Origin of the sequence: Micromonospora sp. WMMC264, assembly GCF_027497275.1 — a bacterium.
In the GTDB taxonomy this organism is placed as follows: domain Bacteria; phylum Actinomycetota; class Actinomycetes; order Mycobacteriales; family Micromonosporaceae; genus Micromonospora; species Micromonospora chalcea.
In genome coordinates this window covers 3,985,386-4,041,805 of the sequence record NZ_CP114907.1, presented here as the reverse complement: position 1 = coordinate 4,041,805, position 56,420 = coordinate 3,985,386, and the positions used below count along the sequence as shown (strand labels likewise).

General features: G+C 70.7%; 52 protein-coding genes and 1 tRNA gene (1 of these 53 only partly in view). 30 read left to right on the top strand and 23 right to left on the bottom strand.

Features of this window, described 5'->3' with window-relative positions:
• A protein-coding gene (locus O7542_RS17400; RefSeq protein WP_281604898.1) for an endonuclease/exonuclease/phosphatase family protein crosses the window boundary here: on the top strand, nucleotides 1-711 show its 3' portion. 87 nt of this gene lie to the left of the window's left edge; only the last 711 of its 798 coding nucleotides appear in the window; its start codon lies off the left edge, out of view; it ends in the stop codon at nucleotides 709-711.
• A 230-nt stretch (nucleotides 712-941) separates the two neighbouring features.
• On the opposite strand, the gene O7542_RS17395 is transcribed toward O7542_RS17400, so the two are convergent.
• Nucleotides 942-1,904 carry a TIGR03557 family F420-dependent LLM class oxidoreductase gene (locus O7542_RS17395; RefSeq protein WP_043325553.1) on the bottom strand — a complete coding sequence of 321 codons (963 nt, stop codon included), beginning with the start codon at nucleotides 1,902-1,904 and terminating at the stop codon, nucleotides 942-944.
• Nucleotides 1,905-2,197: 293 nt separating this feature from the next.
• Between O7542_RS17395 and O7542_RS17390 the strand changes: the two genes are divergently transcribed.
• The gene (locus O7542_RS17390) at nucleotides 2,198-3,586 is read left to right on the top strand and encodes a cellulase family glycosylhydrolase (protein WP_281604897.1); all 1,389 of its coding nucleotides are present in this window, start codon (nucleotides 2,198-2,200) and stop codon (nucleotides 3,584-3,586) included.
• 87 nt (nucleotides 3,587-3,673) lie between these two features.
• Here O7542_RS17390 and O7542_RS17385 read toward each other — a convergent pair whose 3' ends face one another.
• From O7542_RS17385 to O7542_RS17370, 4 genes are read right to left on the bottom strand one after another with little or no spacing between them, the layout of a single operon-like run.
• Nucleotides 3,674-5,905, bottom strand: coding sequence for an alpha-galactosidase (locus O7542_RS17385; protein WP_281604896.1), 2,232 nt, complete (start codon nucleotides 5,903-5,905; stop codon nucleotides 3,674-3,676).
• Nucleotides 5,902-6,783 carry a carbohydrate ABC transporter permease gene (locus tag O7542_RS17380; RefSeq protein WP_013284905.1) on the bottom strand — a complete coding sequence of 294 codons (882 nt, stop codon included), beginning with the start codon at nucleotides 6,781-6,783 and terminating at the stop codon, nucleotides 5,902-5,904. Before O7542_RS17380 ends, O7542_RS17385 begins: the two co-directional genes overlap by 4 nt.
• Nucleotides 6,780-7,739 (bottom strand): sugar ABC transporter permease, encoded by a 960-nt coding sequence (locus O7542_RS17375; RefSeq protein ID WP_281604895.1) that lies wholly within the window; start codon nucleotides 7,737-7,739, stop codon nucleotides 6,780-6,782. Before O7542_RS17375 ends, O7542_RS17380 begins: the two co-directional genes overlap by 4 nt.
• 22 nt (nucleotides 7,740-7,761) lie before the next feature.
• Complete coding sequence (locus O7542_RS17370; protein WP_043325545.1) at nucleotides 7,762-9,093, bottom strand: ABC transporter substrate-binding protein; 1,332 nt, start codon at nucleotides 9,091-9,093, stop codon at nucleotides 7,762-7,764.
• A 278-nt stretch (nucleotides 9,094-9,371) separates the two neighbouring features.
• On the opposite strand from O7542_RS17370, the gene O7542_RS17365 reads away from it, so the two are divergent.
• Nucleotides 9,372-11,381, top strand: coding sequence for a beta-galactosidase (locus O7542_RS17365; RefSeq protein ID WP_281604894.1), 2,010 nt, complete (start codon nucleotides 9,372-9,374; stop codon nucleotides 11,379-11,381).
• A 35-nt stretch (nucleotides 11,382-11,416) separates the two neighbouring features.
• Nucleotides 11,417-12,193: a DeoR/GlpR family DNA-binding transcription regulator gene (locus O7542_RS17360; RefSeq protein ID WP_030501763.1), complete on the top strand. Its 777-nt coding sequence runs from the start codon at nucleotides 11,417-11,419 to the stop codon at nucleotides 12,191-12,193.
• Between the two features lie 18 nt (nucleotides 12,194-12,211).
• Here the strand turns inward: O7542_RS17360 and O7542_RS17355 are convergent, their stop codons facing one another.
• Nucleotides 12,212-12,784, bottom strand: coding sequence for a hypothetical protein (locus O7542_RS17355; RefSeq protein WP_210887246.1), 573 nt, complete (start codon nucleotides 12,782-12,784; stop codon nucleotides 12,212-12,214).
• Nucleotides 12,785-13,456: 672 nt separating this feature from the next.
• Here O7542_RS17355 and O7542_RS17350 point away from each other — a divergent pair.
• The 3 genes from O7542_RS17350 to O7542_RS17340 all read left to right on the top strand — a co-directional run bounded on the left by O7542_RS17350 (nucleotide 13,457) and on the right by O7542_RS17340 (nucleotide 20,526).
• On the top strand, nucleotides 13,457-17,611 hold the full coding sequence (locus O7542_RS17350; RefSeq protein ID WP_281604893.1) for a hypothetical protein: 4,155 nt from the start codon (nucleotides 13,457-13,459) through the stop codon (nucleotides 17,609-17,611).
• Nucleotides 17,608-19,416 carry a response regulator gene (locus O7542_RS17345; RefSeq protein WP_210887240.1) on the top strand — a complete coding sequence of 603 codons (1,809 nt, stop codon included), beginning with the start codon at nucleotides 17,608-17,610 and terminating at the stop codon, nucleotides 19,414-19,416. Before O7542_RS17350 ends, O7542_RS17345 begins: the two co-directional genes overlap by 4 nt.
• Nucleotides 19,417-19,533: 117 nt before the next feature.
• Nucleotides 19,534-20,526, top strand: coding sequence for a sporulation protein (locus O7542_RS17340; protein ID WP_064447217.1), 993 nt, complete (start codon nucleotides 19,534-19,536; stop codon nucleotides 20,524-20,526).
• Nucleotides 20,527-20,587: 61 nt separating this feature from the next.
• On the opposite strand, the gene O7542_RS17335 is transcribed toward O7542_RS17340, so the two are convergent.
• Nucleotides 20,588-20,962 (bottom strand): hypothetical protein, encoded by a 375-nt coding sequence (locus O7542_RS17335; protein WP_043325541.1) that lies wholly within the window; start codon nucleotides 20,960-20,962, stop codon nucleotides 20,588-20,590.
• A gap of 284 nt (nucleotides 20,963-21,246) precedes the next feature.
• Between O7542_RS17335 and O7542_RS17330 the strand changes: the two genes are divergently transcribed.
• A complete protein-coding gene (locus tag O7542_RS17330) occupies nucleotides 21,247-21,669 on the top strand; it encodes a hypothetical protein (RefSeq protein WP_043325539.1) in 423 nt (140 codons plus the stop codon).
• 497 nt (nucleotides 21,670-22,166) lie between these two features.
• Here the strand turns inward: O7542_RS17330 and O7542_RS17325 are convergent, their stop codons facing one another.
• A complete protein-coding gene (locus O7542_RS17325; RefSeq protein WP_231915546.1) occupies nucleotides 22,167-24,386 on the bottom strand; it encodes an AAA family ATPase in 2,220 nt (739 codons plus the stop codon).
• Between the two features lie 241 nt (nucleotides 24,387-24,627).
• Entirely contained in the window at nucleotides 24,628-25,737 is a 1,110-nt protein-coding gene (locus O7542_RS17320; RefSeq protein ID WP_069089431.1) for a sigma-E factor regulatory protein RseB domain-containing protein, read from the bottom strand.
• A gap of 95 nt (nucleotides 25,738-25,832) precedes the next feature.
• Between O7542_RS17320 and O7542_RS17315 the strand changes: the two genes are divergently transcribed.
• Nucleotides 25,833-26,489 (top strand): response regulator transcription factor, encoded by a 657-nt coding sequence (locus O7542_RS17315; protein WP_043325535.1) that lies wholly within the window; start codon nucleotides 25,833-25,835, stop codon nucleotides 26,487-26,489.
• Nucleotides 26,486-27,889, top strand: coding sequence for a HAMP domain-containing sensor histidine kinase (locus O7542_RS17310; protein ID WP_069089432.1), 1,404 nt, complete (start codon nucleotides 26,486-26,488; stop codon nucleotides 27,887-27,889). Before O7542_RS17315 ends, O7542_RS17310 begins: the two co-directional genes overlap by 4 nt.
• A 4-nt stretch (nucleotides 27,890-27,893) precedes the next feature.
• On the opposite strand, the gene O7542_RS17305 is transcribed toward O7542_RS17310, so the two are convergent.
• Nucleotides 27,894-29,492 carry a tetratricopeptide repeat protein gene (locus O7542_RS17305; protein WP_281604892.1) on the bottom strand — a complete coding sequence of 533 codons (1,599 nt, stop codon included), beginning with the start codon at nucleotides 29,490-29,492 and terminating at the stop codon, nucleotides 27,894-27,896.
• 48 nt (nucleotides 29,493-29,540) lie between these two features.
• Nucleotides 29,541-30,011 carry a MarR family transcriptional regulator gene (locus tag O7542_RS17300; protein ID WP_043330503.1) on the bottom strand — a complete coding sequence of 157 codons (471 nt, stop codon included), beginning with the start codon at nucleotides 30,009-30,011 and terminating at the stop codon, nucleotides 29,541-29,543.
• A 50-nt stretch (nucleotides 30,012-30,061) separates the two neighbouring features.
• Between O7542_RS17300 and O7542_RS17295 the strand changes: the two genes are divergently transcribed.
• Nucleotides 30,062-30,583: a VOC family protein gene (locus tag O7542_RS17295; RefSeq protein ID WP_043325531.1), complete on the top strand. Its 522-nt coding sequence runs from the start codon at nucleotides 30,062-30,064 to the stop codon at nucleotides 30,581-30,583.
• A 48-nt stretch (nucleotides 30,584-30,631) separates the two neighbouring features.
• A complete protein-coding gene (locus O7542_RS17290) occupies nucleotides 30,632-31,534 on the top strand; it encodes a hypothetical protein (protein WP_064447223.1) in 903 nt (300 codons plus the stop codon).
• On the opposite strand, the gene O7542_RS17285 is transcribed toward O7542_RS17290, so the two are convergent.
• Together O7542_RS17285 and O7542_RS17280 are read right to left on the bottom strand one after the other, a co-directional pair.
• A complete protein-coding gene (locus O7542_RS17285) occupies nucleotides 31,500-32,018 on the bottom strand; it encodes a potassium channel family protein (protein ID WP_064447224.1) in 519 nt (172 codons plus the stop codon). The genes O7542_RS17290 and O7542_RS17285 overlap by 35 nt on opposite strands.
• A 114-nt stretch (nucleotides 32,019-32,132) precedes the next feature.
• Nucleotides 32,133-32,306 carry a DUF4236 domain-containing protein gene (locus tag O7542_RS17280; RefSeq protein ID WP_064498970.1) on the bottom strand — a complete coding sequence of 58 codons (174 nt, stop codon included), beginning with the start codon at nucleotides 32,304-32,306 and terminating at the stop codon, nucleotides 32,133-32,135.
• Between the two features lie 201 nt (nucleotides 32,307-32,507).
• Between O7542_RS17280 and O7542_RS17275 the strand changes: the two genes are divergently transcribed.
• The 7 genes from O7542_RS17275 to O7542_RS17245 all read left to right on the top strand — a co-directional run bounded on the left by O7542_RS17275 (nucleotide 32,508) and on the right by O7542_RS17245 (nucleotide 37,985).
• On the top strand, nucleotides 32,508-32,648 hold the full coding sequence (locus tag O7542_RS17275) for a putative leader peptide (RefSeq protein WP_157539073.1): 141 nt from the start codon (nucleotides 32,508-32,510) through the stop codon (nucleotides 32,646-32,648).
• Between the two features lie 135 nt (nucleotides 32,649-32,783).
• Nucleotides 32,784-33,812: an ABC transporter substrate-binding protein gene (locus tag O7542_RS17270; RefSeq protein ID WP_104114503.1), complete on the top strand. Its 1,029-nt coding sequence runs from the start codon at nucleotides 32,784-32,786 to the stop codon at nucleotides 33,810-33,812.
• A complete protein-coding gene (locus tag O7542_RS17265; protein WP_281604891.1) occupies nucleotides 33,809-34,627 on the top strand; it encodes an ABC transporter ATP-binding protein in 819 nt (272 codons plus the stop codon). Before O7542_RS17270 ends, O7542_RS17265 begins: the two co-directional genes overlap by 4 nt.
• Nucleotides 34,620-35,471, top strand: coding sequence for an ABC transporter permease (locus O7542_RS17260; protein ID WP_281604890.1), 852 nt, complete (start codon nucleotides 34,620-34,622; stop codon nucleotides 35,469-35,471). Before O7542_RS17265 ends, O7542_RS17260 begins: the two co-directional genes overlap by 8 nt.
• A gap of 11 nt (nucleotides 35,472-35,482) precedes the next feature.
• On the top strand, nucleotides 35,483-36,817 hold the full coding sequence (locus O7542_RS17255; RefSeq protein WP_281604889.1) for an LLM class flavin-dependent oxidoreductase: 1,335 nt from the start codon (nucleotides 35,483-35,485) through the stop codon (nucleotides 36,815-36,817).
• Nucleotides 36,814-37,377, top strand: a complete 564-nt coding sequence (locus O7542_RS17250; RefSeq protein ID WP_043325522.1) for a flavin reductase family protein — start codon at nucleotides 36,814-36,816, stop codon at nucleotides 37,375-37,377. Before O7542_RS17255 ends, O7542_RS17250 begins: the two co-directional genes overlap by 4 nt.
• Nucleotides 37,374-37,985, top strand: coding sequence for a malonic semialdehyde reductase (locus tag O7542_RS17245; RefSeq protein WP_281604888.1), 612 nt, complete (start codon nucleotides 37,374-37,376; stop codon nucleotides 37,983-37,985). The genes O7542_RS17250 and O7542_RS17245 overlap by 4 nt, the downstream gene beginning before the upstream one ends.
• 1 nt (nucleotide 37,986) lies before the next feature.
• Here the strand turns inward: O7542_RS17245 and O7542_RS17240 are convergent, their stop codons facing one another.
• Both O7542_RS17240 and O7542_RS17235 read right to left on the bottom strand, forming a co-directional pair.
• Nucleotides 37,987-38,442, bottom strand: coding sequence for an Rrf2 family transcriptional regulator (locus O7542_RS17240; protein WP_013284925.1), 456 nt, complete (start codon nucleotides 38,440-38,442; stop codon nucleotides 37,987-37,989).
• A gap of 7 nt (nucleotides 38,443-38,449) precedes the next feature.
• Nucleotides 38,450-39,364 (bottom strand): AraC family transcriptional regulator, encoded by a 915-nt coding sequence (locus tag O7542_RS17235; RefSeq protein WP_166457098.1) that lies wholly within the window; start codon nucleotides 39,362-39,364, stop codon nucleotides 38,450-38,452.
• A 158-nt stretch (nucleotides 39,365-39,522) separates the two neighbouring features.
• On the opposite strand from O7542_RS17235, the gene O7542_RS17230 reads away from it, so the two are divergent.
• Nucleotides 39,523-40,299 carry a glucose 1-dehydrogenase gene (locus O7542_RS17230; RefSeq protein WP_043325516.1) on the top strand — a complete coding sequence of 259 codons (777 nt, stop codon included), beginning with the start codon at nucleotides 39,523-39,525 and terminating at the stop codon, nucleotides 40,297-40,299.
• Nucleotides 40,300-40,371: 72 nt separating this feature from the next.
• Here the strand turns inward: O7542_RS17230 and O7542_RS17225 are convergent, their stop codons facing one another.
• Complete coding sequence (locus tag O7542_RS17225) at nucleotides 40,372-40,803, bottom strand: SsgA family sporulation/cell division regulator (protein ID WP_007457244.1); 432 nt, start codon at nucleotides 40,801-40,803, stop codon at nucleotides 40,372-40,374.
• Between the two features lie 274 nt (nucleotides 40,804-41,077).
• On the opposite strand from O7542_RS17225, the gene O7542_RS17220 reads away from it, so the two are divergent.
• Both O7542_RS17220 and O7542_RS17215 read left to right on the top strand, forming a co-directional pair.
• Nucleotides 41,078-41,617 carry a TIGR02611 family protein gene (locus tag O7542_RS17220; RefSeq protein ID WP_176722870.1) on the top strand — a complete coding sequence of 180 codons (540 nt, stop codon included), beginning with the start codon at nucleotides 41,078-41,080 and terminating at the stop codon, nucleotides 41,615-41,617.
• 50 nt (nucleotides 41,618-41,667) lie between these two features.
• Nucleotides 41,668-41,739 (top strand) — tRNA-Val (locus O7542_RS17215).
• Between the two features lie 342 nt (nucleotides 41,740-42,081).
• Here the strand turns inward: O7542_RS17215 and O7542_RS17210 are convergent.
• The 5 genes from O7542_RS17210 to O7542_RS17190 all read right to left on the bottom strand — a co-directional run bounded on the left by O7542_RS17210 (nucleotide 42,082) and on the right by O7542_RS17190 (nucleotide 47,269).
• Nucleotides 42,082-42,876, bottom strand: coding sequence for an IS630 family transposase (locus O7542_RS17210; protein WP_281606482.1), 795 nt, complete (start codon nucleotides 42,874-42,876; stop codon nucleotides 42,082-42,084).
• 39 nt (nucleotides 42,877-42,915) lie between these two features.
• Nucleotides 42,916-43,692, bottom strand: coding sequence for a transposase family protein (locus O7542_RS17205; RefSeq protein WP_274477492.1), 777 nt, complete (start codon nucleotides 43,690-43,692; stop codon nucleotides 42,916-42,918).
• Nucleotides 43,693-43,800: 108 nt separating this feature from the next.
• Nucleotides 43,801-44,049, bottom strand: coding sequence for a helix-turn-helix domain-containing protein (locus O7542_RS17200; protein ID WP_281604887.1), 249 nt, complete (start codon nucleotides 44,047-44,049; stop codon nucleotides 43,801-43,803).
• 132 nt (nucleotides 44,050-44,181) lie between these two features.
• Nucleotides 44,182-46,398 (bottom strand): P-loop NTPase fold protein, encoded by a 2,217-nt coding sequence (locus tag O7542_RS17195; protein ID WP_281604886.1) that lies wholly within the window; start codon nucleotides 46,396-46,398, stop codon nucleotides 44,182-44,184.
• A gap of 358 nt (nucleotides 46,399-46,756) precedes the next feature.
• A complete protein-coding gene (locus tag O7542_RS17190; protein ID WP_281604885.1) occupies nucleotides 46,757-47,269 on the bottom strand; it encodes a hypothetical protein in 513 nt (170 codons plus the stop codon).
• 592 nt (nucleotides 47,270-47,861) lie between these two features.
• Between O7542_RS17190 and O7542_RS17185 the strand changes: the two genes are divergently transcribed.
• The 7 genes from O7542_RS17185 to O7542_RS17155 all read left to right on the top strand — a co-directional run bounded on the left by O7542_RS17185 (nucleotide 47,862) and on the right by O7542_RS17155 (nucleotide 53,368).
• Complete coding sequence (locus O7542_RS17185) at nucleotides 47,862-49,073, top strand: helix-turn-helix transcriptional regulator (RefSeq protein WP_281604884.1); 1,212 nt, start codon at nucleotides 47,862-47,864, stop codon at nucleotides 49,071-49,073.
• Between the two features lie 177 nt (nucleotides 49,074-49,250).
• A complete protein-coding gene (locus O7542_RS17180) occupies nucleotides 49,251-49,589 on the top strand; it encodes a hypothetical protein (RefSeq protein ID WP_280841851.1) in 339 nt (112 codons plus the stop codon).
• Nucleotides 49,586-49,885 carry a hypothetical protein gene (locus tag O7542_RS17175; RefSeq protein ID WP_166457102.1) on the top strand — a complete coding sequence of 100 codons (300 nt, stop codon included), beginning with the start codon at nucleotides 49,586-49,588 and terminating at the stop codon, nucleotides 49,883-49,885. The genes O7542_RS17180 and O7542_RS17175 overlap by 4 nt, the downstream gene beginning before the upstream one ends.
• A 434-nt stretch (nucleotides 49,886-50,319) precedes the next feature.
• Nucleotides 50,320-50,937: a SipW-dependent-type signal peptide-containing protein gene (locus tag O7542_RS17170; RefSeq protein ID WP_043325414.1), complete on the top strand. Its 618-nt coding sequence runs from the start codon at nucleotides 50,320-50,322 to the stop codon at nucleotides 50,935-50,937.
• Complete coding sequence (locus tag O7542_RS17165) at nucleotides 50,938-51,579, top strand: SipW-dependent-type signal peptide-containing protein (RefSeq protein WP_083664650.1); 642 nt, start codon at nucleotides 50,938-50,940, stop codon at nucleotides 51,577-51,579.
• An 11-nt stretch (nucleotides 51,580-51,590) separates the two neighbouring features.
• Nucleotides 51,591-52,883 carry a signal peptidase I gene (locus O7542_RS17160; RefSeq protein WP_281604883.1) on the top strand — a complete coding sequence of 431 codons (1,293 nt, stop codon included), beginning with the start codon at nucleotides 51,591-51,593 and terminating at the stop codon, nucleotides 52,881-52,883.
• Nucleotides 52,884-52,984: 101 nt separating this feature from the next.
• Nucleotides 52,985-53,368, top strand: a complete 384-nt coding sequence (locus O7542_RS17155; RefSeq protein ID WP_281604882.1) for a hypothetical protein — start codon at nucleotides 52,985-52,987, stop codon at nucleotides 53,366-53,368.
• A gap of 40 nt (nucleotides 53,369-53,408) precedes the next feature.
• On the opposite strand, the gene O7542_RS17150 is transcribed toward O7542_RS17155, so the two are convergent.
• Together O7542_RS17150 and O7542_RS17145 are read right to left on the bottom strand one after the other, a co-directional pair.
• A complete protein-coding gene (locus O7542_RS17150; RefSeq protein WP_281604881.1) occupies nucleotides 53,409-53,867 on the bottom strand; it encodes a dimethylsulfonioproprionate lyase family protein in 459 nt (152 codons plus the stop codon).
• Nucleotides 53,864-54,652 carry a hypothetical protein gene (locus tag O7542_RS17145; RefSeq protein ID WP_281604880.1) on the bottom strand — a complete coding sequence of 263 codons (789 nt, stop codon included), beginning with the start codon at nucleotides 54,650-54,652 and terminating at the stop codon, nucleotides 53,864-53,866. The genes O7542_RS17150 and O7542_RS17145 overlap by 4 nt, the downstream gene beginning before the upstream one ends.
• 292 nt (nucleotides 54,653-54,944) lie before the next feature.
• On the opposite strand from O7542_RS17145, the gene hydA reads away from it, so the two are divergent.
• Entirely contained in the window at nucleotides 54,945-56,324 is a 1,380-nt protein-coding gene (hydA, locus tag O7542_RS17140) for a dihydropyrimidinase (RefSeq protein ID WP_043325410.1), read from the top strand.
• Nucleotides 56,325-56,420 lie beyond the last annotated feature (96 nt).

Genomic DNA, 56,420 nt, shown 5'->3' with positions numbered 1-56,420 from the left:
ACCGCGCAGCGCCCCGACGTGCTGGCGTTGCAGGAGCTGCGCGGCATGGACGCCACGCTGGGCGGCCTGGCCGACCGGCTCGGGATGGCGGCGTACCTGGCCCGGTCCTGTCTCGGCCAGCCGGTGGCGGTGCTGGTCCGCCCGCCGCTGCGGGTGCTGCGCGCCGGCCGGGTCCGCCGCCCGTTCCACCACGCCGCCGCCCGGGTGCAGGTCGCCACCGGCGCGGGACCGCTGACCGTGCTGAGCACGCACCTGTACCCCTACTCGGGTGGGCGGCGGCGGATGGAGGCGGACTGGCTCGCCGCCGCGCTGCGGCGGACCGGGGGAGAGCTGGCGCTGCTGGCCGGGGACCTGAACACGCTGGAGCCCACCGTCGACCACACCGCCCGGCTGGCCGGGCTGGCCACTCCGTACCGGCGGCGGCACCTGCGCCGCGACGGCCGTACCGTGGACACCCGCGCGGTGGCCCGGCTGCTCGACGCCGGGCTGGTGGACCTGTGGCCGCGCTCCGGCGGCGACGAGCCCGGCGGCCGGACCGTGCCGACCCGGCACGGCGGCGCCGAGTTCGCCGGGATGCGGCTGGACTATCTGCTCGCCACCCCGGCGCTGGCCGACCGGGTACGCGCGGTGCGGGTGGTCCGCGACGGTGACGCCGACTCGGCGTCGGACCACTATCCGGTGCTGGCCGAGGTGGACCTCACGGCCGGCTGAACGACGCGCCAGCCCAGACCGAAGGCGTACGTGGTGCGACCGGCGCAGCCACCCCGTTCTGGTGTCGCCGCCGAGCGGGCCGGGCCGGGTGCTACAGGACCAGGTTGAGCAGCACGGTGAGCACCACCGAGGCGACGATCGAGAAGAGGATCATCAGCAGGCAGCCGAGCCCGCCCCCGGCGGGCCGGATCTCGGTGTTCCCGATACGCATGGCGTCAACTCCTCAGCGGTCACAGCTCCCGCAGCCGGGGCAGCAGCTCCTCCTGGGCCCAGTCGAGGAACATCGGCTGGGTGTCGCCGCCCACCTGGACCAGCGCGACGTGGGTGAAGCCCGCCTCGACGAACTTCTTGAACGCCTCGACGTGCCGGTCGGTGTCCGGGCCGCAGGAGATGCCCTCGGCCACGTCCTCCTCCCGGACGAACCGGGTGGCCGCCTCGAACGACTCCGGGCCGGGCAGGTCGGCGTTGACCTTCCAGCCCAGGCCGAACCAGCGGAACTGGTCGTGCACGATCTTGCGGCACTCGTCCTCGTCCGGGCCGTAGCAGATGGCGACCTGCCCGTAGCGGGGGCGGCCCGCGCCACCGGCCTCCTCGTACATGTCGATCAGGTGCGACAGCGGGTCGGTGGCGATCATCGCGTCGGCGTACTCGGCGGCGAGCGTGGCCGACTGTCGCCCGGACGCGGCCACCGCCATCGGCACCGGCCGGTCCGGGCGGTCCCAGACGTACGCGTCGGGCACGTCGAAGTGGTTGCCGGAGAACGTCAGCGTCTCGCCGTTGAGCAGCGGCCGGATGATCTGCAGCGCCTCCTCGAACATCTCGTGCCGCTGCTGCACGTGCGGCCATCCGCCCACCACGTGCTCGTTGAGGTTCTCCCCGGCGCCGAGGCCCAGCGTGAAGCGGCCGTCCGAGAGCACCCCGATGGTGCTGGCCTTCTGCGCCACCACGGCCGGGTGGTACCGCCGGATCGGGCAGGTCACGAACGACATCAGCTCGGCCCGGCTGGTGGCGTGCGCGACCGCGCCGAGCACCGACCAGGCGTACGGGGAGTGGCCCTGGGACTCCAGCCAGGGGTAGTAGTGGTCGGACATGACCAGGTGGTCGAAGCCGGCGGCCTCGGCGCGTACGGCGTGGTCGACGAGTTCCTTCGGGCCGGCCTGCTCGCACATGAGGGTGTAACCGACGTTGACCATGGCACGTCTCCTTCCCGGGCGGATCGTCCCCGGATACCCCGCCCGGCGCGGGTCAACCCTGCTGTCCGCTTTCGCATTCGTCTCTTAACCGGTTCAGTTCATACGGCGCGTCAAGCGGTGTCGCCTCCCGGCCGATCCTGCTTAACCGGTTGCCTCACGCCTTCCATCGTCCTACGCTGATGCCTGCGTCCGTTCGGGAACCGGGCGGCGGCTACCGGGCTCAGTCGCCACCACCCTCTCACCGTCACCGCACCCCCGCTCGGGCACGGGGGATCCTTCCCCTGAGGACAGCCATGAAGAAACTGCTCTCCGTCGCGGGCGCCGCCCTGCTGACGGCCCTCGCCGCCGTCTTCGCCCTCGGGCAGCCGGCCCAGGCCGCCACCGGCTTCTCCGTCTCCAACGGGCGTCTCTACGACGCCAACGGTGTCGAGTTCGTCATGCGTGGCGTCAACCACGCGCACACCTGGTACCCGCAGCAGACCAGCTCGTTCGCCAACATCAAGGCGCTCGGCGCGAACACCGTCCGGGTGGTGCTGTCCAGCGGCGACCGCTGGACGAAGAACAGCGCCGCCGACGTGGCCAACGTGATCTCCCTGTGCAAGGGCAACCGGATGATCTGCGTGCTGGAGGTGCACGACACCACCGGGTACGGCGAGGACGGCGCCGCCACCACGCTGGCCAAGGCCACCGACTACTGGCTGAGCATCGCCGACGTGCTCAAGGGCCAGGAGAGGTACGTCATCGTCAACATCGGCAACGAGCCGTTCGGCAACCAGGGCTACAGCGCCTGGACCACCGACACGTCGAACGCGATCAAGCGGCTGCGCGCCGCCGGCCTGACCCACACGATCATGGTGGACGCGCCGAACTGGGGCCAGGACTGGTCGTTCACCATGCGCGACAACGCCGGCACCGTGTTCGCCGCCGATCCGCAGCGCAACACCGTCTTCTCCATCCACATGTACGGCGTGTTCGACACCGCCGCCGAGATCAGCGACTACCTGGGCCGCTTCCGTACCGCCGGGCTGCCCATCGTGGTCGGCGAGTTCGGGTTCAACCACTCCGACGGCAACCCGGACGAGGACGCCATCATGGCGTACGCCCAGGCCAACGGCATCGGCTACCTCGGCTGGTCGTGGAGCGGCAACGGCGGCGGCGTGGAGTACCTGGACATGACCACGTCGTTCAACCCGGCCCAGCTCACCAGCTGGGGGCAGCGCATCTTCAACGGCGCCAACGGCATCGCCGCCACCTCCCGTGAGGCGTCGGTGTACGCGAGCACCACCCCGACCGCCAGCCCGACGGTCAGCCCCACCGTGAGCCCGACGACCAGCCCGACCGTCAGCCCGACCCCGCCGCCGCCCACCACGCCCCCGCCGTCCGGTGGCTGCACCGCCACCTACACCGTCGCGAACTCGTGGCAGGGCGGCTTCCAGGGCGAGGTCAAGGTGACCGCCGGAGCGGCCGCGATCACCGGCTGGACGGTGCGCTGGACGTACGCCAACGGCCAGTCCGTCACCCAGGCGTGGAACGCGAGCGTCAGCAACAGCGGGTCGGCGTACACCGCCCGCAACGTCGACTACAACGGCCGCCTCGGCGCGGGCGCGAGCACCACCTTCGGCTTCATCGGCAGCTGGCAGGGCACGAATTCCACCCCCGCCGTGACCTGCACCTCCGCCTGACCCTCTAGTGCGTGATCAAGGAGTTTGTGTCCCGTTCGGACGCCTGCGGTGACACAAACTCCTTGATCACCGGGGTGGGGCGCGGGGTCAGGCCGCGACCACCTCCAGCAGGAGGGCCTGTTCGGGGTGCAGGGCCGGCAGTTGCAGGCCGACCGAGGTCAGCACCGAACCGGTCACCGTGATGCCGTCGCCCGGCCAGGCCAGCCAGCCCGGCGGGGACAGCTCCAGCATCGCCGGCTCCGGCGCCTCGGCGGGCGGACGGACCCGGTAGCGCCGGGCCGGGTCCAGCCCGGGCAGCCGCACCGCGCCCGGCACCTGCGCCGCCGAGGTGGCGACCCGGCTGACCGCGTACACCGCGTGGTCGCGGTCGTGGGCGACCACGCCGTGGGCCTGCACGGCCGGGTCCGGGTGGTCGACCCGGACCACCCGGCCGCCGTGCAGCAGCGGGCGCAGCCGCTTGTGCAGCGCCACCCAGGCGGCGAGCTCGGCCCGCTCGGTCGCGTCGATCGCGGTGATGTCCCACTCGATGCCGTGGTGGCCGAACAGCGCGGTGACCGCCCGGAAACCCAGGTCGTGCACGCGGTGCGTGGTGTGCGAGCGCTGCGGCCCGATGTGCGTGCCGATCAGCTCCGGCGGCAGCAGCAGGCCGGTCCAGCGCTGGATGGACAGCCGTTCCAGCGCGTCGTTGCAGTCGCTGGCCCACACCCGGTCGGTGCGGCGCAGGATCTCCAGGTCGACCCGGGCACCGCCGGACGAGCAGCTCTCGATCTCGACGCCCGGGTGCCGGGCGCGCAGCTCGTCCAGCAGCCGGTAGACCTCCAGGGTCTGCGCATGCACGCCGGGCCGTCCGGCGTGCCCGGCCTCGGTGAGGTCGCGGTTGTGGTCCCACTTCAGGTACGCGATCCCGTCGTGCTCGCTCAGCACCGCGTCGAGCCGTTCGAGCAGGTACGCGTACGCGTCCGGGTTGGCCAGGTCGAGCACCTGCTGATGCCGCCACGGCGGTGGCAGCCGGCCCGGCGTCTGGAGCACCCAGTCCGGGTGGGCGCGGAACAGGTCGGAGTCGGGGTTGACCATCTCCGGCTCCACCCAGAGCCCGAACTGCATGCCGTGCCCGCGTACGTGGTCGATCAGCGGCTGCAACCCGTCCGGCCAGACCTCGCCGTCGACCCACCAGTCGCCGAGCCCGGCCTGGTCGTGCCGCCGGCCCCGGAACCAGCCGTCGTCGAGCACGAAGCGTTCCACGCCGACCTCGGCGGCCGCGTCGGCGAGCGCCCGCAGCCGGTCCAGGTCGTGGTCGAAGTAGACCGCCTCCCACACGTTCAGCGTCACCGGCCGCGGTGTGCGCGGGTGCGACGGGCGGGCCCGCAGGTGCGTGTGCAGCGCCTCGCTGAGCCCGTCCAGCCCGCCGGTGGAGTGTGCCGCGTAGAGCAGGGGAGTGGCGTACTCCTCGCCCGGCCCGAGCACTATTTCGCCGGGCGCCAGCAGCTCACCGCCGCCGAGCGTGGACTCACCTGTCGGGCGGCGCTCGGCGGCGGTGACGTGGTCGCCGCTCCACGCGGTGTGCACCGCCCACACCTCGCCGTGCCGGAAGCCGAACCCGGCGGTGCCCGCGACCAGCAGCAGCGTGGCGTCGTGGCCGGTGCGGCCGTGCCGCCCCTCGCGCACCCACGCGCCCATCGGCCACGGGTGCCGCTGCGGCGCGCGTTCCCGGCACCACCGTCCGGTCAGGTCGAGCAGTTCGGTGGCGACCGCCGGCACCGGCAGCACGGGCGTCAGTTCCCGCAGCTCGTACCGGCCGTCGCCGTCGTTGCGCAGCCGGTGCCGCAGCGTGAGCACGCCCGCCGGGTCCAACGTGATCTCGACGGTCAGGCTCAGCCCGGCGCCCGGGTCCGCCGCCCGCACCACCACCCGCCCGGAGGAAAGGAAGGGCCCCTTGTTAACGCCTGGTGCATGTAAAGGGGCCCCTCCTAACCGCGCGGGCCCGCCGGCGGCGGCACCATCGGGCGGCGCTGCGGGCTCGTCGTGCACGTCGAGGCCGGTGAGGCGGAACGCCGTCGACCAGTCCCGGCCGTCGCGGTGACCGGCGAGACCGGGCCGCCCGCTCCACCCGGCGCTCGCCTCGGGCAGCAGCGACAGCACAGTGGGCGCGTCGAAGCTGCTCGGCACCACCGGCGGCACCGTCGCGTCGGCGAGCGCGGGCAGGTCCTCGTCGGGCAGCGGGCCGAGGTCGGCGCCCCAGTGCACGACCCGGGGCAGTCCCGGGCCGCGTGCGTCGAGCACCAGGCTGGTCCGCGCGCGGCGCAGGTGGACGATCGTCATCCCTTGGAGGCTCCCAGCGTCAGACCCCGGACGAACTGCTTCTGCAGCAGGAAGAAGATCACCAGGGTGGGGATCGCGACCAGCACCGAACCGGCCGAGACCAGGTTGTTGTCGGTGAAGAACTCGCCGCGCAGATTGTTCAGCGAGCTGGTGACCGGGAACTTGTCGCCGGTACGCATGAGCACAGTCGCCCAGAAGAACTCGTTGTAGATCCAGGTGACCTCCAGCGTGGCGAGCGCGGCGAGCGCCGGCCGGCACAGCGGCATCGTCACCTGCCAGTACTGCCGCCACACGTTCGCCCCGTCGACCATCGCTGCCTCGTACAGCTCGTGCGGCAGCGCCTTCATGTAGTTGCTGAGCACGAACACGCAGAAGCCGCACTGGAACGCGACGTTGACCAGGATCAGCCCCCAGTAGCTGTCGTACAGCAGCTCCGAGTCGCTCATCCAGGCCGGCAGCGGGATCTCGGTGAACATCCGGAACAGCGGGATGAGCAGCGCCTGCTGCGGCAGCAGGTTCGCCGCGGTGAACAGGCCGAGCAGCGCGATGTTGAGTTTCCAGCTGAACCGGGCGATCACGAACGCCACGCACGAGGCGAGGAAGAGCGTGAGCAGCACCGCCGGGACGGTGATGTACGCCGAGTTGAGGAAGTGCTTGCCGAACTCGGCGGTGCGCCAGGCGGTGACGTAGTTGTCGACGGTCCAGCCGCCGAGCGACACGTAGCCGTTGGCGGCGGTGTACTCGTAGGAGCGGAACGAGGTGAGCACCGCCCACAGGATCGGGAACAGCCAGCCCACTGCGACCGTACCCAGGAAGAGGTGCAGGACGACCCGGGCGGGCCGCACGGGGCGGCGGCGGCCGGCGGAGACGGCGGTCATCGCTTGTCCTCCCGCATCACGGTCCAGAGGTAGATGGTGATGAAGACGAGCGAGACGGCCAGCATGATCGTCGCCAGCGCGGAGCCGAAGCCGATCCGGCTGGCCTCGCCGACCACGTTCTGGGTGACCAGCGCGGAGATCAGCTCCAGCCCGTTGCGGCCCTTGTTGATGACCCAGACCAGGTCGAACGCGCGCAGCGACTCGATCACCGTCACCACCAGCACGATGATGTTGATGGGGCGCATCACCGGGAAGACGACCCGGAAGAACGTGCTGGTCTCCGAGGAGCCGTCGACAGCGGCGGCCTCCCGCAGGGACGGGTCGACGCCCTTGAGGCCGGCCAGGTAGAGCAGCATGATGTAGCCGACGTGCCGCCAGCCGGCCGCGACCAGCACGGCCCAGATGTTGACATTCGGGTCGCCGTACCAGTCGGTCTCGCCGCCGAACACGCCGTTGAGCAGCCCCTGGTCGCGGCTGTAGATGAGCTGCCAGACGAAGCCGATGAGCGCCAGCGACAGCACCACCGGCAGGTAGAGCGCGGTCTGGTAGAAGCGGCTGCCGCGAATCTCCTTGTCCAGCAGCACGGCGAGGAACATGCCGAACGGGGTGGCCACCACGAACAGCGCGGCCAGCCAGAGCAGGTTGTTCTGCACCGCGGGGACGAACGGCGGGTAGATGTTCACCACGTCGTCGTAGTTCTTGAGGCCGACCCACTCGATCTCGGAGACCGGGCCGATGCCGTCCCAGTTCGTGCCGGAGAGCAGCACCGTCGCCACCGCGGGCAGCCAGACCAGGCCGGCGACGAGCAGCAGGGGTACCAGCACCATGAGCGTGATGACCACGCGGTCGGTGCGGGACAGGAGCCGTAGCCGGCGACCGCGACCACCACCGTTGCTGGTGGTCGCGGCCGGCGGCGGCACGGCGCGATCCGCTTGGATCAGGGGCAGGTCGGACATGATGTCCTTCCCCCTTCCGCCGTCAGCTGGTGAAGATCGACTTCTTCTGGTTCTCGATGCTGGTGAGCAGCCCGCCGATGTCCTTCGGGTCCTTGATGAACTGCTGCAACGCCGGGATCATCACGGTGGAGGCGAAGTCCGGCCGGGTGTCGCGGTCGAGGAACTGGGCGATCTCGGTGGCGGAGCCGACCAGCTCGGCGGCCTTCTTCTGCAGCGCGGTGTAGGCACCGGTGTCCGCGCCGCTGTTGGCGACGAGCGTGCTCGGGTCGTTCTTCACCGTGATGTCCGCTGCCTCCTTCGAGCCCAGGTACGTCAGCAGCTTCTGCGCGGCGTCCTTGGACTTCGGCTTGCGGGCCATCATGTAGCCGTCGATCGGGGCGTCCAGGGCCTTCGCGCCGATGGTGGAGTCGATCTCGGGGAACGTGAAGAAGTCCAGGTCCTCCAGGTCGGCGCCGCTGAACTGCTGGCCGACGAACAGGCCGAGCAGGTACATGCCGCTCTTCTTCTGCTGCAGCGACTGCGCGGCCTCCTGCCAGGTGCGGCCGAGCGAGTCCGGCTGGTGCAGGGGGAGCAGCCCGGCCCAGGTGTCGAAGACCTTCTTCACCTTGTCGGAGGTCCACGCCTCCTTGCCGGCCATCAGGTCGATGTGGAACTGGTAGCCGTTGATCCGCAGGTTGAGGATGTCGAACGTGCCCATCGCCGGCCAGCCGTCCTTGTCGGCGAACGCGATCGGGTTCAGCCCGTCCTTCTTCATCTGCGCGCCGAGCGTGTTCAGGTCGTCCAGCGTCTTCGGCACCTCGTAGCCGCGCTGCTGCCACACCGACTTGCGGTAGAAGACGGCCCACGGGTAGTACGACGCGGGCACGAAGTACTGCTTGCCGTCGTCGCCGGTGGACGCCTTCTTGAACGCGTCGGAGTAGCCGTCGAGCTTGCCCCACACGTCGCTGAGGTCACCGGCCAGGCCCTTTGCCGCGAAGAACCGCATCCGGTAGCCGGCGAACCAGGTGAACACGTCGTCCGGCTTGCCCTGCAGGTAGTTGTTGATGTTCTCCTGGAACGTGTTGTGGTCGACCGTGTTGATGTTGACGGTCACCCCAGAGGACGTCTTGAAGCCGTCCATCACCTTCGCGACGACGTCCTTGGGCTTAGGGTCCGACTGGTTGGAGCCGACCGAGACGCTCTTGGCGTCACCGCCGGATCCGGAGTCGGAGTCGCCGCAGCCGGCGAGCAGACCGGTGCCGAGCAGCGCTCCCGCGCCGGCCGCGCCGGCGAGCAGCGAGCGCCGGTTCAGGCCGGCGACGGACGGGGGTACGAGCCGGGCGAGGTATTCGGCTTGCGAGCGGGGACGGGACATGGTGCCTCCTGCGTGGAAGAGGTGCGCTGCGCTCATGGACCGTGATCGTTGGCGGTGAGCGGTGTCGTGTCGGTCGCGGTAGATCCACCGAGAATCCACACGTCCGAACACAAACAGCCGGTGGCGCTTGAAGCTACCCCTTGGCGCGGCGCTGTCAAGAGGGCAAAAAGGCGACGCCGTTGGTGGTAAGGCAGGGCAAAGAGCCGGTAAACGTTGGAACTTCAGTCGATGTTGGAAAGTGTTGACTTGGGTGCTGTTCGGGGGCAACCTCTGCTGTCATGCGGAACTGGCACGGCGAGGGCATCTGGTACGGCGCCGACTACAACCCGGAGCAGTGGCCCGAGCAGACGTGGACCGAGGACGTCGAGCTCATGCGACGGGCCGGGGTCAATCTGGTCTCGGTCGGCATCTTCTCCTGGGCCCTGCTGGAGCCCACCCCCGGTCGGTACGTCTTCGACTGGCTGGACCGGGCGATCGACCTGCTGCACGACGGCGGCATCAGCGTCGACCTGGCCACCGCCACCGCCAGCCCGCCACCGTGGCTGGCGCACCGGCACCCGGAGACGCTGCCCCGCCGCGCCGACGGCACGGTGCTCTGGCCCGGCGGCCGGCAGGCGTACTGCCCCAGCTCGCCGGTGTTCCGGGACCACTCGCTCGCCCTGGTCGAGGCGGTCGCCCGGCGGTACGCGCGCCACCCCGCCGTCGTGCTCTGGCACGTCTCCAACGAACTCGGCTGCCACAACGTGCACTGCTACTGCGACGTCAGCGCCGAGGCGTTCCGCGGCTGGCTGCGCGAGCGCTACGGCGACCTCGACTCGCTCAACGCCGCCTGGGGCACCGCGTTCTGGAGCCAGCGCTACCACGACTGGGCCGAGATCAACCCGCCGCGTACCGCGCCGACGTTCGCCAACCCCACCCAGCAGCTGGACTTCCTGCGGTTCTCCTCCGACGAGCAGCGCGCCCAACTGCGCGCCGAGCGGGAACTGCTGAACCGGCTCGTCCCGCAGCCGGTCACCACGAACTTCATGATCGGCACCGGCATCAAGTACCTGGACTACCACTCCTGGGCCGCCGACGTGGACGTGGTCGCCAACGACCACTACCTCACCGCCGCCGACCCGCAGCCACAGGTCAACCTGGCGCTCGCGGCCGACCACACCCGGGGCGTGGCGGGCGGCGCGCCGTGGCTGCTGATGGAGCACTCCACCAGCGCCGTCAACTGGCAGCCCCGCAACGTGGCCAAGACACCCGGTCAGATGCGCCGCAACAGCCTCGCCCACGTCGCGCGCGGCGCCGACGGCGTGCTGTTCTTCCAGTGGCGGGCCTCCCGGGCCGGCGCGGAGAAGTTCCACTCCGCGCTGGTGCCGCACGCCGGCCCGGACACCAAGGTGTTCCGCGAGGTCTGCCGGCTCGGCGCCGACCTGCGCGCGCTCGCCGAGGTACGCGGCAGCCGCGTCGACGCCGACGTGGCCATCCTCTTCGACTACGAGGCGTGGTGGGGCGCCGAACTCGACTCCCACCCGAGCGTCGACGTCACCTACACCGACCGGTTGTCCGCGCTGCACGCCGCGCTCTGGCGGGCCGGGATCACCGCCGACGTGGTGCACCCCTCGGCCGACCTGTCCCGCTACCGGCTCGTCGTGGTGCCCACGCTCTACCTCGTCCGCGACGCCGACGCCGACGCGCTGCGCCGGTTCGTGGAGGCCGGCGGCACCGCTGTGGTCACCTACTTCAGCGGCATCGTCGACGAGCACGACCACATCCGGCTCGGCGGCTACCCCGGCGCGTACCGCGACCTGCTCGGCGTACACGTCGAGGAGTTCTTCCCGCTGCGGGCCGGCGAGACGGTACGCCTCGACGACGGCGCCCGCGCCGACGTGTGGACCGAGTGGCTGCACGCCGACGGCGCGGAGGTGCTGGCCGAGTACGCCGACGGGCCCCTGCCCGGCGTGCCGGCGCTGACCCGCAACACCGTCGGCGCGGGCGCGGCCTGGTACGTCGGCACCCGGCTCGACGACGAGGCCACCGACCGGCTGGTGGCCCGGTTGCTGGCCGAGACCGGCGTCCGGCCGCCGGTGAGCGCGCCGACCGGGGTGGAGGTGGTCCGCCGCCGCGCGGAGGACCGGAGCTGGCTCTTCCTGATCAACCACACCACCGAGCCGGTACGGTTGCCGGTCACCGGCGTCGAGCTGCTCGGCGGCGCCCGCTGCGACGGCGAGCTGGAGGTGCCGGCGGGGGAGGTGGCGGTGGTCCGCGAGGAGCCCGCGCCGGCGCCCGTGAGCGCCTGACCGCAACCCTGCCGTTCGCGCCGATGGAGGTCCACATGCTCGCCCAGCAACGGCAGAGCGCCATCCTGGAGTTGATCCGCCAGAGTGGCGGCGTCCGGGTCAGTCACCTGGTCAGCCGCTTCGGGGTGTCCGACATGACGATCCGCCGCGACCTGGAGGTGCTGGCCGAACGCGGCCTGATCGACAAGGTGCACGGCGGCGCGACGCTCGCCGGTCCCGGCTCCACCGAGGAGCCCGGCTTCGCCGCCAAGTCGGTCCGCCAGCAGGCCGAGAAACGCGCCATCGTGGAGCGGGCCGCCGGCCTGGTCGAGCCGGGGATGGCGGTGGCGCTGTCCGCCGGCACCACCACCGCCGCGCTGGCCGCGCGGCTGGCCGAGGTACGCGGGATCACTGTGGTCACCAACTCGATCCCGGTGGCCGACGCGCTCTACCAGAACCCCCGCGCCGATCAGACAGTCGTGCTGACCGGCGGCATCCGTACCCCGTCGGACGCGCTGACCGGCCCGGTCGCCGAGGCGGCGATAGCCGCGCTCAACGTCGACCTGCTCTTCCTCGGCGTGCACGGGATGAGCCCGCGTACCGGGTTCACCACGCCGAACCTGCTGGAGGCGGCGGTGAACCGGCGGCTGATCGGTTCCGCCCGGCGGCTGGTGGTGCTGGCCGACCACACCAAGTGGGAGACGATCGGCATCGCCACCATCGCGCCGCTGGAGGAGGCCGACATGCTGATCACCGACAGCGGCCTGTTGCCGGAGGCCCGACGCCAACTCGGCGAGCAGGTCGGCGAACTGGTGGTGGTCCGGGCGGACTGAACGCCGGTCCGAGTGTCACTAAGCCGACTGACCGTCGGCGGGATGATCAATAGCAGACTCGTCCGGCGTTGGCCGGCTGCGAAGCACGCCGGCGAGAAGGTAGATCGAGATGCCGGTGGCCACGAGTCCCACCGCCCAGACGGCGCCCAGGCCGACGACCGTCGCCAGGTGCGGGTGGGTGAACGTCGGCCGGAGCGTCCAGCCCAGGGCCAGGACGGCGGCGCCGGGAAAGCAGATCAACAGCGGAATGAACCAGTCCAGGACCCGGTCCGGCCGCCGATTCGCCTGTGACCAGGCGGCCCAGCCGAGTCCGCCCGGAATCCGGGGCGAAAGTTCCTCGTTGATGTACCGCGTCGTCCAGCGCATCGCCGTCCGCTGCCCCACATATCTCCCGCAGAGTAGATATGAGCTGAGCGGCACGATGAGCAGTACCGGTAGCAGGCCCGGACTCGACAGGGCGAAAGCGACGATTGCGCTCGTCAACGTCAGTTGAAGGGCCAGGATCTGTTGCTGAAACTTCGCCCGCGAATCTATCTCCGCGCGAAGCGACTGGTACTCGGCCAATGCTCCGTTGACGTCAGAATCGGTCACCCTTTGTCCTCTCGCCCGCAGTGACCGCGCGGCGGTCGCCACGCACCGTTCACCAACTTGTCACCGCTTCGATTCATCCCGGTAGTGTGGCGGAAAGTCTCCACGCGGGCGATCGAGCGGAGATGAGGCATGATTCTCCTCAACTTTGGCACGCGACTCAATGCCCGGTCCTGGGTGAACGCCCTGAACGCGCACGCCGACTTCCTCGCCGAGGCCACTGTCTCACCAGGTAATTTCGCAGGTCAGCGCATTGTCGTAGATCTCTCAGAAGTCGGTTTTGCCGATTTCGTGAGCTTGGGCCACCTGCTCATCTTCCTCCGGGCCGCGACCAATGCGGGCGCGCAGTTCTCGGTTGTGCCGCCCCATCCGGGCACGCTGGCGCACGAGTCCTCCGGCGACGCCGCAGCCGGCCTGCGGAGGCTGGCCCGGCGCAACTGCCAGCTGTACCTGGAGCAGACCGGATTCCAGGCCGCCTTCACCGAATTGCGCGGCCGGGTCGAATTCGATTCGTCGCGTGATGCCCGGCTCCTCCCCATCACCGACAGTTCACAGCCTGCGGAGGGGGATGAACTCGGGCAACTGCCGAAACGGCGTCGGCGTATCCTGCCCTATCGCTGGGTGGCGGTCGAGGGCGCCCGCGGCTTGACCGAGTCGGATGCAGCATCGCGCTGGGTGGGCGACCTCAAAGACCTGGGCCTTTCCGAGGAACAAGCGGCGGCCTTCGGCACCGGAATCATCGCCGAACTGCTGGAGAATGCGGCCGAGCATTCCGAGTTGGTGGCCGACGGCCTGGACCAGCCGCAGATTCTCCTGGGTGGCGTGATCGTGCCTCCGGAGACCTACCAGGACCGTGGCGGGGACCTCGACGAGAGCCTGGGGGATCTGGTGACCAGGGCTGCCGCGGTTCCGAGCCCGCTGGTGCGACTGGTCGTCGCGGACGCCGGCGTCGGCATGGTCGGTGAACTCGTGGTCGGCTCCGATCCCGGTCCGGCGACCGTGCAGCGGGCCATCCTGACCACGCTGGACCGCCGGCAACCTGCGCGGACACCGAACGGATCGATTGATCACCACGCCCGGGGACTATGGAAGGTCGCCCGCCTCGCCCGCGGTTACCAGGGCGGCCTGCTGATCGCGTCGGGCGGTCAGGTGGTCACCCGGACGTTCGGGAACCAGCCGAGCCACCAGGACTCGGCTCGCAGTCAGGCCGCCGCCATCGCCGGCACGCTCGTCGAGTGCGCGGTGCTGCTGCAACCGGACGACCGCCGGCTCGGCGCGGAGGAGGTGGCGACCCCGCCGCGAACCACCGGTCGCGAGGACGGTCGTCCTGACCTGCACTGCGTGATCGCGTCGCTGCGCCGCCGCCGCGGGCTCACCGGCGCCGATCTACAGAGCGTGCGGCGGGAGTTGAGCCGTCGGCCCACCGCCACCAGCGGCCTGGTCATCGCCATCACCACCCCGGACGGCGACGTGCCGCCCGACGATGTCGACATCGGCGCCGCGATCGCCCAGGTCCTGACGGTGGCGAACACCCAGGACGACCTCGGCGTGGTGGTCCTGGCCTTTCCCGGCGTCAATCGGCAGATGATGTCCGTCGCCGTGGAGTTCCTCAACGCCGGCTGCGGTCCCCGGGCGGTCGACGTCCCGGCCGACCGGCGGTCACCGATCCTGGTGCTCGGGCCGGACAACCGGCACTTTTGGGTGGGCGGCAGCGAGACCGGTCGGCAGATTCTCCGCCGCCTGTCGGGCGCGCAGCGGCCCGTGCACCTGCACGACCTGGCGGACGGCGGGAGCCCGGCCGACGTGTTGCCCGCGATCCGCGAGCTGCAGAACCGGACCGGTGCCCTGCACGCCGAGCACGACGTGCTCCGCCTGCGGATCAAGCCGCAGGACGCGATGAGCGCCCTGGCGAACTACGTCGGCCAGGAGCTGCGTACCGCCATCCAGGACGCCACCACCGACGGTGTGGTCCAGGGCGTGTTCCTGACCCCGAACCTCAGGGTGACGAACCGCTGGTGCGACCTCGGGCGCGTCCTCGCGGGGCTGGATCTCGGCGGCCTGGCCGGCTACGCGCTCGCCGCCCTGATGGAGGACCGCATCGGCCGCTTCGACCGGAAGACCGCGCCGCTCGTGGTACGGGTCGGCAACGCGCCCCACGCGATGGTCGCGGCGTTCGCCCGCTCGTTCACCGGCCACGACCGATACCTCAACTCCCTGGAGGACGTACGGCTGGAGCGAGCCCGCCGAGGCACGGAGGGCGCGCCCCGGGTGTTGCTGATAACCGACCTCGCGTCCAGCCGACGGACCCTCAAGCACGCGCTGCTGGAGGTCGTCGACCGCGACATGGTGCCCGTCGCCGCCGCTGTCGCCGTCGACACCGGCGCGCACGAGGACCCGGGGGAGCCGGGCGGGGTTCTCTTCCTCAACCGCCGGATGCCCATGATCAGCCTGGCGCAGGTGGACATGAGGGTGGCGGACCCGCCTCCGCGTACGCCGGACCCGATCGACCCGGTGCTGCGCCGGCCCACCACCGGTCACCGCGTCATGCCCCGGGCGCTGGTCGACCAGGACACGTACGTCTGCGCCATGGAGCGGGCCAACGCCGCCCGGCTCGGTCACATCGAACGTCCGGCCGAGCGGCACTACACGGCGTACGTGGACCCCACCCGCCTGTTCCGGCAGCGGGACTGGGCCGAGATGGTGAACAGGCACATCACCCGGCGGGTCAAGGACATGGATCGGGTGGCCTTCGGCGGCGCCGCGGCCCCCGCGCCGGTGTGCGTCCTCTACCCTGAGGGTACGGTCGACGACCTGCCGCAGGTCGCCGGGATCGTCGCCGACGCGCTGACCCGGGCGGGCGTTCCCGTCGTGGCGATGCTGGGCGTTCCCCGGGCCCCGCTCGGCGAGCGGTGGTGGTATCCGGGCACGGTCAAGCTACCCGCCGGGGCGCAGCATGCGGTGATCATCGACGCCGGCGCGGGCAGTACCCGCACGATTGGTCACCTTCAGCGCATCGCCACGAGTGAGGGCATCTCGGCGATCAGCGGATTCCTGCTGCTCAACGGCCTGCCGCACGACGACGCGCTGGTGCTGCACCAGCCCAGCAGCATCTCCCGCGCGCGGGGCGGATCCCGGCGGGAGCGAGTCCCGGTCGCCCTGCACTACGTGGCCCGGACGGCGATGAGCGGTCTGGGGCGCTGGTCGTGCGACATCTGCTCGTTGCGCCGGACCTACGACGAACTCGCCATGCTGGTGCCGATCCCGGTCCGGCTGGAAGCGCACCGGAACTGGCTGCTGCGGCTGCTGGAGCCGCGTTCCAAGCGGTCCGCGTTCGAGGAGCAGGCCACCGACCTCTTCGGCGCCCACGTGGGACCCCGGGACTGCACCGAGTACCTGCGCTGGCGATTCGAGCTGCGCGAGGCGAACGTGGACACCCTCCAGCGCCGTGCGGTCACCGTCAAGCTGGAGGCGGCCCGCGTGGAGACGGTGGTCAGGGACGCGCTGATCCGCCTCCTGGTCGCCGAGGCCCACTGGCTGGGTTCGGCGCCGCTGTGGTTCCCGGAGTGCAGGGACACCATCGCCGAACTGGCGCTCTCGCTGCTGACCAGCGACTCCGCGCGATCGGACGACGCGATGCTGCGGGTGCAGGCGGTGATCCTCCTGGCCAAGGTCTCGGTGATCACGTTCGCCGACCAGCTCAGCCGGATCCTGCACGACAACCGCTACGACGAGCCCGTCGTCCTGCAGGTGATGCTCGAGGCGCTTCGCCTCGTGGCCGCCGTCCGGTCGCCGAACCGGTACTCCCGGGATCTGGTGATCAATCCGATCGTGCAGCGACTCGTACGGCTGGAGGACGAACTGCGCGGGTACGGCTCGGACCGCGCCGAAAGGCCGTCAGTGCTGACGCCCAACCTGGTGCGCTACGTCCTGTCACACGGGCAGCGCATCGTCGCCCCCGAGCCGGCCGACCCGCAGACCGCCTGGGCCGCGCTGCGGGGCAACAGGCGCTCGGTGGCCGACCACGACTATGAGAACGCGATGTGGCGCGTCATCCAGAACGTCACGCTGGTCGGCCGGGGACGCCTGCCCGAGGATCTCGACGGCGTCCGGGAGGACTGGGCGATCTGCAGCAACTTCCTCAACCTCGACGTGCTGCCGAACATCTACCTGCTGCGCAACGCGCTGTTGACCCGTGACACCGCGGCGGGACTAAGCCGGGACGACGCGGACCGCTTCGCGGAGGTGGTCAACACCGCGTTCGGGCGCAGCGCGGTGGACGAGACCACAGTGCAGCTGGACGCTCTGGTGGATCGGGCGAGGGCCAGCGTCGGACGGGCGCCGCACGACGTCGACCAACTGCTCCGCGACCTGCAGTGGTGGCACGACTTCTTCCTTCCGGCCACCGGCGCCGGCATCCATCAGGTGGTCGACCGGTGCCCGACCGATCTCGTACGGGTCCTGCGCGGCACCTTCCCCGACCATCAGGTGCTGCTTCCGGACGGCGAACGGCTCCTCCAGGTCTTCTGCACCCGGCGGCTCGTCAAGGACGTGTTCACGCACATTCACATGAACGCCGCCAAGGTGCACCGGGTCGAAGGCAGCGAACAGCGTATCGAGGTCGCCGTCGAGATCCGGGATCCCCGGTTCGTGACCGTGTCGGTCCGCAACGACGGCAGCCGGCCGTCGCGTCGGGGCGGGGGACGCGGCCTGAGTGCTCTCAAGGACGAACTCGCCGCCTTCGGCGGGCGGATCCAGCCGGTCGATCCCCCGGCGGAGTGGGCGACGTTCTGTGTCGAGGTCACGTTCGAGCGGTGGAGGCTGTCGACATGACGTTGGAGATCCGAGGGCTGCTGGTCGACGACGAAGCCGGCAACACGCCCGTCATCCGCGACTCCATGAACCTGGAGTTCGAGGAGATCGGGATGAGGGTCAGCTGGACAGTCGCCTCGGACGCGACCTCCGCCCGGAAGAAGATCCGGGACGAGCCCGCGTTCGAGTTCGCCATCGTCGACTACGGCCTGGGTGAGGGGCAGCAGAACGGCATCGCCGTGGTGGAGGCGCTGCGGGCGCGGGGCGCGGACACCTACGTCCTCGTCATCACCGGTCTCGGAAACCACTATCCGAACTTCCGAGAGGAGGCGATCAGAGCCGGCGCGGACGAGGCGGTCATCCGGTCCATCCTCAACATGGGCCGCCAGGGCGGCATGACCTTCCGCGACCTGGCGAACAAGGTGCGCCTGCATGTGGCCCGCAAACGCGACTTCGAAGGACTGAAGGTCACCTTCACCGACGACGATCTTGCGTTGGAATCGACTCTGCACCAGGTCGGCAGCCCGAATCCGCCGGGAGCGGACTCGGTGGCCATCGGCAAGGACATCGTGCGCAGTCTGGCCCTGGACTGCCTCGCCCCCGACTACCGGCCCGGCGCCACGGCGCTCGCCGTCGGCTACCTGGCGCCTGGGCGGTCCGGCGCGTACGTGTGCCGGGTCGACCACCAGGAGGGGTTGGCCACCACCTCGTACGTCCTGAAGATCGGCCTCGACCGGCGCGCGCTCGAGTTCGAGCTCGCCGCCAACAAGAAGGCGTTGCATCTGCTCGGCGCCGGTGACCTGGTCGGCTTCTCCGGTCAGATCCGCAGCCACCAGGAGTCCGGCTATCACGCCATCGCCGCCCGGCTGGCGACCGGCGCGCAGACCCTGGCCGACTGGCTGGACGACGCCACCGCGGAAGAGGCGGGACACGTCGCCCGTATCCTCTTCGGCTCTCAGCTGATCAAGTTGTTCGCCCCCGGGCAGCGAGAGACGAGACCGTTCGACGAATGGCTGGCGGCGACGCCGGTCCTGCGCCTGCGGGTGCTCGACACGCTGACCCTGTACGGCGACATTTTGGCGACGGTGCGGGCGGAGGCGGGCGAGGTGCCCGGCGAGTCGGCGGCCTGCGACGTCCTCACCACCTTCGTCAACCACGGGCTCCTGCCCGGCGGGCTACGTCCCGAAGGGACGACGACCTACATCGACGCCTTCGGCGACCTGCACTCCACCAACGTGCTCGTGTATCCGGCGCCGGACAACCGGCCCGTGCTGGTTGACGCCTCCATGTACGGGCCGCACCACTGGGCCACCGACGCGGCCCGGCTGGCGGTGGACCTCGTCCTCTCCGTGCGGCGGGCGGGGGTGGCCTCGCTGGACTGGGCGGACACGGTCGAAGTGTCGGCATACGTTGCCGGCCTGTGCCGGACCGCCAGGTCCGGGCGCCAAATTCCGCCGGAAGATTCGGTCGACGCCTTCATCGGTCACGTGGTCGACAACCTGCCGACATACGTCAACGCGGAGAAGCTGCAGATGACCAGTGAACAGTGGCACTGGCAGTGGCACGCCGCGTTGGCCAAGGAGCTGATCCGCCAGGGCACCCGGGCCGGGCTGCCCGCTCCGCGGGCGGTGGCGGCGCTGAGCGCCGCGGTGCGGCAGCTGACCTACGCGGCGGACGCCTTCCGCCGGATCGACTACGCCGGCCGGACCGCCGCCGGGCCGCCGCCCGCCTGCGCGGCGACCGAGCCAGACGCCACAGTGCCCCGGCCGAGAGCAGGCGGGTCCGGGGTCGAGCAGGGAACGGACGCACCACCCCCACGGTCCTGATCGACGTGCCATTCCGACCGGGTGCCCCTCACAGCCACTTCTCAGTCGCGGCATTTAGGGTGCCCTGACGAAGCGTCCGACGGTCCATGTCGGAATGCAGTTCAGCGGGAGTGACCGATGGTCTTCAAGAAGATGTTGAGCGCGTTCGGCGTGGGCGGTCCGAGCGTCGACACGGTGCTCACCAACCCGAACACCCGGCCCGGGCTGACCCTGGACGGTCACGTCAACCTGGTCGGTGGCGACAGCCCGGCGCGGATCGAGCAGATCAACCTCGGCCTGGTCACCCGCGTCGAGATCGAGAGCGGCAACCACGAGTACGCGGGCGTCATGGAGTTCCACCGGCTGCCCGTCAGCGGCGCGTTCGATCTGGCGCCGAAGCAGCAGCTGTCGATCCCGTTCCAGATGCCGGTGCCGTGGGAGACCCCGATCACCGACGTCTACGGCCAGCGGCTGCACGGCATGACCATGGGCCTGCGTACCGAGCTGGCGGTGGCCCGCGCCGTCGACAAGTCCGACCTGGACCAGGTGTCCGTGCACCCGCTGCCGGTCCACGAGCGCATCCTGGAGGCGTTCCAGGCGCTCGGTTTCCGGTTCAAGCACGCCGACCTGGAGCGGGGCCACATCTACGGCGTGCCGCAGACGCTGCCGTTCTACCAGGAGATCGAGTTCTTCGCCGCGCCGCAGTACGCGCAGACGGTCAACGAGGTCGAGCTGACGTTCGTGACCAGCCCGCAGGGCGTCGAGGTGATCCTGGAGTGCGACAAGCGGGGCGGCTTCCTCAGCCCCGGGCACGACGTGATCGGCCGCTACTCGGTCCCGCACACCGACGCCGCCCGTACCGACTGGGTGCAGGTCGTCGACGGCTGGCTGCGGGAGACCACCGGCCGCTACGGCAGCATGCGCGCCCAGGGCTTCGGCATGCCGCACCACGGCGGCCACGGCTACCCGGGTCACCACGGCTACGCCGGCCACGGGCGGCGCGGCCCGGGCATGGGCGGCGTCATCGCGGGCGCCGCGCTCGGCGTCGCCGGCGGCATGATCGCCGGCGAGATGCTCGACGACGCCTTCGACGGCGGCGGTGACGACTTCGGGGACTTCGGCGAGGAGTGAGCAGACGCGACGACGCCCCCGGGACGGATCCCGGGGGCGTCGCCGTTCGCGCGGCGTCGGATCAACGTCCGCGGCGCTCCTTGCCGGAGCGGCGCGCGCTGCCCGCCTTCGACAGGCCACGGCTGACCAGGTACGCGCCGGTCAGCGCGGTCAGGTACCACCAGGCCTGGTTCGGGTTGTTGATGTTCAGGCCGTTGGCGGTGGTGCCCTTCCAGAACGCGGCGATCACCACGAGCGCGACCGCTGCGGCGTACACCCAGAACTCGGTGGTCAGGAACGCCTGCTTCGTCTCCGTACCCGGGGACGGCATGTTCTCCCGGTGACCGTCGTGCATCGACGGCATGTGCCGGGTCGACGTGTCCTGCATGCTCGACCGGTTCTGGACGTCGGACATCGGCCGGTTCATCGGCCTGGTGGATGCAGCCTGCGTGCTCATCTGGTCCTCCTCAGGATTTGATGAGTCGTTAACCTGCACACCCTCGCCCCGCTACCGCAGGTCGGCCACGGCGCGGTTCGCGCTCTGTGGCGGGGGCACCCTGGGTCTACCCGAGGCCGGAGACAAGGTAACCGCCGGTCGCCGTCGAATGGCCACCACGCTCGGCCTTGCAGCCGGAACCGGACACGAGGGCGCACGCCGGTCCTCCCGCCGCCGGTTCCGGTTTCAGCCACCCACCCTCGGGCACGCAACACCGATACCCCGAGAGCTGCGAGGTGGTTGACGTGCGTGAGGACGACATGCGGCAGGACGCCGCCCGGCGGGCCGAGCAGCGGGTCGCCGGCGGCGTGTACGGCGACGGCGCGCTGGACGAGATCACCGTGCCGCAGACCGACGTGGAACGGATGCGGCAGGAACTCGACCCGGACGACCCGGCGGACGTACCCGTCGACCCGACGGTGCTGCGCGACGGCGGACCGACCCGGGGTCAGGGCGCGGTGACCACGACCGGTGGCACGGCCGGCCCGGCCAGTGTGCGCCGGTTGGCCCGGCAGCCCGAGAAGCACCCGGGCAAGGTGGCCCCGACGACGACCGGGGACGCGGGTACGGGTGGCCTGAGCACCCCGGCCGGTGGCTCCACGAGCGACAATTCGGCCACCGGCGCGCAGGTGGGCAACTTCACCAACAATCGCCCTAATCCGGGCTGACCGAGGCAGTACGCGAGGGCGGGGGTGGCCTCCGGCCACCCCCGCCCTCGCGCACCCGCGTCTTGACTGCGCCACTTCGCCGAAGTGGCGTGGTCAGCGCGGCCATGATGTAGCAACTTCCCCGTTCTGGTGCGAGGGTCGCCAGTTCGGCGGGGTGGTGTGGTCGGGGCGGGTGTGATGCAGCAACTTCCCCGATCTGGTGCGCGTGACCGCCACTCCGGCGAACTGGCGCGAACAGGCCACCCGGACACACGCCCCCGTCCGCCGCCCCCAAGCCCGCACTCGCCGATCTTGCACTTCCGACCCGAAAAATGTCCGTTTGATGGCGTTTTTCGGGGCCGCAACTCCATGATCGCCGAGCGGGGCGAGGGGCGAGAGTGGGCACGGCGGGACATGGGGCAGCACGTGCTCAGCCCGGTCGATCATGAAGTTGGCGGCCGACTTGGAGATCGACAAGGCCGCCAACTTCATGATCAACGGGGCGGAGGCGGAGGCGGTCAGGGGGTGCGGAGGATGCCCAGGCGCTGGGTGGCTCTTGTCAGGGCCACGTAGAGGTCACTGTGGCCCCTCGGGGACTCGGACACGATGCGGGCCGGGTCGACCACCAGCACCGAGTCGAACTCCAGGCCCTTGGCCTGCTCGGTGGTCAGCACCACCACCCGGTTCGCCAGCTCCGGCTGTTCGCCCACCGTCGCCTCCGGCAGCGCCGCCACCACCGCGCCGCCCAGCTCGTCCACCCGCCCGGTGGGCACCAGCACGCCGAGCCGCCCGTCGCCGAGCGACGCGGCCTCCCGGGCGGTCGCCTCGACCAGTTCGACCACGAGGCGGTCCGCCGGCACGGTCCGGTCCCACGGCGGTACGCCGGTGGCGCGTACCGAGCGGGGTGGCCGCAGCGCCGGGTCGATCTCGGCGAGCACGTCGGCGGCGACCGCCATGATCTCGGCCGGGGTGCGGTAGCTGACCGTGAGCTCCTCCAGCCGCCACCGGTCCGCCACGTACGGCGCCAGCGCCTCGCCCCACGACGGCGTGCCGGCGAGCGCGCCGGTCTGCGCCACGTCGCCGACGATCGTCATGGACCGGCTGGGGCAGCGGCGCATCAGCAGCCGCCACGCCATCGGCGACAGCTCCTGCGCCTCGTCCACGATGACGTGCCCGAACGCCCACGTCCGGTCGGCGGCGGCGCGCTGGGCGGTGGTGAGCCGGTCGGACTCCTCCTGCCGTTCGGAGAGCCGGTCGGCGTCGATCAGGTCGGTGACGCCGAGGATCTCGCCGCCGTCTGCCTCGTCCTCGACGTCGATGGAGCGGGAGCCGCGCCAGATCTCCAGCACACCCTCGGCGTACTCGCGTTCCAGCGCCCGGATCCGCTCCCGCCGGGCGACGGCGGCGCGTTCGTCCTCGCCGAGCAGTTCGGCGGCCTCGTCCAGCAGCGGTACGTCGGCGGGCGTCCAGCCGCCCGGCTCGCGGTGCAGCGCGGCCCGCTCGTCCTCGGTGAGCATCGGCGCGGCGGTGGCGATCCGCTCCGGCGAGGCGTACAGGTCGGCGAGCAGGCGTTGCGGGGTGAGCACCGGCCACAGCTCGTCCAGCGCCGCGCGGATCTCCGGCTCCTCGCGCAGCTCGCGGCGGATCTCCGCGCGGTCGGCCTCGGAGAGCAGGTTCTCCCCGCCGAGCGGGTCGGCGCCGATCCGCTCGGCCACCTGGTCGGCGAGCGCGTGCACGATCTCCACGTCGAACAGGGCGCGGGCCAGGTTGTGCGGGCGGCCGGTGCGGCGTACCCGGTCGCGGGCCTGCCGCACGGTGTCCGGGTCGAGCGTCAGCACCTCCCGCTGCGGCAGTTCGATGGTGACCGGCTCGTCGGGCACCCACTGCCGGTCGCGGACCGCCGCGGCGAGCACGTCGGCCAGCACCGCGCGGCCTTTCAGCGCCGCGGTGGTGGCGGGTTCCGCGCGGCGCGCGTGCACGCCGGGGAACAGGTCTGCCTGGGTACGCAGCAGCACGCCGGTCTCGGCCAGCGTGGGCAGCACCTGGGAGATGTAGCGCAGGAACGTGGCGTTCGGGCCGACCAGCAGCACGCCGCGGGTGGAGAGCTGCTGGCGGTGCGTGTAGAGCAGGTACGCGGCGCGGTGCAGCGCCACCGCGGTCTTGCCGGTGCCGGGGCCGCCCTGCACCACCATCACGCCGGGCAGGTCGGCGCGGATGATCCGGTCCTGCTCGGCCTGGATGGTCTCGACGATGTCGCGCATCCGGCCGGTCCGCCCGGCGTTGAGCGCGGCGAGCAGTGACGCCTCGCCGGTCAGCTCCTCGTGCGCGGTGGGGGAGGCGGCGGTGATGTCCAGCACCTCGTCGTTGAGCCCGGTCACCTTCCGGTCGCGGGTACGCAGGTGCCGACGGCGGCGTACGCCCTGCGGGTTGGCGGCGGTGGCCAGGTAGAACGGCCGGGCGGCGGGGGCGCGCCAGTCCATCAGCAGCGGGTCGTAGTCGCCGGAGGAGTCGAAGATCCCGATCCGGCCGATGTAGCGGACCGCGCCGTCGTCGCCGTCGAGGCGGCCGAAGCACAGGCCGCTCTCCACCGCGGAGAACTGCTCGACCTGGTCGGCGTACATCGCCACGGTCGAGTCGCGCTGGGAGCGGGCCTGCTGCGTGCCGCCGGTGTGACGCAACTCCTCGTCGAGCCGCCGGGCGGCCTGTTCCCGCATGCCGTCCAGCCGGTCGTACAGCATCGAGACGTATTCCTGCTCCCGGCCGATCTCGTCGTCCTGGCGCAGGTCAGCCGACACGTCGGAGTGCGTTGACAATCCGGCTCCTCATTGACTAAAATTGCCGCAGGAATGGCATTCAGAAGCCATTCCTTTTTTGTGCCTGAACTGAGAAAGATAGCGCGTCGGCCGCCACCCGACCAAGCCCGGACACGACTCGGGGCCCGGTCGACGTCAGCCGACCGGGCCCCGGGCGCGGCGATTCTCAGCCCTTGGCCGCCTGGTAGAGCCGCTCCGGCGTGACCAGACCGGCGATCACCCGGCCGTCGTCGGTCAGCAGCACGCTGAACAGCTTGCCGCTGAGCAGCCGGCCGCTGCCCCAGTCGCCGCTGACCTTCGGCAGGTCACCGAGCACCTGCGTGAGCATCTGGGCGTCCGGCGCGTCCGCGCCGGGCTTCGCGCCGTCGCCGGTCGCCGCGTCGCCGATCTTGGCGACCACCACGGTGGTCCAGCCGGTGCCGACGGTACGCACGTCCGGCTTCTCGGCGTCCTTGCGATCGAACCGCTTACCCGCCGGTCCGGGCCGCTCGCCCTCGGTCGCCTCGGTGACCTTCACGCCGGGCGGCGGGTTGAACCGGAACTGGTCGGCCTCCGGCGTGCGGAAGTCGACCTGGGTGAACGCCACCTGGAACGCGGGCTCGTCCTGCCCGTCGGCGAGCACCTGCAGACGCAGCGGCACGTGCTCCTTCGCGTCCAGCGCGATCCGGACCTGGTGGACCAGGGACGCCTTGTCGCGCGGCGTGAGCACCAGCTCGTACGCGTCCCGCCCGGCCACTGTGGCGGTGCGGCCGACGGTGACCGCGGTGGTCGGGTCGATCGCCTCCAGCGCCCGGTCCGCGGCGTCGGCCGGGGTGGCCGGCACGGTGGCCCGGTCCGGCGCGTCGGCCGGCAGCAGCCGGTGCGTGGCGGTGTTCTCCCGGCTGTTCCAGGTCCACACGTCGCGGCCGTTGCGCAGGATGTCCTGCTCGCCGAGCGTGTCGACCAGCGCGAGCCGCTGCCGGTCCTCGCCGCCGTACCAGACGCGCAGCGTGTGCGTACCGGAGACCAGGCCGGCCAGGTCGTTGCCGGCGGCCCGGCCGGCGAGCGCGGCGATCGGCGGCAGGCCGAGGTCGGCGCGCTGCACCACGGTGCCAGAGAGCCCGTCCAGGCGGGACGTGCGCAGGTCTTCCAGGAGCTGGGCGGCGCTGCGCGGCGGCAGCGCCGGGTCGGCGCCGGCGGCGAACGTGCCGACGGCGGCGCCACCGCCGATCACGGCGACCCCCGCGGTCACCGGGACCAGCCAGCGCAGCACGGCGCGGTTCTTCATCACGGACATAGTGTGCACCTCCTGCGCACCATGCTGCGCGAGCGTCGCTGTGACCACGCTGAGGAGATCCCCTACGGGTGACCCCATGGTGGCACCCTGGACCGGTGCGGTTGCTGGTGGTGGAGGACGAGACGCGGCTCGCGGCGGCGCTGCGCCGTGGTCTGTCGGCGGAGGGTTTCGCGGTGGACGTGGCGGCGACCGGCCCGGCCGGGCTGGACGCGGCGCGGCACGGCGAGTACGACGCGATGATCCTCGACGTGATGCTGCCCGGCCTGTCCGGCTACGAGGTGGTGCGCCGGCTGCGCGCCGAGCAGCGCTGGCTGCCGGTGCTGATGCTGTCGGCCAAGGACGGCGAGTACGACCAGGCCGACGGCCTGGACTGCGGCGCCGACGACTACCTGACCAAGCCCTTCTCGTACGTGGTGCTGCTGGCCCGGCTGCGGGCGCTGCTGCGTCGCGGCGCGCCCCGCCGGCCGACCGTGCTCACCGTCGGCGACCTGCGCCTCGATCCGGCCCGCCGCCGGGTCACCCGGGCCGACGCCGAGGTGGTGCTGACCAGTCGCGAGTACGCGCTGCTGGACTACCTGATGCGCCGCCCCGGCGAGGTGGTCTCCAAGACCGAGCTGCTGGACCACGTCTGGGACGCCTCGGTCGACACCGCCCCGAACGCGGTGGAGGTCTACGTCGGCTACCTGCGCCGCAAGATCGGCCGGGAGCGGCTGGAGACGGTACGCGGCGCGGGCTACCGGCTGGCCACGTGAGCCGCTGGGTACGCGGGCCGCTGCCGCGCCTCGGCCTGCGGGCCCGGCTGCTCGCGCTGGGTGTGCTGGGGCTGGCGGTCGGGTTCGCGTTCGGCGGGACGCTGCTGGTCGGCGCGCTGGGCTGGACGCTGCAGCGCTCGGTGGACGAGGAGGCGCTGCGTACCGCCGACGCGGTGGCGCTGCTCACCGCCGAGGACGCGCTGCCGGACCCGCTGCCGGTGGCCGGCGGGCAGTTGCGGGTGCAGGTGGTCGACGTTCAGGGCCGGATCCGGGCCGCCTCGATCGACGCGGACCGCCTGGTGCCGATGCTCGGCCCGGACGAGCTGCGGCCCGGGCAGCGGCAGCGGCTGGTGGTGGACGGGCGGCGCGCCGGCATGCCCGGCCCGGTCCGCGTGGTCACGGTGCCGGCCGGCACGCCGCAGGAGCCGCGTACGGTGCTGGTCGCCAAGTCGCTCACCGACGTGCGGCACAGCCTGCGCGTGGTCCGCAACCTGCTGCTGGTGGGCTTCCCGCTGCTGGTGGCCGGGCTCGGGGTGGTGGCCTGGCGGGTGGTGGGCGCGACGCTGCGACCGGTCGAGCAGTTGCGCAGCGGCGCGGCCGAGATCACCGGGCGGGCCGGGGCGGAGCGGCTGCCCGTACCGGCCGGGCAGGACGAGATCCACCGGCTCGCGGTCACGCTCAACGACATGCTGGACCGGCTGGCCGCGTCCCGGGACCGGCAGCGGGCGTTCGTCGCCGACGCCGCGCACGAGCTGCGCAGCCCGCTGACGAACATGCGTACCGAGCTGGAGGTGGCGCGGCGGCTCGGCGACGACACCGACTGGCCGGCGGTCGCCGACGACCTGCTCGCCGACACCGAGCGGCTCAGCCGCCTGGTGGACGACCTGCTGCTGCTGGCCCGGCTGGACGAGCAGGACGCCCGCCCGGCGCCGGTGGGCCCGGTGGAGCTGGGCGAGCTGGCGCGCGCGGTGGCGGCCCGCTACCCGTCGCCGCCGCTGCGGCTGACGCTCCCGGACGGGCCGCTGTGGGTCGAGGGGGACGCGGGGGAGTTGCGCCGGGTGCTGGTGAACCTGGTGGACAACGCGCTGCGGCACGCGCGTACCGGCGTGGAGCTGGCCGTGAGCGGGCCGGACGGGGCGTACCACCTGGTCACGGTGACCGACGACGGGCCGGGCGTCCCGGCGGCGGACCGGGAGCGGGTGTTCGCCCGGTTCACCCGGCTCGACGACGCGCGGGCCCGCGACGCGGGCGGCGCGGGCCTGGGCCTGGCGATCGTGCGTGAGCTGGTGCGCCGGGCCGGCGGCGCGGTGGAGCTGGCCGACGCGACGCCCGGCGCCGCCGCGCCGGGGCTGCGGGCGACGGTACGGCTGCCCGCGCTGGCCGAGCCGGACGCGGAGTGAACGGTCAGCGGCGGCGCTTGGTGCAGACCGGGCCGGTGCGCGCGACGGTGTCGGTGGACCACACGAGCGCGACGGTGAAGCAGTAGTCGGTGGTGCGGTCGAGCCCGTAGGCGATGTAGTCGGCCGACCCGGCGGGCAGCGTGGCGAACGTGCCCTGCGGCTGCCCGGCACGGCCGCCGGCGACCACCACCGGTCCTTCCGCGCCCGGCGGGTACGTCCAGCTCAGCACGATGCTGTCGCGGCGGTCGGTGAGCGTGAAGCTGCCGGGCGGGGTACCGGGCTTGGCGGCGGCGGGAGTGGACGGCGCGGGACCGGCGGAGGTGGGCGGCGGCGCGCTGGACGCCGGTGCGCCGGTGGCCGGTGGCGGGGTGTCGCGGCGGTCGTCCACCCGGGACACCCCGGCGATCACCGCGATGGTGCCGAGCAGCAGTGCCACCACCACGCCGAGCACCACGAGCGGCAGCCAGGGCAGCGCGCGCCGCTCGGCGGCCGGTGGCCGGGGTACGTGCACCGGCAGGTAGCGCGACGGCGGCTCGGGCGGGGCCGGTGGCACCCGGCGTACGCCGTCCGGCTCGTCGCCGGTGAGCCCGACCACAGTGGGCGGCAGCGGGTCCGCGCCGGGGCGCCACAGCTGGTCGGCCGGCTCGTCGGGCGGCCACGGGTAGTCGTCGAGCGCGTCGGCGTCGGGCGCGGTACGCGGCGTCGGCACGTGCGCGGTCTCGGCGGCCCGGCCGGGCGGGTGGTAGAGCGGCGTCTCGACCGGCTCGTCCAGCGCGGGCGGGCTGTACGGCGGCAGGTCGTGCGGCCCTTCGTCCTGCGGGGGGACCCGCGCGGCGGGCACCACCGGCGTGGTGCGGGCGGGCGGCGGCTCGGGCGCGGGCGCGGGCGGGGGCGCGGGCGGGGGCGCGGGGCAGACGTGGTCCGGGTCGGCGGCGGCGCGGGCCAGCCCGGCCACCTGGGCGGCGAGCGGGTCGTCGGGGTCCAGGTGCAGGCGGCACAGCTCCTCGGCGAGCGTCAGGTGCTCGTGCGCCTCGGCGTACCGGCCGCAGTCGCGTTCCATCGCGCCGAGCTTCGCCAGCATCTTGATGCCGCTGGGGTGGCCGTCGCCGTAGACCTCCCGGTGCAGCTCCCAGGCGTCCTGCAACCGGTCGCGCGCCACCTCGCACTGGCCGCGCGCGTACTCCACGGTGGCCAGGTCGGCGTGCGCGGCGAGCACCCGCTGCGATTCCGGGCCGTCGCGGGCGGTCAGCTCGATGATGACGTCGGAGTAGAGCCGGGCGGCCCGGGCGTCGCTGCCGACCCGGTGCAGCACCGCGGCGAGCGTCGCGGCGGCGGTGACTGTGCGCTCGTCGGAGCGGCCGAACAGCCGGGTGGCGGCCGCGTACGCGAACGCGGCCCAGCCGCGGGCGGAGTGCGGCTCGCCGAGCGCGACGAGCACCCGGGCCTGGAGTCCGGCCGCCTCGGCCAGCTCGGGGGAGGCGTTGTCGGGGCGGGGATCGGCGTCGCTGAGCGCGTCGGCGAGCAGCCGCTCCGCGCCGGTGAGGTCGCCTTCGGACACCAGTTGGTGCGCCTGGACGGTCAGGTCAGCGAAGCCGGAGGACACGCCCCATCGTGCTCGTCCGGCGACGGTATGTACAAGACCCGGAGTGGATCAGTTTGGTCCCGAATCCGTCAAGTGGTCGGCGAGCGTCTCGCTGATCCGGCGTAGCTGGTCGACCTGGGCCGGGCTGAGCGCGTCGAACAGGTGCCGGCGTACCCCCTCGACGTGGCCGGGCGCGGCGGCGGCCAGGGTGGCGAAGCCGGTGTCGGTGAGCACGGCGATCTGCCCGCGCCGGTCGGTGGGGCAGTCCTCGCGGCGGATCCACCCGGACGCCTCCAGCCGGGCGGCGGCGTGCGAGAGCCGGCTGCGCGAGGAGCCGGTGAGCTCGGCCAGCTCGCTCATCCGCAGCCGCCGGTCCGGGGCCTCGGAGAGGCGGACCAGGATCTCGTAGTACGCGTGCGGCATGCCCGCGTCGCGTTGCAGCTCGCGGTCGAGCGCGTCCATCAGCGCCCGGGAGGCGGTCAGGAAGGCGCGCCAGGTCCGCTGCTCGTCGGGGTCCAGCCACCGGGTCATGACGCCCATCATAGCGCCGATAGTTGAACGCTCAACAAAACCGGGGTACGGTCGGTGGCATGGGCATCCACCGACTCAACCACGCCGTCCTCTACGTCAGTGACCTGGAGCGCAGCGTCGCCTTCTACCGCGACGTGCTGGGCTTCCGGCGGGTCCCGATGACGCCCGAGGGCTTCCGCGGCGCCGCGTTCCTCCAGGCGCCCGACTCCACCAACGACCACGACCTCGGGCTGTTCGAGATCGGCGCGGCGGCCGGGGCGTCCCAGGCCGGCCGGGCCACCGTCGGCCTCTACCACCTGGCCTGGGAGCTGGACACGCTCGACGAGCTGGGCGCCACCGCCGAGCGGCTGGCCGCCGCCGGAGCGCTGGTCGGCGCGTCCGACCACGGCACCACCAAGAGCCTCTACGGCCGCGACCCGGACGGGCTGGAGTTCGAGATCGTCTGGATCGTCCCGGCCGAGCTGCTCGACGACGCCGCGCTGGCCGCGCGTACCCGCATCGGGCGGCTCGACCTGGACCGCGAGCGGCAGCGCTACGGCGGGCAGACCCGCGGCGGCGTGGGCATCTCCGTCCCGGTCTGAGCGGGGTTCACGGCCGGTCCCGCCGCGCCGTGCGGTAGAAACGGCACCATGTCGACCGACGCCGTCCTGCGCGAGCTGCTCGTCCGCCAGCTCGACCACTGGCTCCCCGCCGCGCTGCACCGGGCGCGGCGGGCCACGCTCGCGCTCGCGTACGCCGGGGGTGACGCCACCGGCGCGGAGGAGGCGTTGCGGGTGGTGGCCGAGTTCGCCGACCGGCTGCGCGGGCGGCGGCTGACCGTGCTGGTGGTGGCCGACGACGGCACCGACCTGGCGACGCGGCTCGGCGCCGCCGAGGCCGCGCTGCCGGCCGACGTCGCCGTGCACCTGGTGCCCGGCGGACCGGACCGGCTGCCGGTGGCGCTCAAGGCCGCGGGCGCGGCCGGCGCGCCGCTGCTCACCGTGGCCGACGGCGCCGACCCGGACCCGGCCCTGCTCGCCGCCGCCGCGTCCGGCCGCCCGGCCGAGCTGCTGCTGGTCACCGTGCCCGGCCGGTCGCTGCGCCCGGCGCTGAGCGCCGCCGGGTTCCCGCTCGCCACCGAGGTCGAGCTGGTGCCCGACGGGGACGCCCCGGCGCGGCTGCTCGGCTACGCCACCGGCTCCGACAAGGGGCTGGAGACGGTCAAGGAGGCGCTCTGGGCGGTCGACGAGTACGCCGGGGTGCGCTACCGCGACCCGGCCGACCCGCAGGGGCGGCTGCTCGACATCTCGCTCGAACCCGAGCCCGGCCCACTGCGCCGGGAACTGCTGGCCGAGCTGGCCCGCTCCGGTCCGCGTACGGTCACCGAGCTGCGCCGCTTCGCCACCACGGCGACCGTCTACCGGGCCGCCGACGCCAACCGGGCGCTGGCCTCGCTGCTCGCCTCCGGCGCGGCGACCCGCGATCCCGAGCACGGCCGGCTCGGCGGGGACGTGCTGATCAGCGCCGCCCCGAACGCTGGGTCATCTGCTTGACCACTATCGAGGCTCCGGTGGCGACCACACCGATGCTGAACACCATCTGCGCGCACACCGCGATGCGGGCGATCTGGCCCTGGGCGTGTACGTCGCCGTAGCCGACAGTGGTGAGGGTGGCCAGCGCGAAGTAGAGCGCGTCGACCCGGGTGCGCAGGCCGACGAACTCGCCGGGCCGGGTGTTCGCCACCACGTAGTCGCCGAGCGCGAAGACCAGCAGTCCGGCGATCAGCGCGACCGCGAGCCGGGTGAGCGCCCGGTCCTCGTCCCGGCCGGTCGGCTGGTCCTTGACGAGCTGGCGGCGGACCTGACCGGTGACCAGGAACGCGATCACGGCCACCAGGATCGCCGTGCCGATCGAGCGCAGGGCCAGCCGCAGGCCGTTCGGGTCGGCCTCGACCGGCACGAGGAAGTAGCCGACCAGCATGAGCGCGCAGGCCGCCACGGCCCGCCGTCGTATCCGCCGCAGGGACAGGTCCGTCATGCGGCGATTCTCCGGTCACGGGGACGCCGTGGCGGGCGGAACCGCGAACCCGGCCCGCAGACGACGAGCGGGGTGCCGGCACGTCGCCGGCACCCCGCTCGTCGCCTGGGAAGGTCAGGCCTTGTCCTGCTTCCACGACAGTGGCCCCGGAAGGTCCACGCGGTGGGCGCGGGTGTTCGAGTTCCAGGACCAGCGGCCGATCTTGATGCTCCACGACGAGAAGCCGTTCTGGGTGAAGTGGAGGATCAGCGGCCCGTACTTCTTACGCTTGCGGAACTGGACGCCCATCGGGGGTGCCTCCTTCGTCTCCCTGCCTCTGCAGTCGTCTGCGTGCCTTCGCGGCATCGAACATGCCCGGATCGACGATTCGCGAAACCCTGCCCGGTCCGCTCTGGACGGTGGGACTGCCGCCCGGCAAAATCTCTATCCAACGGGTAGGTGTTAAGGAGTCGTAAATGCTGGTGGAGGCGGATCGTAACAAAGCCAGCGATGAAAGTCTCACTGAATGGAAGGGCATTGACCGGCGTGGAGAACGGTCGGCAGCATGAGGGCATGTCGCAGCGGGACGAGCTTCTCCTCACCGCTCGCGTGCACGTCGACCTGGTCCGGCACGCGAGCGCGCTCTGTTGAGCCGAGCGCTCGTCGTTCCCTCTCCGCCCGTCCGTTCCCGCAGCCGGCGCACCGTGGCCCGGCGCGGCACGGCGTGCTCCCCGGCCCCGCGCGGGCCCCCTCCACCGCATCGTGGACAGATCAGGAGACTCCGCCATGCCCTCGACCCGATCACCGCGGCGTGCCCTCACCGCCGCCGTCGCCCTGCTCGCCCTCACCACCGCCACCGCGTGCGGCGCCGACGCCGCCGCCGGCGCACAGACCAAGGAACTGCGCTACCAGGGTTCGGTGGGCCAGGTGACCCTCCCCGAACTCGCCGCCGACCTCGGCTACCTCGGTGACGTCAAACTCAACTGGATCGGCAACGTCACCGGCGGCCCGGCCGACATCCAGGCCACCGCCACCGGCCAGAGCGACTTCGGCGGCGCGTTCAACGGCGCGATCGTCAAGCTCCAGGCCGCCAACGCCCCGATCACCGCGGTGGTCAGCTACTACGGCTCCGACGCACAGACGTTCCAGGGCTACTACGTGCTCGACGGCAGCCCGATCCGCGGCCCGCGCGACCTGATCGGCAAGCGGGTCGGCATGAACACGCTCGGCGCGCACGCCGAGGCCGTTCTGCGTACCTGGCTGGCCCGGGGCGGCCTCACCGCCGCCGAGATCGCCACTGTCGAGCTGGTCGCGCTGCCGCCGGTCAACACCGAACAGTCGCTGCGCGCCCGGCAGATCGACGTCGCCGTGCTCGGCGGCGTGATCCGCGACAAGGCGGTCGCGAACGGCGGCATCCGCACCGTCTTCACCGACTACGAACTGCTCGGCGCGTTCAGCGCCGGCAGCTACGTCTTCCGCGACGACTTCCTCACCCGTAACCCGGACACCGTCCGGACGTTCGTCACCGCGGTGGGCAAGGCGATCGAGTGGGCGCGCACCCAGCCGCGCGAGACGGTGGTGGCCCGGCTCAAGGCGATCATCGCCAAGCGCGGACGCAACGAGGACACCACGCTCGTCGAGTACTGGAAGTCCAGCGGCGTCGCCGAACCCGGCGGCCTCATCACCGACCGGGAGTTCGCCACCTGGATCGACTGGCTGGCCGACACCGGCGAACTCAAGGGCGAGCGGCCGAAACCGTCCGACCTCTACACCAACCGGTTCAACGCCGCTGCGACCCCCGGTGGTGGCGCGTGAGCACCGACAAGATCCTCTTCGACCGGGTGCGCAAGGTCTTCCCGGGCCGGCGTGGCAGCGGCGGCGCGGTCACCGCGCTCGACGACCTCACCCTCGGGGTACGCCCCGGCGAGTTCCTCGTCGTCGTCGGCCCCAGCGGCTGCGGCAAGTCCACACTGCTCGACCTGCTCGGCGGGCTGGCCACCCCGACCGCCGGGCAGGTGCTCGTGGACGGCCGCCCGGTCACCGGGCCCGGCCTGGACCGGGGCATCGTCTTCCAGCAGTACGCGCTGCTGCCCTGGCGCACCGCCGCCGGCAACGTCGCGTTCGGACTCGAGGCCAAGGGCCTGCCCCGCGCCGAGCGCGCCGAGCGGGTCGCGTACCACCTCGACCTCGTCGGGCTCACCGGCTTCGCCGACCGCTACCCGCACGAGCTGTCCGGCGGCATGAAGCAGCGCGTCGCCATCGCCCGCAGCCTCGCGTACGACCCGGACGTGCTGCTGATGGACGAGCCGTTCGCCGCGCTCGACGCGCAGACCCGCGACTCGCTGCAGGACGAGCTGGTGCGGATCTGGCAGGCCACCGGCAAGACGATCGTGTTCATCACGCACGGCATCGACGAAGCGGTGCACCTCGGTCAGCGGGTCGCCGTGATGACGTCCCGGCCCGGCCGGATCAAGCAGGTCATCGACATCGAGCTGGGCGACCGGGAGGCCGAGGAGGACGTCCGCTCCACCGGCGCGTTCCGCCACCACCGGCACCAGATCTGGACGCTGCTGCGCGACGAGGTACGCGCCGCGCAGTCCGCCGTACGCGAGGAGGACCGCGTTGGTTGACGTCGCCGCACCACCGGCCCGGCCGGTGGCCGCCCCGCCCGCCCCGGCCGTCGCGCCCCGCCGGCCCGGACGCCTGCTCGGCCTCGGCGGCCGGGCGCTGCACCGCAGCGCCGCGCTGCTGGCGCTGGCCGTGATCTGGGAGACGGCGCCCCGCGCCGGGCTGGTCGACCGGGTCTTCCTGCCGCCGCTGTCCGAGGTGCTCGCCGCCTGGTGGGAGCTGCTGCGCACCGGCCAGCTCGCCGACCACGTCGGCGCGAGCCTCACCCGCTCGTTGACCGGCCTCGCGCTCGCGGTGGTCACCGCCATCCCGCTCGGCCTGCTGATCGGCTGGTACCGGCCGCTCGCGGACCTGCTCAGCCCGCTGCTGGAGGTGTTCCGCAACACCGCCGCGCTGGCGCTGCTGCCGGTCTTCGTGCTCATCCTCGGGCTCGGCGAGACGTCGAAGATCGCCCTGGTGGTCTACGCCTGCTCCTGGCCGATCCTGCTCAACACCGTTGCCGGCGTGAAGGGCGTCGACCCGCTGCTGATCCGCTCGGCCCGCTCGATGGGGCTCAACCACCTGCGGCTGTTCCAGAAGGTGATCCTGCCGGCGGCCGTGCCGACCGTGTTCACCGGCGTCCGGCTCGCCGGGGCGTACTCGATCCTGGTGCTCGTCGCCGCCGAGATGGTCGGCGCCAAGGCCGGGCTCGGCTACCTCGTGAACTACGCGCAGTACAACTTCGCGATCCCCGACATGTACGCCGGGATCATCACCATCTCCGCCATCGGGCTGGTGGTCAACCAGCTCCTCGTCGCCGGGGAACGCCGCTTCTCCACCTGGCGCGTCGACGTCACCACCGCCTGAGAGGAATCGCCATGTCCCGGACCCTGCACCTCAACGCCTTCCTGATGGGTGTCGGCCACCACGAGGCGGCCTGGCGGCACCCCCGCGCCGACCCGGACCGCCTCGCCGACGTCCGCCACTTCCAGAACCTGGCCCGCATCGCCGAGCGGGGCACGCTCGACTCGGTGTTCCTCGCCGACGGGCTCGCCGTCGGACCGGCCGTACGCCACAACATCCAGGCCGTCTTCGAGCCGCTCACGCTGCTCGCCGCGATCGCCACCGCGACCGAGCACATCGGCCTGATCGCCACCGCCTCCACCACGTACACCGAGCCGTTCAACCTGGCCCGCGCGTTCGCCTCGCTGGACCACCTCAGCGGTGGCCGGGCCGGCTGGAACATCGTCACCTCCGCCCAGGCCCGGGAGGCCCGCAACTTCAACCTCGACGACCACCCGGCGCACGCCGACCGCTACCGGCGGGCCGCCGAGTACGTCGACGTGGCGATCAAGCTCTGGGACAGCTGGGAGGACGACGCGCTGGTCCTGGACACCGCCGCGGGCGTCTTCGCCGACACCACCCGGGTGCACGAGATCGACCACGCCGGGGAGCGGTTCCGGGTCCGCGGGCCGCTGAACACGCCCCGCCCGCCGCAGGGCCGGCCGCTGCTGGTGCAGGCCGGCTCGTCCGCCGACGGGATCGCGTTCGCCGCCCGGTACGCCGAGGCCGTGTTCACCGCCCAGCAGACGCTCGCCGACGGCCAGGCGTTCTACGCCGCGCTGAAACGGGCCACCGCCGACGCCGGACGTGATCCCGAACTGGTCAAGGTGCTGCCCGGTATCGCGCCGGTCCTCGGGGGTACCGAGAAGGAGGCCCGCGACCTCGCCGACGAACTGGAGGCCCTGATCGTGCCCGAGCACGCGCTCGCCCAGCTCTCCGGCATGACCGGGCTTGACCTGAGCGGGCTGCCGCTGGACAGCCCGCTGCCGGACCTGCCCGACGCCGGCACCGTGCAGTCGCACCAGAGCCGCTACCAGCTCGTCGTCGAGCTGGCCCGCCGGGAACGGCTCACCCTGCGCCAGCTCATCGGCCGCCTCGGCGGCGGACGCGGCCACCGCGTCGTGGTCGGCACCCCGGAACAGATCGCCGACCAGATCGAGCTCTGGTTCACCCAGGGCGCCGCCGACGGCTTCAACGTCATGCCACCGCTGCTCCCCGACGGACTGGAGGACTTCGTGGACCACGTCGTACCACTGCTGCGCCGGCGCGGGCTGTTCCGGTCCGCGTACACCGGGCGCACGCTGCGCGAGCACTACGGGCTGCCCCGGCCGGCCAGCGTCTACGCGACCCGTGAGCTGGTGGCGTCGTGACCACCGTGGACCGGCCCGGTGCCGGAACGGTCGAGCTGCGCCCGGTCGACGTCGACTCGTTCCGCGGCCTGCTGCGCCGCCAGGCGTCCACCGTCACCGTGGTCACCACCCCCGGCCTGCGCGGCAACCGGATGCGGCCGGACCTGCCGCCGGCCGGCTTCACCGCCACCTCGTTCACGTCGGTGTCGCTCGACCCGCCGCTGGTCTCGGTCTGCCTGGGCCGCGCCTCGTCGAGCTGGCCCACAGTCGAGCAGGCCGAGCACGTCGCCGTGCACCTGCTCGCCTCCGGCCAGCAGGAGATCGCGCAGATCTTCGCCACCAGCGGCATCGACCGGTTCAGCGCCCACCCGGGCTGGACCACCGGGCCGTTCGGCGTGCCGCTGATCGGCGACGCGCTCGCCGTGCTGCTGTGCCGGGTCGTGCGCCGGATCGAGGCCGGCGACCACACCATCCTGCTCGGCGAGCCGCTCGCGCTCGGCGCGGGCGAGGACGGCGACCCGCTGCTGCACCACCGCGGCGGCTACACCACCACGCTCGGCGACTGGCCCGAGGCGTGGTGACCACCGCCGCCGACGAGCTGATCGCGCTCGACCGGGCCGCCCAGGACCTGCTGTTCCGGGCGGCCCGCACGGCCAACGCGTTCACCGACGAACCGGTCGGCGACGAGCAGGTACGCGCCATCCACGACCTGGTCCGGTACGGCCCGACCGCGATGAACGCCCAGCCGCTGCGGGTGCTGCTGCTGCGCTCGACGGCGGCCCGGGCGCGGCTGCTGCCGTACGTCAGCGCCGGCAACCGGGACAAGACGGCGACCGCGCCGCTGACCGCCGTGCTCGCCGCCGACGTGGACTGGCACGACCGGCTGCCCGAGCTGTTCCCGCACCGCCCCGGCGCCCGCGACTGGTTCACCGGCGACCCGGCCGGCCGGGAGGCCCAGGCCCGGTTCAACGCCGCGCTCCAGATCGGCTACCTGCTGGTCGGGGTACGCGCCGCCGGGCTGGCCGCCGGACCGATGGCCGGATTCGACACGGCCGCTGTGGAGCGGGAGTTCTTCCCCGGCGGGCGGCACCGGGTGCTGCTGCTGATGAACATCGGCCGCCCGGCGCCGGACGCCTGGCGGGAACGGCTGCCGCGCCTGCCCTACGAGGAGGTGGTCGGCACGCTGTGAGTCAGCGCGGCTCCCACGCGTCCGGCTGCGCGGTCAGCTTCCGCACGTGCGCCGGCAGCCGGCCGCTGACCAGCTCGTCCAGGCTCACCTCGTCGACCACGCGGCGCACCGAGGCGCGTACCGCCACCCAGAGGCGGGGCAGGTTCTCCGCCGCCCCCTCGTACCGCGTCTCCTCGGGGCGCAGCCCGCGTACCCCGGCGAGCGGGCCGTCGACGGCGCGCAACACGTGCCCGATGGTGATCTCGCGCGGCGGCCGGGCCAGCGTGTAGCCGCCCTCGGCGCCGCGCTGGGCCCGGACGACCCCGGCCCGGCGCAGGTCGGCCAGGACCGCCTCGAGGAACTTGCGCGGCATGTCCTGCTCCGCCGCGATGGCCTGGGTGGACAGCAGGGTGGGGTACGCGGTGGCCAGGCTCAGGGCTGCCCGGACCGCGTAGTCGCCGCGCGCGGAGATCTGCACAGTGCCATCATGCCTGGCCGGTGGGTGCGGGGGAGTCGGCGGGCGGCCGGGGTCGCACCAGACGGACTGGCAGCGGCCGTTCCCGGTTGGCCCGGAACGTGCCCGGGCTCACCCCGACCTCCCGGGTGAAGAAGCGGCCGAAGTTCGTCGGCTCGGGAAAACCCAGGTCCCGGCCGATCCGGGCGATCGACTCGTCGGTGGCGGCCAGCAGCCGGCACGCCTGCAACGCGACCCGCTCGTCGATGACCTGCTTGGCGCTGCGCCCGGTCACCGCCAGGCAGGCCCGGGTCAGCGTACGCACCGAACAGCCCAGCTGGGCGGCGTAGTCCTCGACCCGGCGGGTGTGCCGGTAGCCGCGTTCCACCTCGCGGCACAGCCGCCGGAACGTGTCGGTCTCGGCCCGCGGCGCGGCACCGTTCTCCGGATGCGGCAGCAGGCTCAGCCGCAGCAGCAGCACCGCGAGCTGGTGACGCAGCAGCGCCGCGGCGGGCGGCACCATCGCGTGCCGTTCGGCGTCCACCGCGAGCTGACTCACCTCGCTGATCACCGCGTCCTCGTCCTCACCGGCGAGCTGACGGTGGGCGGGCACCGCCTCCGGATCGACGTCGAGGCCGGCCAGCGCGTCCGGCCGCCAGCTCACCACTGTCGCGTCGAGCTGCGCGCCGACGCACCGCAACACCTGACCGGGGTACGCGCGCAGCAGCGTGCCGGGCCGGCAGGGCACCGGCCGGAAGTCCAGCTCGGCGGTGCCGTGACCGTGGGTGACCAGGATCAGCACGTCGCGGTCGAGCAGGACCGGCCGGGGCCAGCCGGGCTCGGCGGCGAGGTCGTCGAGCGCACCGGTGAGGATCTCGTCGGCGCCGGGGCGCGGCTCCGGCGGGCCGGTGCGGGTGGCCGGGGAGGGCTGACCGGTAGTGACCATCTCCCCGACGGTAACCGGCCCGGCCGCACGTTGCATCTCGACGGTTTCGCCCGCACGGGGCGGTCTTGTCGGCACGCACGGCCGACGGTTAGGTTACCGATCGGTAAGCCCCGGGTCGGCCGACCGGCCCCCGGCCGGGCGACGGCGATGGGATGAGCATGACGGAACTGTTCTCGGTCGACGGCAAGACGGTGCTGGTCACCGGCGGTTCGCGGGGGATCGGGCTGATGATCGCGCGGGGCTTCGTACGGGCCGGCGCAAAGGTGATCATCTCCTCGCGCAAGGCCGACGTGTGCGAGTCGGTCGCCAAGGAACTCTCCGCCGAAGGGCACTGCGAGGCGATCCCGGCCGACCTCGGCAGCGACGCGGGCGCGCTGGCGCTCGCCGAAGCCGTGCGGGAACGCCACGACCGGCTGCACGTACTGGTGAACAACGCGGGCGCCACCTGGGGCGCGCCGTTGGAGGAGTACCCGGAGGGCGCCTTCGACAAGCTTTGGGCGGTCAACGTCAAGGCCGTCTTCCGGCTCACCACCGCGCTGCTGCCGCAACTGCGCGCCGCGGCCGGCGCCGACGACCCGGCCCGCGTGATCAACATCGGCTCGGTCGACGGCATCCGGGTGCCGTGGATGGAGGTGTACGCGTACTCGGCCACCAAGGCCGCCGTGCACATGCTCACCCGCAGCCTCGCCCACCAGCTCGCCGGCGAGCGGATCACCGTCAACGCGATCGCGCCCGGCCCGTTCGAGAGCAAGATGATGGCGTTCGCGCTCGACGACCCGGAGTCGCGCTCGGCGATCGAGCAGCAGGTCCCGCTGGGCCGGATCGGGCGACCCGAGGACATGGCGGGCACGGCGATCTACCTGGCGTCGCGCGCCGGCGCGTACCTGACCGGCGCGGTCATCCCGGTCGACGGCGGAATCACCACGCGCGGCTGAGGCGTATCCCGGTGAAGACGGCCCGGGGCCGCGCGGACTCGGCAGATCCGCGCGGCCCCGGGTGTTGCCGTGTCAGCGACCGGCGAGCAGCCGGTTCACCGCGGTGTCGACGTCCAGGTGCTCGGCCTCACGGCCGCGCGGGACGACGACGTAGGTCCGGCGCAGGAAGCGCACCAGCACGCTGCGCGGAACCTCGAACAGGGCGTTGCCGTCCGGGGACGACAGCGCGAGCGCGACGAAGTCGCCGCGCGGTGTGGCCCACGGCCAGACCCGCACATCACCGATGCCGGCCGGCTCGTCGAGCCCGGTGACCAGCAGTTCGCGTGCGAACGACCAGCTCACCGCCTCGCCACCGGCGGACTCGGCGTGGAACAGGACATGGACCGCATACGGGTCAGCAGGGTCGTAACGCAGACTGGCACGCACCGGCAAGGCGGTGGCGTCAGGCGCGACGAGCCTTAGCGACGTCTCGACCTCTACGGTCGTCGGTCGGATGACACTCATGGACGTTCTCCCCCCGGCACCGCTGCGGAACGCGCGTGTCCCGCTTTTCCCATACTCAGGTGCTGCTCCTGGCTACGCTCCGCCATACGCTGACTTCACCCAGTGGTGGGAAGGGGTTCGGAAAGCCCCCGGGAACCACTCGGCCCCGCGTAGAATTTCCGGTTCCGCCCACTCCGTCGTCCCGCCCGGCAACGGGTGGTTCAGTCGTCGACTTACTCCGGTAACGTCCAGTCGTCAGCAGGGGTGACGGTCCCGCGCGACACTGGGGGTGGAAATGGTCACGGGGGGCGGGTCGGTGACGTCGCGGACCACGGCCGAATCGCCGAAAGGTGCGGCCCGAGCAGCCGAAAGTCGGGGGTACGAGGTGCCTGTGGAAGGGCGGTCGCGAGGCACTCTCACGGAGCAGCGCCGGCGCCGACGTGGCTGGCGGCTGCGCCTGCACACCACCCTCGAACTCATCCGCGCCAACCCCACCGGCCGCGTCGCCCTGAAGATCTTCATCGGCATCCTCGGCGCGATCGTGGTCACCGTCGGCATCGCGCTGATCCCGCTGCCCGGGCCCGGCTGGCTGCTGGTCATCGCCGGCCTCGGCGTCTGGGCCGTCGAGTTCCACTGGGCGCGACGGCTGCTCGCGTTCACCCGCCGGCACGTCAACTCCTGGACGCAGTGGGTGAAGCGGCAGTCACTGGGAGTGCGTTTCGTGTTGGGCGCGGTCGGGCTCGTGTTCGTGTCCGTCGTGGTGTGGCTGTCACTCAAGTACAGCCTCGGCATCGACGTCGTGGCGCAGGCGCTGCACTACCTCGCGACGCACTGAGGGCCGGTTTTTGGTCCGGGCGGGTGATCGGGTAGAGTCATGCGCGCTGAGGGCGATTAGCTCAGCGGGAGAGCGCTTCGTTCACACCGAAGAGGTCACTGGTTCGATCCCAGTATCGCCCACGCAGGTCAAAGGCCACTTCCCGGCTTCGGGAGGTGGCCTTTCTGCTTGCGTACAGCAGCGGCGTCAGCAGATGGTCAGCGAACTCTTCGCCAAGGCGTAAGCCGCATCTGGAGTCATGCCAGCGGGTCGGCTCGGCCGTCTCGCCGACGCCAGTTCCCTCCGCTTCAGAATCGTCGCAGGCCCTGATGCGCTGTGGGCAGCGGCTACGGAGCTGCGGCTACGTAGCAATGGGCGGTCGATGACCTCCGCTTTGCCCTTCGCTTCCGTGCCGATTGTCTAGTCCCATCACATGCTTGGCCGACCCGTCTCAGCGCATGGTTTACACATCGACTAGTGCCTCGTCATGCAGCCTTGAACGGGTAATCCGGGTGGCGGATCTTGGATCCGGTGGCGAATCCGGTTTTCGGTCGGGCGCGTTGGTTGCGCCAGCGGATGTAGTCGCCGATGGCGGTGTCCTGTTCGGCGTGGCTGCGGTGGTCGGTGCCGTTGAGAGCGAAGTACCGCATGGCGGCGAACTCGGCCTCGATCCAGTTGAGCCAGGACGCGTAGGTCGGTAGGAACACCAGGTCGACCTGGTTGGCTGCGCACCAGGCGCGGACCTCGGGGTGCTTGTGCGGGGAGAAGTTGTCCACGATCAGGTAGAGCCGCTGGTCGGGCCAGCGGCGGCGCAGGGTCTTGAGGAAGGCCAGGAATTCGCGCCAGCGTTTGCGGTCACGGATGCGGTAGTGCAGGCGGCCGGTGGCCAGGTCGAGGGCGGCGATCATGTGCCGTACTCCCTGGTCACGGGTGTAGGTGGCCCGCAGCCGTACGGGCTGGCCCTGCGGGCGCCAGGCGTGGCCGGGGCGGGGTTGCAGGTTCAGCGGCCCGAACTCGTCCACGCAGATCACCCGCCCGTCGGCGGGAGGGTCGTCGTAGAGGTCCAGGATCCGGCGCATCTTCGACGTGAAGTCCGGGTCGGTGCTGGCCTTCCACGTCTTGGTGGCCTGCCAGGAGACCCCACGCTCGCGCAGGACCCGACGGATCGTCTCCACGCTGATGGTGCTCACGTAGCCGGCGTCGATCAGGTAGTCGCGCAGCTTGGCAAGCGGCCAGCAGGAGAACGGTTTGCCGAGGAACCGGGGGTCGCACCGGGCGATGACGCAGATCCAGTCGCGGGTCTGCTCATTGAGCCATTTTCATCGTGGGTAGCGGGCCTCCTCGGCGGCTTGGAGGACGAGGATGGCCTGGACGATTGGGGTGGCGCGGCGTGGGCAGCAGCGGAGTTTGGTCAGGATCTTCCACGTCTTGAGCGTGGAGACGGCGCGTTCGCCGAGGGCTCGGATCTTGGCGTGGTGCCGGTTGACGGACTTCTGCCGGCGGGACAGTCGGGTGCGGCGGCGTTTGAACGGGGTCCAGATGGCGCCGCGGGCGCCTTGATAGCCCTTGTCCGCGAAGGTCAGCACGTTGGTGCTGGTCAGGGCGTCGATCAGGCCGTGCGTGCGGGCGGCGGTCAGGTCGTGGACGGCGCCGGGCAGGGCGGGTGAGGCCCAGACCAGCCGCCCGGCCGGGTCGGCCAGGACCTGCACGTTCACGCCGTGTCGCTTGTGCTTGCCGGAGTAGTAGGGCCGCTGGTCGGCGACCCGGTCGATCGGGATCAGCGTGCCGTCGAGGATCGCGTACGCCAACCGGGTGACTCGACGCATCGCCGCGGTGAGGTCGTCGGCGCAGCCGGCGAGCAGGTCGACGGCCTCGCGCAGGTAGCGCCATACGGTGGCCACCGACACGGCGAAGCCGGCGGCCAGCCGGGTGAGGGTGTCGCCGTTGCGCAGGTGGGCCAGAGCCATCAGCGCCTGCTGCTGCGCAGGCAGCCGGCGCCAGCGGCCGCCGAGCGTGCGGCGCCGACCACGGATCAGCTCGGTCAGGCGGGTCAGGCTACGCGTGGACAGCGGGATGCTGGCAGGATAGGTCAGCAACGAAGCTCCTGTGCTGGGCAGTGCGTCTTGGTCGACTGCTGTCCTACCGGGAGCTTCGTCCTATCTGGAGCATCGACACGCCCCTGCCTACCTGCTCAGGCCCCTTGATCACGATGAAAATGGCTCATTGATCCGTCTCGGTGCGCCCCCGCTCCATTTTGGGTCCAGCGCGTCAAACCCCCGCTCGTTGAACGCGTGGATCACGTCGCGGACGTAGTCCTCACTGCTCTTGAGCAGGTGAGCGATATCCGGGGCCGGCTGCCCCTGGGCGGACATCAGCACCACGATCGCCCGGCGCAGCTTCACCGGGTCCTTCGCCGTTCGGCTGATCCGCTGCAACCGCTGCCCCTCAGCCATCGACACCTGCCGGACGAACACTTCCGGGCATCGACCCACCCGGCACCACCTCCCATCAAGCGCTGGGAGACAGCCTGCCCGACACACCCTCAAAGCCGACGGATTACACGATCAACGTTCAAAGAAGCGGCACTAGGAAGTCTGAGCCTCCATGGTGTCCGGCCCAACTCCGGCCTGCGACTGCCGATTAGCGGCGATGCGGCGCAGTGAGCTGGCCACGAAAGCCTCCTTGTTCTGCCGACTCGGAGTTAAGCGACCGAAATCGTCTAATTCCACAGGGGCATCCGGACCGCCGAGTAGGGGCCCTAGGCGTTTCAGAATCTCATCTACACCGAGAATCACATCAAGTGCTGCCTCGGGAAATTCAGTGTCAATTACCGTTCTCGACCTGCCGGCACCCATGACCACAGCTTCTCCGACAAGAGCAACAAGGATATCCATAAGGCTCCAGGATCCTTCGTCGATGCGCTCCCAAAGCCAGGCCCTGACATCATCGCTAGGCTTGAATACGTGCCACATGCGGAGGGCATACCGTGTCGTGTCGGAGGCGTTACCCAACGGCGAGCTAGAAATCTCCTCGAAGTACTTTGTCACCCTTGCCGCTACTCGCTCGTGGACCGGGCCGAACCAGTCTGGACAAGGATTGGTGCCGTGCCGAGGAAGGCCCAGATCCACCAAAAATCGCAGATCGATGTGCTTTGCCATCTCGTCAACGGTGCCTGAACGCTTCTTCGGATCCATTCGAATGAAAAGCTCCGTGGCTAAGAGACGGAAGGCAAACTCCTGGTCGAATCGGCGCTCCGCTTCGGAACCACCAGCGAACGGGTTCGAACCTGAAAGGAATATTAGGATCTCGGAGGGCCTATCCACCGATCCTTGCTGCGCGAGCGAGAGCAGCTTGCTCAATGCGAGGCTCGGGTTCGCTTGCAGGGCCGACGAGAGCCGCGAGCGCGACTCCCCTTCCGCTCCCGCCGCTATCTCATCGAGCGCCTGAATCACAACTGAGTCGGCAATATCGAACTCCGTAACCCCATACTGGAAGTAGCGATCGAAGTACTCTTCACTCCCCGCCCTCCGCGCAAATTGCAGGTCACGATAAAATCCGTCGCCTGCCTGGTTCCTGTCGATTCTGTTTGCTAGTACGGGGAAGACGTTTAACAGTAGGCGGAGAATCAAATCTTTGCGATCGTCGGGCACCCCCCATGACTGAAAATGGTCGAGCCAGCGCTGTCTAGTCTGCTCCGGCCTCTCTCGGGAGGCGCCGAGGGTGTCCCAAAGATTGACACCGGAGCCAGTTAAGGCGGCCTTTTGTCGGTAAAGGTTCTCGTAGACTTTAGACTCAAATGTGCGAAGGAAGGTCAATGTCAAGAAGTCAAGGAAGTCGACCTCTCCAGAGACAAGCGGAAAAGAGGCATCCACCTGCGCAAAAAACCTGTTGATCGCCCTCGGCTGACGAAGATACGGCGCCATGCTCTCGTATCGCAAAGCAAGAGCATCATTAGCTCTTTCGCTCCAAGGAATGTCATGCTCTTCGAGAATCTCGCGAAGGCATTCCCAAACAAGATCTCCTTGCTTCTGCTCGTGCAGTGGCGGAAGATCCATTCGAACCTGGACGATCTTCTCAAGATAGTCTCGCGCTCGACGCTCGTCATCGAGCGCGAGGTCGGATCGTGCAATTACGTCGAGGACCGTACGTTCATCGTAGGCAAGGAGATAGTAGACATTTGGCAGGCGGCCAGTCAGCCGGATCAGCTTAAGAACGAGGAGGAGTTCACCGGGCTGGAGGCGATCGATATCGTCGATCGTGACCAAAATACGCCGACCGTAGGCGCGAAGTCCTTCCGCCAAATCGCGCTTCTGCGCCTCCGCGGTCACGTCGCCTCGTATAGCAGCGCCCGCCGCTTCGACCGCCTTGCTCGGATCCAGTCCAAGTACGGCACCCAAGCTAGCGTATGGCGCGACACTCATGGCGTAACCACCGAGCTTACGGCGAAGCTTCTTGGTGCCCTTCGCTCCTCCGATGGCCTCATTTAAGGCTGCGAAGAAATCATTCAGCAAAGGACCGATATCGGAGAAAAGCCAGGGGTTGAAGGAAACTACAGTCCATCCTTGTTTCGATTGGACCGATTGCTCGACTAGCGACAGCATGGAGGATTTACCGCTGCCATAAGGGGCGATTAGAGCCAGCACCGAAGTCTCGCTCTGCTCCGCGATTTTTTCGCAGACATGAGCTACCTGGTCGGCGAAGGCTTCTCGCCCCAAGCGATCCTCAGACCGGTTGCGAATCGGGTCGTCGGCAAAAAAGCGCCATCGCTTACTGGCCCGAGAGGAGTCGGCTGCACTCGACATACGCAGAATCTTAGCTCTGGCCGGCGACCATGATGATGCCGCTGTTGGAAGCCCTGCGTTGCACCCGGACGGGTTCGACGGAGGGGCGTGGTGGTGGTCCTGCTGGTCGGGCGCCACGCAGGCGTTTCAGCGCGATGACGGGACGTCGCTGTCGCCGCGGAGGGCCGATCGATCAGACCGGGTTGATCCCGCTCTCCAGTTGAACACGCGTCCCGATCGGTCCGCTCGACAGGTAATGCAGGTTTGGGGTAGCCGTCGTCTCTGAGAACCTCGTTCATTCGCATCAAGCGGGGGAGGGGCGTGATCACGCCGGAGATTCTGCCGTGCGTGGCCGGGCCATGGAACAGGCTTGCCAGGGTCAATTGTCGAAGAATCCGTGTATGCGGAACTTGCTGGGGTTGTTGGGTATGTCCTGGTATCTAACCCATGTGACAAAGTCTTCCAAGAAGTTCATGTAAGAGAAGTGGCTGCCACGCAGCTTGCGCTCACCTTGGACATACGGCTCAATAACACTCCAAACCCGCTCCAGCCTGTAATGAATCGGAAGCGCCACCAAGGTTTTGTCGACCACCTTGTATGCGGCCAAGTAGGCGAGTGTTAGGTAGTAGGCCGTTACGTAGGTTGCGGCCCTTCGAACGTCGTCCGGGAGCTTCGAGATGCCGCATTCTGGATCATGCTGACCGATTTCCGCCAGAAGGAACTCCTCTTTTTCGACCAGCTCGGTCGAGCCGACCTGCCGAATGAGATCAACGATCATCGGAAGTTGGTTGGCGCGGTTCATGAGCGCGTACTGCCTGATCGCGATCCCTGCCGATATCGCGAGGGAGAGTAGGGCCGCCACCAGTGTGCCGGCATTCAATACAGTCTCCATAGACCGATGTTAATAAGCGCCATCAAAGGTGTACGTGGGATTCCTGCTGACAGGATGCGTGCCGGTCGCCCTGTCAAGGCTGACGACGCAGGCGATGATTTCCGCCCTTGGCGGGCCGCCGGTTCAAATCCTCTTGTCATCAGGCCCGATGGGTAGGGTGTTGGCGGGGGGCGGGGGGCGGGGGGAGTGGACGTCTCGGGCAAGGACCCGTACAGCAACCGACAGAACCGCATGAAGCCGCTAAGGCATCGGTCTCGGCTGCCGAGCGGCGGGGCGGACTTCAGCCGACTACCTTGCCGCGGCTCCGGCCAAGGGCTGGGATGGATGTGTGGCCACCGTCAGCAAGAAGTCAGCAAGAGGCTTGGTGCACGTCGGCTGACGAGATCAACATTCACAGCGAAGTGCTCCCGCAGTTCGAACATGGAACCGCTCGTCTTGGCCCGACTCCTGATCGGCCGGTCTGAGCCAGCACGATGGCACTGGACAACATGCCGGCGTGTTCGGGGTTATGCGGTCGCAGGCAGGTCTGTAGCGTTGGTGCCACGGCGGCCTAGAGGCCGGTGGCGCATCCCGCGCTATGAGGAGGTTCGGGATGGATTCCTTGCCGGAGTTGACCTTCGGGCAGCGGCTGAAGGTCTACCGGGAGCGGTCCGGGAAGACTCGCGCGGTGCTGGGTGGGCTGGTCGGTCGCAGCGCCGAGTGGGTCAAGGCGGTAGAGACCGATCGGATCCTGCCTCCGCGCATTCACATGCTGGATCGCATCGCGCGTGCGCTCAAGGTCGACGTGTCTGCTCTGGCCGGCGAGCTGAGCGACCGGTCGGCTGTGGTGAACGGGCCGGAACACCCGGCGCTGGCGTCGGTGCGGGACGCCGTGAACCGCGTCGTGCTCGCCGACGATGCTGAGCCGGAGTCGTTGGCCGGTTTGCGTGAGCGGCTTGCGGTGGCGTGGCGGGCGCGTCATCAGGCGTCGGATCACCGGACGGTGCTCGGTGGGCTGCTGCCGAGACTTCTGCACGACGTGCAGCGCGCCGCGCTGCTGTATGAGGGCGTTGAGCGTCGGCATGCACAGTCGCTGTTGGCGGAGACGTTCGGGCTGACGCAGATGTTCCTTGCGTACCAGCCGGCTGCCGAGTTGTTGTGGCGGGTCGCGGACCGGGCGATGGTGGCGGCGCAGGACTCCGGTGACCCGGAGGCGGTGGCCCTCGCGGCATGGTTCCTGTGTCAGGTGCATCGGGACGCGGGGGACTGGGACACCGCCATGGCGGTAACGCACGACGTCCTGTCGGCTCTGGAGCCGAGGGCGGCCGACGCGGGCACGAATCTGCTGGCGTTGTGGGGTGCGCTCAACTTCGAGGCCGCCTACACCGCCGCGCGTGCCGGCGAGGAAGGCCGGGCCTGGCGGTACTGGGATCGTGCAAACCTGGTGGCGCAGCGTCTGCCGGAGGGCTTCTATCAGCCGCAGACGTCGTTCTCCCGGGTCATCATGGGCGCCCACGCGGTGACAGTGGCCGTGGAGTTGCAGAAGTCCGGGGAAGCGGTACGCCAGGCACGCCGCCACGACTCGGCGGCCATCCCGTCGAGACCGCGCCGGGCACGCCATCTCATCGAGGTCGCGCGGGCGCACTACGGCAAGGACGACAAGGAAGCGGCCGTGAAGACCCTGCGGCAGGCGTACGAGGCGGCCCCCGAGACGATCCGCTTCAACGGGTACGCCCGCCAGATCACGTTGGACCTGCTCGACGGCCCACGCTCCACCCGTGACGACGCCCGTGACCTCGCGGTCAAGGTCGGGCTGCTCTCGTGATCCAGGGGTAGGAACCCTACCCGTTCCGCCTCGCGACCGACCGTAGCGTCCTGCTTACGGGATGCGGCGGGCGGTGCGGGTATCGCCTGGTCGCCGCGTCCCCCTCAGATTCGGGGGCAGGAGACCGCCCTCGTTCGTGAGCGAGGGAGGGTCCGTGCGGCGCGTCTCGTATGACGAATACCTTTCTGCCACCGCGCTGACCCTTGCTCGCAGGCACCGGCCGGTGTGGTCGTGGCGGCTCTGGCGGCGTATCTGCCGCTGTGGGTCCGACCTGCCCTGCCGCGCTCGGCACCGGATACCGATCAATCGTGGCCACTGGCCACAGGAGGGCGAGCAGTGACCGGCGGGCAGGAACAGGCGATCCTCGCGGTACACATTCTAGGGCTCGACGGCATGTGTGCCGGGTGCCGGGCGTGGTGGGCGCGGCTGACTCCGTACCCCTGTTGGCAGGTGGAATGGGCGACCAGCCGGCAGGCGCGGGCGATCACGGCGCGCTTCCTGGAGGGTGTGCGGTGACGACCCACGGCCCGGTCATGCCGGTCTGGAGCTGCGGCGGCTGCGACCTGCCCTGGCCCTGCCCTACCCGGAAGCGGGAGTTGTGCGCGGAGTACGCCGATGCGCCGGTGTCGCTGGCCCTCTACCTCGGTGCCTACCTCGTCCAGGCCACCGAGGACATGCCGTGGACGCCGGCGGGCGTGCTGCACCGCCGTTTCCTCGGCTGGACCAGGGAAAGCGGCCACCTCATGCCGGTAGTGCAGCAGCGAGGGTGCCAGCCGAACCCGGTCGAGACAAGCCCTCACCAGGCCCCCTGACCTCGCGTCGAGCCTGATCCGGCCGGCCTTTCGCCCGCCGCCGACAGTTCACACCGAAGAGGGCACCGCGCCCGCCCGGAACTCCGAATCGAACTAGCGTCTCGGCTCAGCCATGAACCTCTATCCCTCAAGCTCTGGCCTCCACGCTACGAGGGGAACCGCAATGAGGTTCCGCCCGGAAGGCGGGGACCAGGTGCAGCGCCGCGCGTCGGGCCAACATGGCCCGGTTCGCCAGGTGATTTGGACACTTTCGCCCGCTTTGTCTGGTTTGAGACCTATCGTGTCCCTTGCGTGACAGCCCAGCCGGGTCATCCCGTTCGCACGGCGGTTCCACGACGGCACCAGCCGGCCGGACCGCCACCGCACGGCTGTCACCGGCCCCAGGCCAGCCCACAGCGTCGCACGAGGAGGACACGTTGTTTGGATCGACAAGATTGACATCGGGCGGATCGAGCAGCCCGGGAAGGCGTCGCAAGCTCAAGGCCGTCCTGGCCGGAGGGCTCGCCCTCGGCGTCGGCGCGACGATCTCCCTCGCCGCCTGGAACGACTCGGAGTACGCCACGGGGACGTTCACCGCCGGCTCCTTCAGCATCGAGGGCAGCACGGACGACACCACCTACGCGGAGCACTCCACGTCCGGCACGGCGGCGGCGCTGGCCTTCAGCACCGGCTTCGACAACATCAGCCCCGGCGACGTGGTCGCGGCACCGTTCGCCGTCCGCCTGACCGCAGCCACCACGTATGACGCGACCGTCACGGTGGCCTCGGCCACTCCCGACCTGCCCGCCTTCACCGGGCTCACCTACGGGATCGCGACCGTGCCGACCTTCGCGGACTGCAGCGCGACCCCCACGAGCCCGACCTGGATCGTGGCGCAGGGCACGGCGCTCGACTCGGTGGCCGGCGCGGTGCCGTTCAACCTGACGCAGGGCACTCCTCCCACGACGCCTGGCGCTCCGGCGTACCTGTGCTTCGTCGTGACGGCGGACGCCGCTCTGGTGCAGGGCTCGTCGGTCACGGAGACCTGGCAGCTCCTCGCCGAGTCCGTGTAGGTGGCAGCCGTGGTCAACCGCCGGGTGCCGGCCGGATCACCACGGCTCCTCCGGACCCGTGCCGTACTCGCTGCCGCCCTCGTCCTCGGCGTGGGCACAACGTCCACGCTCGCGGCGTGGACCGACAGCGAGTACGGCACCGGGTCGTTCACCGCAAGCGTCTTCGGTACCGAGTCGCAGACCGCGTCCAGTGCCTGGGCAAGCCACAATCCGGTGGGAAACGCCGCGACACTGGCGTTCAACGCGACCGCGATGTCCCCCACGGACTCGTCGTACGCCTGGATCGACATCCGCACGACCACGATGACGAATGTCGACGGTACGGTCGCGCTGACGAGCTCCTCGGACAGCTCCGGGGCCCTGCTTCCGGTGCTCGAATACCGCGCGGTGCGTACCCCGGACACCGGTAGCGCCTGTTCCGCCACCGCCTTCACCGGTTCGCCGACGTGGATCGCCGGCCCCGGCTACCTGGACGTCACCTCGGTTCCCGGCTCACCGGTGTCGTCCGTCCTCACCACTCCCGACGGCGCGACGCCAGAGGTGCGGTTCTGCTTCGAGGTGCGGATCGAGGCCGGCGCAGACAACTCGTACCAGGGCACGAGCGCCACCGTCACCTGGGAATTCACCGCCACATCTACGTAAGGGTCCTGCACATGATGAGACGAGCACGTCGAGGGCGAGGCGTCATCGCCCGCGTCGGAGACCTGGCACTGACCCTGCTCGCCGTCGGCGGGACGGTGTGCGTCGTCCTCGTCCCGCTGGCGTTCTTCTTCGACATCTCACTCATCCTGTTCAAGACCGGATCGATGAGCCCCACCATTCCCGCCGGGTCGCTGGCGGTGGTGCGTGAGATCCCCGCGTCCGAGGTCGAGGTGGGCGACGTGGTCACCGTCGACCGCACGCCGCTTCCACCGATCACCCACCGGGTCGTTCAGATCGCCGACGGTGGCGGGCCCACCCGTCTGCTCACCCTGCGCGGGGACGCGAACGACTCCAACGACTCCGCGCCGTACGCGGTGACCCGCGTACGGCTCGTCACCTGGTCGGTGCCCGGGCTCGGGTACACGGTGCGGGCCGTGTCGAACCCGTACGCGACCAGTGCGATCACGGTCGGGACCGCCGTGATCGTCACCTGGGCGTTCTGGCCGCGCGCCACGGAACCGCCGACCCGGCGGCGTACGACGTGGCGGCGACGGCGAACAGGCCCTCCGATGCCTGACGAGGCGGGAACAGGTCCCGAGGCCGGCGCCCCGCCGGGCAGGACAGCGGCGCACGTCGAATCGACCGCCCGGCGGTTGTTCGTCATGGTGGCCGTGCTGCCGGGCGTCGCCGCCGCGGTCCTGGCCACGCCCGGTCAGGCACGGGCAGAACCGACTGAGGACGTCATCCGGGGCAGGTACCTCACCCTGATATCGATCCGCGACGAGGCCCGCATGACATCGATGACACCGAAGGAGCCGGTGCCGTGGCAGGTGGGCGTCACCGCGCACGCCCCGCACCCGGGCACGGTGACAATCACGTTGTCGGCGCTGGGCCCGCTCGTGGTCTCGCCGAACGGACTCCAGGTCATGGCCGCCGTCTGCGCCATCCGCTGGGTGAACGGCGCCTGTCCCGGCGGGCGGGGAGAGCAGGTTCTCGCCGAGGGCCCCGCCACCAGACTGGCCGAACGCCCGGTCCCCATCAGCACGATGCGCTCCGACGAACAGCGTTGGGTACTCGTCACCGCGAGCCTGCTCCCGAACTCCACGGCCGCGGGCTCGGCCGACCTGATCCTCACGGCGACCGGGCTCGGCGACAAGGCGGCGACAGGCGGCAAGGTCGACACGCTGCCACGCACCGGCACCGACCTGCGGACGCCGATGCTCGCCGGTGCGGGCGCCCTGCTCGTCGGCCTGCTGCTCGTGCGCACCACGCGCAGGAACCGGATCAGGCAGGAACAGCCGTGAGGCGCGTAGGGATCCCCGCTACGCCGAGCTGGCGACGTAAGAGCCGCGCCCGGCGACGCCGGCTCGCGGGTGTCCTCGTCCTCTCGCTCTGGATCCATGTCATGGCGCTCGCACCTGCCCAGTCGACGCTGGCCGCCTGGAACGACACCGAGTACGGCAGCACTGCCCTCGCCGCCGGCACGGTCGACCCACCGACCGACCTGGCGTGCACGGCGGGCCAGCTCACCCCGCCCACCTTCACCTGGAACCTGCCCGCCGGTGGCCTGGCCCGCAGTGGCTTCACCTGGTCCCTGAGCGACGGCTTCTCCGGAGGCGGCACTCTCGGCCCCAACGACACCTCCATCGTCGTTCCCGGCGCGCTGCTGGCTGTCGGCACCGGCACCTTCACCCTGTACGCGAACGGCCCTGGCGGCTGGACGTCGGCGTTGGTCACCGGTTCGCTCGGCATGCTGACGGATGAGCTCTACTTCTGCAGCGTCCCTTAGTGGTGGACGTAGGCAGGGGGAGCCGATCCGCAGTCGGCGGCTACAGCCACCTGGTGCCGATCTCGTTGAGGTCCGGGGTGCTGAAGGAGTAGAGCAACTCCATGGCGTGCTCGCCGCCAGTGGTGATGGCGTGGGCGACACCGGCGGGGATGTACATCGCGGTGCCCGGGCCCGCCTCGAATTCCTCGTCGGCCACTCGGAACAGCGCGGTGCCGGACAGCACGTAGTAGAACTCGGCCGAGTCGGCGTGCAGGTGCAGCGGGTGGGTCATCCCGGGCTCCATGCGGTAGACCCCATTGAGGAACTCGCAGTCCGGGTCGCCGGTGAGCTGCCGGTCGACGAGGCGATGCACCAGCCCTTCGTCGTCGGTGTTGTGGTTGAGGCTGGAGATCAGCTCGTAGGCGAGTTCGTCGCGGTGCACGACGAACGCCGGGCGTACGGCGCCCGCCCCGGCGTCCCCGGCGGCGATCCGGCGTCCACGGCCGGGCAATGCCGTCACCGCTCGGCGTCCACGCTTGTCGCCCCGAGGGGGATCTGTGGGCTGGTCAGCGGTCCGTGATGCTTGGACAGGCAAATGGCCTCCCAGCCGGTCACGACGCCGTGGATGACGCCCGGCTCCCAGCACAGGTACTCACCGGCACGGTAGACGTGCTCCGGGTCGGTGGCGCACCAGCCGCCGAGGAAGAAGATCTCCTCGGTGCTGTGGTGGAACTCCAACGCGGTCTTGGCGAAGTTGCGTGGCAGGACGAACAGGATGGTGTCCTTGCCGGTCTCCTCCACCTTGCGCAACCGGATGCACTGCGTGGGCACATCGAGGTCGCCGTGACTGCTGGTGTCGGTCACTCCCGCGAAAGCCTCCTGGACGGGTCGCCAGTTGGCCGGGTCGAACAGGTCGACGGTCTCTCCGAGCGGTTTCGACGGCGGGGGTCGTTCGTCAGTGCGGACCTCGAACGGCGAGTCCGTCCAGAAGATCAACGTGGCGCCTTCGGTCGAGGAGACCGGGCCGATCTCGGTGCCGGAGGGCAGGAAGAGGTAGTGCCCGCGCCGGCACTGGCGTCCGGCGATGCTCAGGTCGCCGTCGCGGACCAGGAGTTCGATGTCGGCGCTGTTCCAGTGCTCGGGCATCTGCCAGCCGGGTGGAACGTCGACGACGAGCGTCTGCGCGCCGATCTCAGGGTCGGCGTTGATCTGCCGCACGAGTAGGCCGAAGGGCAGGCCCGATGCCCGCCACACCCGCTGGGGTACCTGTTCGATGGTGACCCGTCGCTTGCCGGAATGAGCCATAGCGACCTCCTTCAGGTTGCGCCAGACTGTATGTAATCTGGCGCAGCTCGTCTAGGGCGTCGTCGTGAATACTCGGGTCTGAGCAGCAAAGTCGGCCACCGCCGCTGGCCTCATCGAGGCGTAATGTATGCAAAATGCCTAAGGCTGGCTTGCGGGCAGGAGTTGCCTCCCGGTGGTCGGCGTCGGGTCGGGGTTGAGTCGACTCCTTGTGCCGTCCCGTCGAGTTGTATACGGTCCACTGCCTAGCCCGCCTGTCACTCGCGTTTCCTCATCTGCAGCGAACGGGGAAGAGATGCCCCGAAGGTTTGGTCTTGTCGGAGGCACGGTGGTCGCCGAGGACGGTGTCCACCGCGCTGACGTGCTCGTTGACTCCGGCCGCATCGAAAGTGTCGGCCGGATTCCGCCATCGGCTGATGTCGAGAAGGTCGACGCCCGAGGAAAGATCATCATTCCGGGTGGCGTCGATGTGCATACACATATGGATACGCCCTTCATGGGGACGGTCACCTCCGACGACCACGCCTCGGCCAGCCGGGCCGCTGCCGTCGGCGGCACCACGACGTATGTCGACTACGCCTTTCAGCGCGCCGGTGAGCGTCTGCCGGAGGTGCTGGCCCGGTGGGCCGGGCGGGCGAACGGTCGTTCCGCCATCGACTTCAGCTTCCACCTGGCTGTCACTTCGCCCTACCCGGGCATGGTGGCTGACATGGCGCTTGTGGTGGCCGACGGCGTGACCAGCTTCAAGGTGTTCATGGCCTACAAGGGGCTGGCCATGCTCGACGACGGAGAGCTCTTCTCCATCCTCACCGAGTCGTCCCGCCTGGGCGCCACACTCTGCGTGCACGCCGAGAACGGTCACGTCATCGACGTCCTCGCCGAGCGGCTGGTTCGGGCCGGCCGCACCGGACCGCTGGCGCACCTGCTGTCGCGGCCACCCGAGACCGAGGTGGAGGCGGTACGCCGCGCGATCGCGCTCGCCGACCTGGCCGACGCCCCGCTGTACTTCGTGCACCTGTCCACCGCCGGGGCGGTCGCCGCCGTGGCCGAGGCCCAGCGGGCCGGCCGCCCGGTCGCGGGCGAGACGTGCACCCACTACCTCCTGCTCGACGCCGACCTCTACCACCAGCCCGGGTTCGAGGCGGCCAAGTACGTCGTCAGCCCGCCGCTGCGCACCGCCGAGCACCGGGAGGCGCTCTGGCAAGGGCTGCGGGAAGGCATCCTCGGTGTCGTCAGCTCGGATCACTGCCCGTTCTGCATGTCCGGGCAGAAGAGCCTGGGAGCCGAGGACTTTCGCCGGATCCCGAACGGAGCGCCGGGCATCGAACACCGGGTTCCCCTGCTCTACGGCCACGGTGTACGCCCCGGGCGGCTGAGTCTGTCGCGCTTCGTCGAGGTGGCCTGCACCGAGCCGGCCCGCCGGTTCGGGCTGTACCCGACAAAAGGGGTCATCAGGCGGGGCGCCGACGCCGACCTGGTCGTGCTCGACCCGGAGGCGGCCTCCGTCGTGCTCGCCCGGACGATGACGCAGAACTGTGACTACACGCCGTTCGAGCGGTGGCACGTGCCCGGCCGGGTCGAAGCGGTTTATCTGCGCGGGGAGCTGATCGCCCAGCGTGGACGATTTGTCGGCCGGCAGGACGCCGGTCGGTTCCTGGCCCGTCGCCGGGCGTGAGTGTCGACGCGGCTGGCTGCGGGATCTGACTGCTCGGAGCCTTGACAGGGTCAAGTTTGTATACAAGCATCGCTCGTGTTAGTCGCCCTACCTGGG

Bases quoted from the DNA above. Each gene is read 5' to 3' on its own strand.
- O7542_RS17345 (WP_210887240.1), top strand. From the start codon at position 17,608: ATGACGTTGGAGATCCGAGGGCTGCTGGTCGACGACGAAGCCGGCAAC.
- O7542_RS17185 (WP_281604884.1), top strand. From the start codon at position 47,862: ATGGATTCCTTGCCGGAGTTGACCTTCGGGCAGCGGCTGAAGGTCTAC.
- O7542_RS17395 (WP_043325553.1), bottom strand. From the start codon at position 1,904: ATGGTCAACGTCGGTTACACCCTCATGTGCGAGCAGGCCGGCCCGAAG.
- O7542_RS17335 (WP_043325541.1), bottom strand. From the start codon at position 20,962: ATGAGCACGCAGGCTGCATCCACCAGGCCGATGAACCGGCCGATGTCC.
- O7542_RS17255 (WP_281604889.1), top strand. From the start codon at position 35,483: ATGTCCCGGACCCTGCACCTCAACGCCTTCCTGATGGGTGTCGGCCAC.
- O7542_RS17195 (WP_281604886.1), bottom strand. From the start codon at position 46,398: ATGTCGAGTGCAGCCGACTCCTCTCGGGCCAGTAAGCGATGGCGCTTT.
- O7542_RS17155 (WP_281604882.1), top strand. From the start codon at position 52,985: ATGGCGCTCGCACCTGCCCAGTCGACGCTGGCCGCCTGGAACGACACC.
- O7542_RS17280 (WP_064498970.1), bottom strand. From the start codon at position 32,306: ATGGGCGTCCAGTTCCGCAAGCGTAAGAAGTACGGGCCGCTGATCCTC.
- O7542_RS17190 (WP_281604885.1), bottom strand. From the start codon at position 47,269: ATGGAGACTGTATTGAATGCCGGCACACTGGTGGCGGCCCTACTCTCC.
- O7542_RS17220 (WP_176722870.1), top strand. From the start codon at position 41,078: ATGGTCACGGGGGGCGGGTCGGTGACGTCGCGGACCACGGCCGAATCG.
- hydA (WP_043325410.1), top strand. From the start codon at position 54,945: ATGCCCCGAAGGTTTGGTCTTGTCGGAGGCACGGTGGTCGCCGAGGAC.
- O7542_RS17325 (WP_231915546.1), bottom strand. From the start codon at position 24,386: ATGCTGTACGACCGGCTGGACGGCATGCGGGAACAGGCCGCCCGGCGG.
- O7542_RS17275 (WP_157539073.1), top strand. From the start codon at position 32,508: ATGAAAGTCTCACTGAATGGAAGGGCATTGACCGGCGTGGAGAACGGT.
- O7542_RS17365 (WP_281604894.1), top strand. From the start codon at position 9,372: ATGCGGAACTGGCACGGCGAGGGCATCTGGTACGGCGCCGACTACAAC.
- O7542_RS17375 (WP_281604895.1), bottom strand. From the start codon at position 7,739: ATGTCCGACCTGCCCCTGATCCAAGCGGATCGCGCCGTGCCGCCGCCG.
- O7542_RS17225 (WP_007457244.1), bottom strand. From the start codon at position 40,803: ATGAGTGTCATCCGACCGACGACCGTAGAGGTCGAGACGTCGCTAAGG.
- O7542_RS17285 (WP_064447224.1), bottom strand. From the start codon at position 32,018: ATGACGGACCTGTCCCTGCGGCGGATACGACGGCGGGCCGTGGCGGCC.
- O7542_RS17385 (WP_281604896.1), bottom strand. From the start codon at position 5,905: ATGACGATCGTCCACCTGCGCCGCGCGCGGACCAGCCTGGTGCTCGAC.
- O7542_RS17390 (WP_281604897.1), top strand. From the start codon at position 2,198: ATGAAGAAACTGCTCTCCGTCGCGGGCGCCGCCCTGCTGACGGCCCTC.
- O7542_RS17290 (WP_064447223.1), top strand. From the start codon at position 30,632: ATGTCGACCGACGCCGTCCTGCGCGAGCTGCTCGTCCGCCAGCTCGAC.
- O7542_RS17320 (WP_069089431.1), bottom strand. From the start codon at position 25,737: ATGTCCGTGATGAAGAACCGCGCCGTGCTGCGCTGGCTGGTCCCGGTG.
- O7542_RS17235 (WP_166457098.1), bottom strand. From the start codon at position 39,364: ATGGTCACTACCGGTCAGCCCTCCCCGGCCACCCGCACCGGCCCGCCG.
- O7542_RS17160 (WP_281604883.1), top strand. From the start codon at position 51,591: ATGATGAGACGAGCACGTCGAGGGCGAGGCGTCATCGCCCGCGTCGGA.
- O7542_RS17200 (WP_281604887.1), bottom strand. From the start codon at position 44,049: ATGGCTGAGGGGCAGCGGTTGCAGCGGATCAGCCGAACGGCGAAGGAC.
- O7542_RS17145 (WP_281604880.1), bottom strand. From the start codon at position 54,652: ATGGCTCATTCCGGCAAGCGACGGGTCACCATCGAACAGGTACCCCAG.
- O7542_RS17300 (WP_043330503.1), bottom strand. From the start codon at position 30,011: ATGGGCGTCATGACCCGGTGGCTGGACCCCGACGAGCAGCGGACCTGG.
- O7542_RS17295 (WP_043325531.1), top strand. From the start codon at position 30,062: ATGGGCATCCACCGACTCAACCACGCCGTCCTCTACGTCAGTGACCTG.
- O7542_RS17230 (WP_043325516.1), top strand. From the start codon at position 39,523: ATGACGGAACTGTTCTCGGTCGACGGCAAGACGGTGCTGGTCACCGGC.
- O7542_RS17340 (WP_064447217.1), top strand. From the start codon at position 19,534: ATGGTCTTCAAGAAGATGTTGAGCGCGTTCGGCGTGGGCGGTCCGAGC.
- O7542_RS17380 (WP_013284905.1), bottom strand. From the start codon at position 6,783: ATGACCGCCGTCTCCGCCGGCCGCCGCCGCCCCGTGCGGCCCGCCCGG.
- O7542_RS17370 (WP_043325545.1), bottom strand. From the start codon at position 9,093: ATGTCCCGTCCCCGCTCGCAAGCCGAATACCTCGCCCGGCTCGTACCC.
- O7542_RS17270 (WP_104114503.1), top strand. From the start codon at position 32,784: ATGCCCTCGACCCGATCACCGCGGCGTGCCCTCACCGCCGCCGTCGCC.
- O7542_RS17360 (WP_030501763.1), top strand. From the start codon at position 11,417: ATGCTCGCCCAGCAACGGCAGAGCGCCATCCTGGAGTTGATCCGCCAG.